43 protein-coding genes are annotated in these 42,589 nt (G+C 73.3%); 14 read left to right on the top strand and 29 right to left on the bottom strand.

The annotated features are described in order from the left end of the window. From FB476_RS16255 to FB476_RS16240, 4 genes are all read right to left on the bottom strand, one after another. On the bottom strand, window positions 1-540 hold a 540-nt coding region (locus FB476_RS16255), incomplete at its 3' end, for an LVIVD repeat-containing protein (protein ID WP_202877064.1). Window positions 541-761: 221 nt separating this feature from the next. Further along, window positions 762-1,760: an MsnO8 family LLM class oxidoreductase gene (locus FB476_RS16250; RefSeq protein ID WP_141821347.1), complete on the bottom strand. Its 999-nt coding sequence runs from the start codon at window positions 1,758-1,760 to the stop codon at window positions 762-764. A gap of 16 nt (window positions 1,761-1,776) precedes the next feature. After that, window positions 1,777-2,355: a GNAT family N-acetyltransferase gene (locus FB476_RS16245; RefSeq protein WP_141821345.1), complete on the bottom strand. Its 579-nt coding sequence runs from the start codon at window positions 2,353-2,355 to the stop codon at window positions 1,777-1,779. Between the two features lie 9 nt (window positions 2,356-2,364). Further along, window positions 2,365-2,943 carry a GNAT family N-acetyltransferase gene (locus FB476_RS16240; RefSeq protein ID WP_141821343.1) on the bottom strand — a complete coding sequence of 193 codons (579 nt, stop codon included), beginning with the start codon at window positions 2,941-2,943 and terminating at the stop codon, window positions 2,365-2,367. A gap of 144 nt (window positions 2,944-3,087) precedes the next feature. On the opposite strand from FB476_RS16240, the gene FB476_RS16235 reads away from it, so the two are divergent. Next, complete coding sequence (locus FB476_RS16235) at window positions 3,088-3,357, top strand: hypothetical protein (RefSeq protein ID WP_141821341.1); 270 nt, start codon at window positions 3,088-3,090, stop codon at window positions 3,355-3,357. 15 nt (window positions 3,358-3,372) lie between these two features. Here the strand turns inward: FB476_RS16235 and FB476_RS16230 are convergent, their stop codons facing one another. Then, a complete protein-coding gene (locus tag FB476_RS16230) occupies window positions 3,373-3,684 on the bottom strand; it encodes a DUF4287 domain-containing protein (RefSeq protein WP_141821339.1) in 312 nt (103 codons plus the stop codon). Between the two features lie 11 nt (window positions 3,685-3,695). Between FB476_RS16230 and FB476_RS16225 the strand changes: the two genes are divergently transcribed. Next, window positions 3,696-4,256: a GNAT family N-acetyltransferase gene (locus FB476_RS16225; protein ID WP_238329842.1), complete on the top strand. Its 561-nt coding sequence runs from the start codon at window positions 3,696-3,698 to the stop codon at window positions 4,254-4,256. A gap of 19 nt (window positions 4,257-4,275) precedes the next feature. On the opposite strand, the gene FB476_RS16220 is transcribed toward FB476_RS16225, so the two are convergent. Continuing rightward, on the bottom strand, window positions 4,276-4,830 hold the full coding sequence (locus FB476_RS16220; RefSeq protein WP_141821337.1) for a hypothetical protein: 555 nt from the start codon (window positions 4,828-4,830) through the stop codon (window positions 4,276-4,278). A 138-nt stretch (window positions 4,831-4,968) separates the two neighbouring features. On the opposite strand from FB476_RS16220, the gene FB476_RS16215 reads away from it, so the two are divergent. Continuing rightward, window positions 4,969-5,862 (top strand): CPBP family intramembrane glutamic endopeptidase, encoded by an 894-nt coding sequence (locus FB476_RS16215; protein WP_141821335.1) that lies wholly within the window; start codon window positions 4,969-4,971, stop codon window positions 5,860-5,862. On the opposite strand, the gene FB476_RS16210 is transcribed toward FB476_RS16215, so the two are convergent. Then, the gene (locus FB476_RS16210; RefSeq protein WP_238329841.1) at window positions 5,829-6,377 is read right to left on the bottom strand and encodes a GNAT family N-acetyltransferase; all 549 of its coding nucleotides are present in this window, start codon (window positions 6,375-6,377) and stop codon (window positions 5,829-5,831) included. The genes FB476_RS16215 and FB476_RS16210 overlap by 34 nt on opposite strands. A gap of 88 nt (window positions 6,378-6,465) precedes the next feature. Continuing rightward, window positions 6,466-7,110 carry an alpha/beta fold hydrolase gene (locus tag FB476_RS16205; RefSeq protein WP_141821331.1) on the bottom strand — a complete coding sequence of 215 codons (645 nt, stop codon included), beginning with the start codon at window positions 7,108-7,110 and terminating at the stop codon, window positions 6,466-6,468. 79 nt (window positions 7,111-7,189) lie between these two features. Here FB476_RS16205 and FB476_RS16200 point away from each other — a divergent pair, with 79 nt between their 5' ends. Beyond that, window positions 7,190-7,756: a P-loop nucleotide/nucleoside kinase family protein gene (locus FB476_RS16200; RefSeq protein ID WP_141821329.1), complete on the top strand. Its 567-nt coding sequence runs from the start codon at window positions 7,190-7,192 to the stop codon at window positions 7,754-7,756. A 62-nt stretch (window positions 7,757-7,818) separates the two neighbouring features. Next, window positions 7,819-8,511: a class I SAM-dependent methyltransferase gene (locus tag FB476_RS16195; protein WP_337678364.1), complete on the top strand. Its 693-nt coding sequence runs from the start codon at window positions 7,819-7,821 to the stop codon at window positions 8,509-8,511. 22 nt (window positions 8,512-8,533) lie between these two features. Here the strand turns inward: FB476_RS16195 and FB476_RS16190 are convergent, their stop codons facing one another. Both FB476_RS16190 and FB476_RS16185 read right to left on the bottom strand, forming a co-directional pair. Next, complete coding sequence (locus FB476_RS16190) at window positions 8,534-9,205, bottom strand: hypothetical protein (protein WP_141821325.1); 672 nt, start codon at window positions 9,203-9,205, stop codon at window positions 8,534-8,536. After that, window positions 9,202-10,185, bottom strand: coding sequence for a hypothetical protein (locus FB476_RS16185; RefSeq protein WP_141821323.1), 984 nt, complete (start codon window positions 10,183-10,185; stop codon window positions 9,202-9,204). The genes FB476_RS16190 and FB476_RS16185 overlap by 4 nt, the downstream gene beginning before the upstream one ends. 234 nt (window positions 10,186-10,419) lie before the next feature. On the opposite strand from FB476_RS16185, the gene FB476_RS16180 reads away from it, so the two are divergent. Next, window positions 10,420-10,854: a hypothetical protein gene (locus FB476_RS16180; protein WP_141821321.1), complete on the top strand. Its 435-nt coding sequence runs from the start codon at window positions 10,420-10,422 to the stop codon at window positions 10,852-10,854. Window positions 10,855-10,939: 85 nt separating this feature from the next. Here FB476_RS16180 and FB476_RS16175 read toward each other — a convergent pair whose 3' ends face one another. Continuing rightward, a complete protein-coding gene (locus FB476_RS16175; RefSeq protein ID WP_202877063.1) occupies window positions 10,940-11,398 on the bottom strand; it encodes an arsenate-mycothiol transferase ArsC in 459 nt (152 codons plus the stop codon). Beyond that, complete coding sequence (arsM, locus tag FB476_RS16170; RefSeq protein WP_141821319.1) at window positions 11,395-12,237, bottom strand: arsenite methyltransferase; 843 nt, start codon at window positions 12,235-12,237, stop codon at window positions 11,395-11,397. The genes FB476_RS16175 and arsM overlap by 4 nt, the downstream gene beginning before the upstream one ends. A gap of 106 nt (window positions 12,238-12,343) precedes the next feature. Here arsM and FB476_RS16165 point away from each other — a divergent pair, with 106 nt between their 5' ends. Beyond that, a complete protein-coding gene (locus tag FB476_RS16165; RefSeq protein ID WP_238329840.1) occupies window positions 12,344-12,703 on the top strand; it encodes an ArsR/SmtB family transcription factor in 360 nt (119 codons plus the stop codon). A 199-nt stretch (window positions 12,704-12,902) separates the two neighbouring features. On the opposite strand, the gene FB476_RS16160 is transcribed toward FB476_RS16165, so the two are convergent. Then, the gene (locus FB476_RS16160; protein WP_141821317.1) at window positions 12,903-13,877 is read right to left on the bottom strand and encodes an SDR family NAD(P)-dependent oxidoreductase; all 975 of its coding nucleotides are present in this window, start codon (window positions 13,875-13,877) and stop codon (window positions 12,903-12,905) included. Between the two features lie 422 nt (window positions 13,878-14,299). Between FB476_RS16160 and FB476_RS16155 the strand changes: the two genes are divergently transcribed. Next, complete coding sequence (locus FB476_RS16155) at window positions 14,300-14,971, top strand: hypothetical protein (RefSeq protein WP_141821315.1); 672 nt, start codon at window positions 14,300-14,302, stop codon at window positions 14,969-14,971. Window positions 14,972-15,706: 735 nt separating this feature from the next. Here FB476_RS16155 and dnaB read toward each other — a convergent pair. Further along, window positions 15,707-17,074, bottom strand: a complete 1,368-nt coding sequence (gene dnaB / locus FB476_RS16150) for a replicative DNA helicase (protein ID WP_141821313.1) — start codon at window positions 17,072-17,074, stop codon at window positions 15,707-15,709. 342 nt (window positions 17,075-17,416) lie between these two features. Here dnaB and FB476_RS16145 point away from each other — a divergent pair, with 342 nt between their 5' ends. Next, window positions 17,417-18,724 carry an MATE family efflux transporter gene (locus tag FB476_RS16145; protein WP_141821351.1) on the top strand — a complete coding sequence of 436 codons (1,308 nt, stop codon included), beginning with the start codon at window positions 17,417-17,419 and terminating at the stop codon, window positions 18,722-18,724. Between the two features lie 40 nt (window positions 18,725-18,764). Here the strand turns inward: FB476_RS16145 and mnhG are convergent, their stop codons facing one another. The 10 genes from mnhG to rpsF form a co-directional block, all read right to left on the bottom strand. Beyond that, on the bottom strand, window positions 18,765-19,184 hold the full coding sequence (gene mnhG / locus FB476_RS16140; RefSeq protein ID WP_141821311.1) for a monovalent cation/H(+) antiporter subunit G: 420 nt from the start codon (window positions 19,182-19,184) through the stop codon (window positions 18,765-18,767). Next, window positions 19,181-19,474, bottom strand: coding sequence for a monovalent cation/H+ antiporter complex subunit F (locus tag FB476_RS16135; protein WP_141821309.1), 294 nt, complete (start codon window positions 19,472-19,474; stop codon window positions 19,181-19,183). Before FB476_RS16135 ends, mnhG begins: the two co-directional genes overlap by 4 nt. Continuing rightward, entirely contained in the window at window positions 19,471-20,100 is a 630-nt protein-coding gene (locus FB476_RS16130) for a Na+/H+ antiporter subunit E (RefSeq protein WP_141821307.1), read from the bottom strand. Before FB476_RS16130 ends, FB476_RS16135 begins: the two co-directional genes overlap by 4 nt. Next, on the bottom strand, window positions 20,097-21,629 hold the full coding sequence (locus FB476_RS16125; RefSeq protein WP_141821349.1) for a Na+/H+ antiporter subunit D: 1,533 nt from the start codon (window positions 21,627-21,629) through the stop codon (window positions 20,097-20,099). Before FB476_RS16125 ends, FB476_RS16130 begins: the two co-directional genes overlap by 4 nt. Window positions 21,630-21,646: 17 nt before the next feature. Next, window positions 21,647-22,267 (bottom strand): Na(+)/H(+) antiporter subunit C, encoded by a 621-nt coding sequence (locus FB476_RS16120; protein ID WP_141821305.1) that lies wholly within the window; start codon window positions 22,265-22,267, stop codon window positions 21,647-21,649. Further along, the gene (locus FB476_RS16115; RefSeq protein ID WP_141821303.1) at window positions 22,264-25,185 is read right to left on the bottom strand and encodes a Na+/H+ antiporter subunit A; all 2,922 of its coding nucleotides are present in this window, start codon (window positions 25,183-25,185) and stop codon (window positions 22,264-22,266) included. The genes FB476_RS16120 and FB476_RS16115 overlap by 4 nt, the downstream gene beginning before the upstream one ends. Window positions 25,186-25,396: 211 nt before the next feature. Next, window positions 25,397-25,843, bottom strand: coding sequence for a 50S ribosomal protein L9 (gene rplI, locus FB476_RS16110; protein ID WP_141821301.1), 447 nt, complete (start codon window positions 25,841-25,843; stop codon window positions 25,397-25,399). Window positions 25,844-25,867: 24 nt separating this feature from the next. After that, window positions 25,868-26,104, bottom strand: a complete 237-nt coding sequence (gene rpsR / locus FB476_RS16105) for a 30S ribosomal protein S18 (protein WP_022920097.1) — start codon at window positions 26,102-26,104, stop codon at window positions 25,868-25,870. 72 nt (window positions 26,105-26,176) lie between these two features. Beyond that, entirely contained in the window at window positions 26,177-26,767 is a 591-nt protein-coding gene (locus FB476_RS16100; RefSeq protein ID WP_141821299.1) for a single-stranded DNA-binding protein, read from the bottom strand. 67 nt (window positions 26,768-26,834) lie between these two features. Continuing rightward, window positions 26,835-27,122 carry a 30S ribosomal protein S6 gene (gene rpsF / locus FB476_RS16095; protein ID WP_141821297.1) on the bottom strand — a complete coding sequence of 96 codons (288 nt, stop codon included), beginning with the start codon at window positions 27,120-27,122 and terminating at the stop codon, window positions 26,835-26,837. 280 nt (window positions 27,123-27,402) lie between these two features. Between rpsF and FB476_RS16090 the strand changes: the two genes are divergently transcribed. From FB476_RS16090 to FB476_RS16080, 3 genes are all read left to right on the top strand, one after another. Continuing rightward, window positions 27,403-28,923 carry a hypothetical protein gene (locus FB476_RS16090; RefSeq protein WP_141821295.1) on the top strand — a complete coding sequence of 507 codons (1,521 nt, stop codon included), beginning with the start codon at window positions 27,403-27,405 and terminating at the stop codon, window positions 28,921-28,923. A gap of 61 nt (window positions 28,924-28,984) precedes the next feature. Next, window positions 28,985-30,151 carry a nucleotide sugar dehydrogenase gene (locus FB476_RS16085; RefSeq protein ID WP_141821293.1) on the top strand — a complete coding sequence of 389 codons (1,167 nt, stop codon included), beginning with the start codon at window positions 28,985-28,987 and terminating at the stop codon, window positions 30,149-30,151. A gap of 13 nt (window positions 30,152-30,164) precedes the next feature. Beyond that, window positions 30,165-32,333: an acyltransferase family protein gene (locus FB476_RS16080; protein WP_141821291.1), complete on the top strand. Its 2,169-nt coding sequence runs from the start codon at window positions 30,165-30,167 to the stop codon at window positions 32,331-32,333. On the opposite strand, the gene FB476_RS16075 is transcribed toward FB476_RS16080, so the two are convergent. Further along, on the bottom strand, window positions 32,330-32,566 hold the full coding sequence (locus FB476_RS16075) for a biotin/lipoyl-binding carrier protein (RefSeq protein WP_141821289.1): 237 nt from the start codon (window positions 32,564-32,566) through the stop codon (window positions 32,330-32,332). The two genes, FB476_RS16080 and FB476_RS16075, sit on opposite strands and share 4 nt — an antisense overlap. Window positions 32,567-32,700: 134 nt before the next feature. Between FB476_RS16075 and FB476_RS16070 the strand changes: the two genes are divergently transcribed. Continuing rightward, on the top strand, window positions 32,701-34,770 hold the full coding sequence (locus FB476_RS16070; RefSeq protein WP_141821287.1) for an acyltransferase family protein: 2,070 nt from the start codon (window positions 32,701-32,703) through the stop codon (window positions 34,768-34,770). 56 nt (window positions 34,771-34,826) lie between these two features. Next, window positions 34,827-36,512 carry a glycosyltransferase gene (locus FB476_RS16065; RefSeq protein ID WP_141821285.1) on the top strand — a complete coding sequence of 562 codons (1,686 nt, stop codon included), beginning with the start codon at window positions 34,827-34,829 and terminating at the stop codon, window positions 36,510-36,512. On the opposite strand, the gene FB476_RS16060 is transcribed toward FB476_RS16065, so the two are convergent. The 4 genes from FB476_RS16060 to FB476_RS16045 all read right to left on the bottom strand — a co-directional run. After that, entirely contained in the window at window positions 36,482-38,677 is a 2,196-nt protein-coding gene (locus FB476_RS16060) for a glycosyltransferase family 4 protein (protein ID WP_141816958.1), read from the bottom strand. The two genes, FB476_RS16065 and FB476_RS16060, sit on opposite strands and share 31 nt — an antisense overlap. Beyond that, a complete protein-coding gene (locus FB476_RS16055; RefSeq protein WP_141816959.1) occupies window positions 38,674-41,148 on the bottom strand; it encodes a glycosyltransferase family A protein in 2,475 nt (824 codons plus the stop codon). The genes FB476_RS16060 and FB476_RS16055 overlap by 4 nt, the downstream gene beginning before the upstream one ends. Further along, on the bottom strand, window positions 41,145-41,519 hold the full coding sequence (locus FB476_RS16050; RefSeq protein WP_141816960.1) for a hypothetical protein: 375 nt from the start codon (window positions 41,517-41,519) through the stop codon (window positions 41,145-41,147). The genes FB476_RS16055 and FB476_RS16050 overlap by 4 nt, the downstream gene beginning before the upstream one ends. A 72-nt stretch (window positions 41,520-41,591) precedes the next feature. Continuing rightward, window positions 41,592-42,589: glycosyltransferase (locus FB476_RS16045; RefSeq protein WP_141821283.1), on the bottom strand; the 998-nt coding region annotated here is incomplete at its 5' end.

Below are 42,589 nucleotides of genomic sequence, written 5' to 3'. Positions count from 1 at the left end.
GTCGACGCTGTAGACGCCGGACTCGCCGGTGGCCTGGTTCTGGCCGAAGGCGCGCGGGTCGCGGGCCATGAACACCAGCTTGCGCTTGGGGTCGACGTCCATGTCCTCGTTCTGCCAGAAGCCCGGCATGTCGATGGAGTCGAGCGGGAGCGGGTGCTCCGGGTCGCTGACGTCGTAGGACTTCAGACCGAAGCGGCCGGTCACGAACATGACCTTCTGCTTGCCCGGGTAGTCGATGAAGTTGATGGCGGTGGCGCCCACGGCCTCGGGCAGCTGCCCGATGAACTCGACGTTCTTCGAGGCACCGGTGGGCGGGGTGGTGACCAGGGTGCTCGCGCCGGGGGTGGCGTTGCCGTGGCCGTTGCCCTTGCCGTTGCCCTTGCCGTTGCTCTTGCCGTTGTCGGCCTTGGCGGCCTTGACCTTGGCGCCGCTGGCGTTGGCGGCCTGGCGGGCGGCCGCCATGGCCATCTCTTCCTTGTAGTGGTCGGTGCACGCGACAGCCACGACCGGCGACATCGCCAGGCCGAAGGTTGCTGCCATCGTGATCAGGCTCCGCCGCAGGGTCTTCCCGCGACGGCTGGGGTTTCTACGCATGAGACGTCGTCGTCCTTTCACACAGGGGTGATGGCCCCGTGGGGGCGGGGCCGTGTGCAGCGTGACGGAACACCGGACGGGACGTCAAGCGGCACAACCACTCCGAGACCTGAATGCAGCCTGGATGTCACGCTCCTGAAACACTTCAGACGCGAAGGTGACGGAGATCACCCTGGGGCGAGGGCGGCGAGCGCCTCGTCGGCGGCGGCGAGCTCGTCCCGGTCGAAGGTCGACGTGGACGCCAGCACCTCCGTCGCCCCGGTGCGGCGCACCAGGTCCGTCAGCTCCACGAGGACCTGCGAGGCCGTGCCGGAGACGGCCATCGCCACCTGCTGCTCGACCAGCTCCTCCTGCTTGGGCGTCAGCCGCTGCGGCGGGTCCGGCCGCAGCGGCGGGAACGCTCCGGTCGCGCGCGACTCGGCCATCGCCCAGGCCTCGGGCAGCAGCAGCTCCCGCGCCCGCCCGGCCGTGCCGGCGATCATCACATCCAGGCTGATGACGACCCGCGGCTCGGGGCACTGCGGGCTCGGCCGGAACTGGGCGCGGTAGGCCTCCAGCGGCGCGAGGTCGCCGTGGAGCACCGGGCCGCCCACGACGACGGGCAGGCCCAGACGGGCGGCGACGCCCAGCCCGGACCCGGTCGCGAGCACGAGGACCGGCGGACGCGGCACACCCCTGGGCATCGCGGTCACCGGGCCCTGGTCGTCGAGGTGGGCGAGCAGGAGGCCGAGGTCCTCGGCGAAGGTCTCGACGGGATAGCGCTCGACCCCCAGCGCCCGGCGCACCGGCGCGGTGAACCCCAGCGAGCGCCCGATCCCCACGTCGATCCGCCCGGGGTGGAGGGCCTCGAGCATCCGCACCTGCTCGGCGACCACCAGGGGCCGGTGGTTGGGCAGCATGATCCCGCCCGACCCGACCCGGATCCGTGACGTCGCCGCCGCCACCTCGGCCATGAGCACCGGTGGGCTCCCGCTGGCGATGCCGGGCACGGCGTGGTGCTCGGCCACCCAGAAGCGGTGCAGCCCCAGGGACTCGGCGCGTCGCGCCCGCTCGACGGTATGCCGCAGCGCGGCTCCCGGGTCCTCCCCCTCGCGGGTGCGGGACCGGTCGAGCAGGGAGACCGGCACCGGCAGCCGGTCGCCGGGCGGGGCTGGGTCGGGGAGCATCGTCCTCGACGGTAGGTCAGGTCAGCGGCCGTCGCATGACGACCCGGGGGAAGCCGCCGGACACGCCGGTGGTCGGCGCGGCCAGCTCGAAGCCGGCGCGCTCGAAGAGCGCCCGGGTGCCGACGTAGGCCATCGTCAGGTCGACCTTCGCCCCGCGGTTGTCGACCGGATAGCCCTCGACGGCCGGGGCGCCCAGCGACGCGGCGTAGGCGACCGCGCCCTCCAGCAGCGGCAGCGCGTGCCCGCGACCGCGGTGGCCGGGCCGGACCCGCAGGCACCAGATCGACCAGACGGGCTGGTCGTCGACGTGCGGGATCGTCCGCGACCGGGCGAAGGGCAGCTCGGACCTCGGAGCGACCGCGGCCCACCCGACGACCAGGTCGTCGTCGTAGCCCAGCACCCCGGGGGCGACCGGGCGCCGCGTGAGCTCGCGGACGTACTCCCCCCGGGCCGGCCCGACGAGCGAGCGGTTGGTGCGGCTGTCGAGCCGGTGGCTGAGGCACCAGCAGACGGACGCGTTCGGGCTCCTCGGCCCGAGCATCACCGCCAGGTCCTCGAAGCGGTCGGCCGTCGCCGGGTGGACCACGATCCCCATGGCGGCACGTTAGCCCCGGGGACGCCGCGCCTCCAGGTCCCACTCGTCGGCCAGCAGGCCGAAGCTCATGCCGTCGCGCCAGGTGCCGTCGCGGTGCAGCGACTCGCGGACGTAGTAGCCCTCCTGCCGCAGGCCGACCTTCTCCATGACGCGCCGGCTGCCGGCGTTCTCGGCGAAGCAGCCGGCCTCGACCCGCCGCACCCCCAGCTCGAAGGCCGCGGTGACGAGCTCGCGGACCGCCTCCACGGCATACCCCCGGCCGCGGTGGGCCGGCGCGATCACCCAGCCGAGCTCGGCCATGGTGCCGCGCGCCTCGTCCGCCACCTCGCGCTGGGACCAGGCGTCCTTGACCGCGAGCATGAGGTCGCCGACGATCTCGCCGTCCCGTTCCACGACCAGGGTCCTCGCCCCGTCGAGGAGCCGGCTGGCCATCTGCTCGAGGTCGGTCTCGAGCGTGGTCAGCCACCGGGCGGTCTCGGGGTCGGACCGGTAGGCGTGGACCGCCCGCATGTCGTCGAGGACGGGCGGACGGAGGACCAGCCGCTCGGTGCGGCGCGGCCAGACCAGGTCGGTCAGTGCTGGCGACATGCTCACGACGCTACTCCTGACACACCGGTCACCTCTTCCCCTTTGGGTAAAGGGAGGGTAAAGTCGCCGCTCATTCGCGAGAACAACGGGTGCGACGACGGGGTCAGACGCGCTCGCGACAACGAAGGACGAGGAACGAGTGCGATGAGCACGCAGGCGGCAACCATCACCCGGCTGAGCGGGGAGTACCTCGTGGTCTCCCGCCGCAGCGGGTCCGGGATCGACCACTACCTCGAGGTCGTCGGGCCCGACGGGCGCACCAGTGAGCAGCGGGTCTACTGGCTGCACACGATGACGCCGGCCGACGTGGCGGAGGCGGCGGTGGACGGCCACCTCGGCGTCCACCACCCGCTCAAGCACCGCCGGCCGACCCGCCAGACGGGCGAGGGGACCTTCGTCGTCACCGTCGGCTGACCCGACGTCTCCTGCTCACGGGGCGGGCCGCGTCGCCTTCCCGTCGAGCCAAAGCGTGTCCGACTCGTCCCGGTGGCTGCCGGTCGAGCCCACGTGCTTGTCGCCGATGTAGGCGCCCTTGCGGATGACGTGCACCATGGCCATGGCATGCCCGTGGCCGATGCCGTACTCCGCCGTGAGCCAGTCGGCGACCTCCTTGGCCGCGGTGGCGGTGCGTGTCGACGGGTCCGACCTCCGATGACGGCCGGACTCATCGGTGGGGCATGGCGCGTCGCGCCCCGACGGCGAGGTGTCCTGCGGCGTGCCGGTCGTCCTGGCGACCACCATGCACATCCGTGATGCAGACTGCCGACGTGGACACGCTGCACACCCCGAGGCTCACCCTGCGATCGTGGCGGCCGGACGACGCGCCCGCGCTCTTCGACATCTACTCGCGGTGGGAGGTCGCGCGCTTCCTGGGCTCGGCCCCCAAGGTGCTGGAGACCATGGAGCAGGCCGAGCGCGCCGCACAGCGCTGGTCCGAGCTCGACCACGAGCTCTACGGCGTCTGGGCGGTCGTGCTGTCGGAGGAGGACCGCCCGCTGGGCAGCGTCCTGCTCAAGGAGCTGCCGCTCTCGGGCGGTGGCGAGACCCCCCAGGCGTCGGGCGACGTCGAGGTCGGCTGGCACCTGCACCCCGACGCGTGGGGCCACGGCTACGCGACCGAGGCGGCGCAGCGGCTGCTCCGCCACGGCGTCGACGGCGGGCTGGCGGAGATCTTCGCGATCACCTACCCGGAGAACACCCCGTCCCAGGCGGTATGCCGTCGGCTGGGGATGGAGCGCCTCGGCCCGACCGACCGCTACTACGACGTCACGAGCGAGCTCTTCCGGATCCCCGCAGCGGACGTCGCCGCCTGACGGCCGGCGCGTCCTCGCGTCAGCGCCGGCCCGGCTCCCTCACCCAGAGGCGACGGACGTCCTCACGCAGCAGCGCGGCATAGCCGACCAGGCCGAGCGCCAGGAAGACCCCGCCCGGGCCGAACGAGCCGTCGCGAACCCCTCCCCGCCGCGCGTCGACGGTCGCGGTGCCGATCGCGGACACGAGCACCACCGCCGTGCCGACGGCCGCCAGCGCGAGGAGGACCGTGAGGACGCGGACGGTGCCCCGGCTCCCGCCCCGTCGCCGTACCTGTCCCATCCCGACCAGGAGACCCGCGACGACGACGGTCAGGCCGAGGAAACCGGTGATGGGGAGCCAGGCCCCGGACCCGCCCTCGGGGACGAACCACTCGAGGTCCTGGCCGGGCTGGAGCAGCACCGACGGGCTCACGCGATGACCGTCGTCGGTCACGTAGGAGTGGAACGGCAGGACCAGGCCGAGGACCAGCAGGGCACCGATTCCCGCGCACCACACGCGCAGGACCAGGGCCTCCGTGTCCTCCACCCTGGCCTGGAGCCGGGAGATCCGTGCTGCGGTGTCGGGCGCGTCCATGGCGACTCCTCGGGGTCGGAGCGGGCGTCGGGCGAGCACCTTAGGCACCGGTGACGGGAGGCGACAAGGGCCTGCGGGCCCAACCGCGGGTCGGTCGCAGGGCTGCGACCCCGCGCCCTGCCTGCCTACGGTGGGGTCATGGGGAGGATTGTCGATGTCCGCACGGAGGCGACCGGGCACCCACGCGCCCCGCTCGTCCTGCGCCTGGCCGTCGTCGGGGGCGGGGCGCTGCTGGTCTGGTTCGGGATCGGGGCGCTGGACGGGCTGCTGCCCGGCGACCCCCGGTCGCTGACCAGGCATGCGACCAACGCGGTGCTGACCACCGTGCTCGCGACGCTGCTCGTGGTCGCGGCGCGGCGGTGGCTCGACCGCCGACCGCTGCGGGGGCTGGGTCTTTGGACGGAGTCGACCGCCCTGCGCGACCTGGCCCTCGGGGCGCTCACCTGGCTGCTGCCGGCCGGTGCGGGCCTGGCGCTGGCGACCGCGGCCGGCTGGGTGACCTTGTCGGTGGACGGAACCGCGCTCGACGTGGTGCGGGTGGTGCTGCTGCTCGTCGTCCTCGTCCTCGTCCTGGAGGCGTGGCCGGAGGAGCTCGTCTTCCGCGGATACCTCCACCGCAACCTCGAGGCGGCCATGGCGCCGTGGCTGGCCGTTGCGGTGCAGGCCCTTTTCTTCACCGTCTTCGGGACCGCGCTGTGGGTGGCCACGGCGGGCTGGGGCGTCGTCGTCGACCGCGCCGTCCTCTTCGCCGGCATGGGCGTCGTCCTCGGCTGCATCCGCCTCGCGGCCGGCTCGGTCTGGGCGCCGATCGGCTTCCACCTGGTCTTCCAGGTGGTCATGCAGCTGGTTCTCGGTGGGCGTTATCTGACGGTCACGCCCAGCGACCCTGACCTCTTCACGCTGGTCACGGCTGGTGCGGCGTTCGCCGCCGGCGTGCCCGTCGCGCTCTGGCTGTGGCGTGGCAGGGACGGGTGGAGCTGGACCCGCCCGGAGCCGGATCAGCCCTCCCACTCCCGTCGCAGCAGGCCGTAGACCCAGGAGTCCGAGACGACGCCGTCGACGATGCAGTCCTCGCGCAGGGTCCCCTCGAGGGTGAAGCCGAGCTTCTCGAGGACCCTCGCCGAGGGGCGGTTGCGGGTGTCGGCCTCGGACTGGACCCGGTTGAGGTCGAGGGTCGCGTAGGCCCACGTCAGGATCGCGCGCCCGATCTCGGTCGCGTAGCCCCGGCCCCAGTTGTGCCGGGTCAGGCAGTAGCCCAGCCCTGCGCTGCGGAAGGTCGGGTCCCACCGGTGGAAGGAACCCCAGCCGACGAACGCGCCGTCCTCGCGGCGCTCCGCCGCGAGCCGCACACCAGCGTCCTGCTCGGCCATCTCGACGCACCTGGCGAGGAAGCGGTCGGCCTGCTCCCGCGACGTCCAGGGCGGGGAGTCCCAGTAGCGCAGCGTCTCGGCGTCGCTCTGCAGGGCGTAGATGTCGTCGGCGTCGTCGGCCGTGAACGGACGCAGCAGCAGCCGGTCGGTCTCCAGCGTCGGGGTAGGCAGTGGCACGGCGGGCCTCGCTTCCTCGTGGTGGTCGGGACGCATCCAACGCATCACGCGGCAGGGGGTCGGTGCAAGGGAATTGGCGGTGGAGACGTCAGGAGGCGTCGCCCTCGTCGAGGGACAGCAGCACCCCGGCGAGCTCCCCGGGCCGGCTGAGCGCGAGGAGGTGTCCTCCCGGGATGTCGATCACGTCGAGCCCGAGCCGCTCCTTCGCCACGCGCCTCTGGAACCCGGGAGGGAAGAAGCGGTCGTCGCGCCCCGCGACGACCGTGGTGGGGACGTCGGGCCAGGCCGGCAACGGCCACGGGTCCTCGAACGGGCGCGTGGACTGGTCGCGCGGTGGAGAGGCGAACGCCTCCCGGGTGATGTCCTCGGGCACGTCGGCGAAGAAGTGCACGAGCGGGTCGAGCTCCCCGTCGAAGGTGTGCCCGGTGGCCTCCCACCACTGCCCGCCGGTCTCCCCCGTGCGCGGGACCATGGCGTTGACGAGGACGAGGCGCCGCACGTCCATGCGGTCGCAGACCAGCGGGGCGGACAGTCCGCCCATCGACTGGGCCACCACCGTGACCGGTCCGGGGTCCGGGCCCGCCGCGGCGACGATCGCGTCGGCGTAGGCCGCGAGACCGGCGTCGGGATCGTCGGCGGGCAGCTCGACGGCGACGGCGTCGGGCAGCAGCGGGACGACGCGGTGCCAGTACCACGCCTGGCCGCCGGCCCCGGGGACCAGGACGTACCTCATACCCCTCCGACCCCACGCGGCGCGGCAACTCATCGCGCCGGCCGGCGGTCGGTCCGGAGGTGCCTGACATGCTGGGGCGATGCTTCTCGTCATCTTCGGGCCGCCCGCCGTCGGCAAGATGACGGTGGGCCGGGCGGTGGCGGCCCGCAGCGGGTTCCGGCTCTTCCACAACCACATGACGATCGAGCCGCTGCTGGAGGTCTTCGGCTACGGCACCCATGCCTTCACCACGCTCAACGGCGAGTTCCGCCGCCGGGTGATGGAGGAGGCGGCCGCGCACGGGGTCGACCTGATCTTCACGGTCGTGTGGGCGCTCGACCGCCGCGCCGACCTGCGGGAGATCCGTGCCTACGTGGAGTGCTTCGACGAGGTGGCCTTCGTCGAGCTGCGCGCCGACCTGGGGACGCGGCTGGAGCGCAACCGCACCGAGGAGCGGCTGCTGCACAAGGCCTCCAAGCGCGACGTCGAGTGGTCGGACGGCAACGTGCGCGAGATGGAGGAGCGGTGGCAGATGACGTCGGCCGAGGGCCCGCTGGAGGCCGCGGAGCTCCTGGAACGGCACCCGCACCTCGTGCTCGACACGGTCGGCGTGCCGCCGGAGGAGACGGCGGCACGGATCGTGGCGTGGCTCGACGAGGTGCGCTGAGGTCAGCGGGTTACGGTCGACGACACATGTCCATCGGACCCCGACCGGGCGGAGCTGCCAGCGTGACCGACTACGACGAGTTCGCGCGCGCCTATTCGGACGCCAACGAGGGCAACCTGCTCAACGCCTGGTACGAGCGACCCGCCATGGTCGAGCTCGCCGGCGACGTGGCGGGTCGAGACGTCCTCGACGCCGGCTGCGGGTCCGGACCGCTCGCTGCCGCGTTGCGGGACCGAGGGGCGCGGGTCAGCGGGTTCGACCTCAGCCCCGGGATGGTCGCGCTCGCCCGCGAACGGCTCGGTGAAGACGCGGACCTGCGCGTCGCCGACCTCGACGCACCCCTGCCCTACGACGACGACGCGTTCGACATCGTGGTCTGCTCGCTGGCGCTGCACTACCTGCCCGACTGGGCCGGGGCCCTGGCCGAGCTGCGCCGCGTGCTCCGCCCCGGCGGACGCCTCGTGGTCTCGGTGCCCCACCCGGCCGCCTACCTCGTCAACTACCCCGGACGGGACTACTTCGCGCTGACCCGCTACTCCGAGGAGTTCGAGTTCGGCGACCGGACCGCGACGCTGACCTACTGGCACCGGCCGCTGCACGCCATGACCGACGCGTTCACCGCGGCGGGCCTGAGGCTCCTGGCCGTGGGAGAGCCGCCGTGGTCGCCCGCCACCCCGACCGAGCTGCTGCCGGCTCGCGCCGCGGGGCGGACGGCCTTCGTCTGCTTCCTCTTCTTCACCCTCGAGGCACCCTGAGGCAGCGCGGACGCCGCCGACGTCAGAGCACGTCGGCGCGAGCGACCCGCTGGGCCTTGGGGAGGATCCCCGACCAGACCTCCTGGAGGACCCAGAGCACGTCGAGCAGCACCTCGGCGGGAACGGCGTCAGCGGTCCAGATGACACGGCCCTCGGCCTCGTCGCCACCTCGCGGGCGCCCCGGGACCGGTCGCAGGAGGTGCGTGACCACCGGGTCCTGCTCCCCGCTCCTGCGGAGCTCGACCCGGTCGGCGAAGACGGGGCCACCCGCGGCCTCCCAGGTCCAGGCGCGCCCACCGGGTCCCTCGACGGCGAGGAGCCACGGCGAGGCGGCCCCGGGCAGGCGGCGCAGCCCGGTCCGGCGGAGCTCCGCCCGCTCGGTCGTGACGGGCTCGTCGAGCACGGTCGCGGAGGAGACCGGATAGGACCAGACGATGCCTCCCGGCCCGGTGCCGTGGCACAGCTCCGAAGCGACCGCCGCCTCGCCGTCGACGCTGGCGACCATCGGCACGCCGCGCCAGTCCACCGAGACCGCACGACCGCCCAGCGTCAACGAGCACCGGTGCTGCTGGCGCAACGGCCCCGGTCGGCTTGCGTGCCTCTCGATCGGGGGCAGCCCGTCGACCATCGCGGCGAGCCCGGGTTCACCGAGCGGCGCCCAGAGCCAGGCGCGCAGGTCGTCGTGCGCGCTCATCGGGGAGCCGGGACGTCACGGAGCAGGGCCGTGAGCTCGCTCCGCAGGTTGGGCGTGCGGACGAGCGCACGCACACGCCGGAGGGTCGTCTCCTCGGCGACCAGCGGCCAGAGCCGCACCAGGAGGGAGTCGCGGACCCGACCCAGCTCGGGGTCGCCGGACAGCGCCCCGATCCGCTCCGCCAGGGGGAGCACCCTCGGGTCCTCCGAGCCGCTCTCCGCCGGCGGCACCTCACGGAGCAGCTGGTCGACGAGCAACCGGACCCGATCTCCCTCCTCCAGCCGCTGCCCCAGGGGGCCGGCGAGCAGCTGCTCGAGCTCGTCGTACGGCGCGACCTCCGTGGCCGCCAGGGCGGCCATGACGTAGCCCTGCCCGAGCCTCGGGTGGGCGTCCACCAGGGCCAGGGCCGCCTGCCACCCCTCCTGCCGGGCCACCGCGCCGACGAGGACCTCTCGCAGCTCGGCCAGCTCGGCCGTCTTCCGGCGCGGCTCCAGCCGGGTCCACTCGGCGAAGAACTGCTCGTGGTCGCCGCTCCACGCGAGGTGCAGACCCACGTCGCGATGCCCACGGAGCGGGTCCTTGAGGAGCTCCGCCTCGGCGTGGGCCTCGTCGAGGCGACCGGCTGCGACGAGCCGGCCGATGCGATGGCGCCGGAGGGCTGACGTGTGGCGCTCGGGGAGAGCGTCCACGAGCTCCTGAAGGTCGGCGTCGGTCAGCAGACCGATCGCCGCGGCCAGGCAGGCCAGCTCGACGGTCGACGTCCGGTCCCGGTCGCGCTCGTCGACGAGGTACCTCACCGTGCCGAGGGAGCGGGGCGGTGCCAGGAGCGCGAGGAACACCGGAAGGTCGTCGGGTGCCTCCATGACAGCAGGGCGCAGCAGCGCCAGGATCGCGTCGAGGATGGCGTCCGAGCGGTCGCCCTGCACCCGGCGCAGGAGAAGCTCGCCGAGCGGGGACAGGTCGGAGGCGGTCGTGGTCACGTGGTCCCTCCCCAGGGGTCGTCCGAGCGGCCTTCCGCGATCCACTGTGCCACGCGCCGGCCCGTCGACGGCACAGCCGACGGGACCCCTACAGAAGGAGGGGCCCGACCCCGACCTCGGTATGCAGTCGCCTGCCAAGGGGATCCGGAGCCGCGACGGGGGTGGTGGCGCGGCGCACGGCATACCTAACGTGGCGGGCTCCACGACACAACACCGACCGGGAGGAACGTGGAGATGACACGACGCACACGCATGACGACGCTGGCCCGCTACCGGGGCGCCGCGGGGGCCATGGCCGCGAGCGCGGGGCTGTTGCTGACCGGTCTCGCGACGGCACCGGGCGCCTCAGCCGCGGAGGCCGGGACCGACGCGGAGACGGCGGCCAAGCCCGTGGTCTGCGCCGGCGACGTCACCTTCGGCATCGCCTGCTTCGACCCCGACGGCGACCACCTGCGGGTCGAGGACCTGGAGACCGACGGCTGGCGGATCGAGGCCCGGTGGGCCACCGACTACGGCCGCGCCGGCACCTGCGCCATCCCGACCGGCAAGGACTACCGGGACTGCAACTACGACATGGCGGAGGGTCGCGAGCTCTACTTCGAGGTGCACGCCATCAACGAGAAGTTCAACCTGCACGAGGTGCTCGGCCACAACTGGGCCGTCATCTAGGTCGCGGCGCGAGCACTTTCTCACGGGTGCCGGCGACACGCCGGTCCCGAGCGGCTCCAGCGAGCACGTGCTCGCTGGAGCCGCTTCACGTCGGCGTGTCGGCGGGAGGCAGGACGCTCGGCGGCACGTCCAGGTCGGGCGCGAGCTCGCGGACAAGGTCGCGCGCCCGGGCGTCCAGGTCGGCGACGATCTCCAGCACGGTGGCCGGGTCCTGCCCGCCCGGGTCGGCGACGGGCCAGTCGCGGTAGACCACCCCGGGGACGTAGGGGCACTGCTCTCCGCAGCCGAGCGTGATCGCCAGGTCGCTGGCCGCGATCATCTCAGGGGTCAGGAGCGTGGGCCGCTCCCGGGAGGTGTCGAGACCGAGCTGCCCGAGGGCGGAGGCGACCTCGGGGTGGATCTCGTCACCCGGTCGGGTGCCGGCGGACAGGGCCACCACCCTGCCCTGCGCGTAGTGCTCGGTGAGCAGGCGCGCGATGACCGAGCGGCCGCCGTTGCGGACGCAGGCGAAGACGACCTGCGTCACCTGCCCGGACGTGTTCACGCGGGGTCCGTCGCCACCGGCTTGGTGGCGCGGACGATCGCGCCGTGCATCCCGGGCACGGCCTCGTGGGTGAACTCGACCCCGACGTCGACGAAGCCCGCGGCGGTGAGGCCGTCGACGTACTCGCTGCGCGACAGGGCGCCGGCGATGCAGCCGACGTAGGAGCCCCGCTCGGCCCGGTCCGCGGGGGTCAGGTGGTCCTCGGCGACCACGTCGGAGATGCCGATGCGGCCGCCGGGGGTGAGCACGCGGAACATCTCGGCGAGCACCCTGGGCTTGTCGACGGAGAGGTTGATGACGCAGTTGGAGATGACGACGTCGACCGAGCCGTCGGGCAGCGGGACGTCCTCGATGGTGCCCTTGAGGAACTCGACGTTGGTCGCGCCGGCCCTGGCGGCGTTGGCGCGGGCCAGCTCGAGCATCTCGTCGGTCATGTCGACCCCGAAGGCGAAGCCGCTCTCCCCCACGCGACGCGCGGAGAGCAGGACGTCGATGCCGCCGCCGGAGCCGAGGTCGAGGACGCGCTCGCCGGGGCGGAGGTCCGCGACGGCGGTGGGGTTGCCGCAGCCCAGGCTGGCCGCCACCGCCTCGACGGGCAGCCCGTCCTGGTCCTCGGCGCCGTAGAGCACGGCACCGAAGGAGTCCTCGACGGCCTCGGCCGGGCCGGCGCAGCAGGACGACCCGCTGCAGTCGTCCACGACTGTGAGCTGCAGGGCGTCGTTGAGCTCGGCGTTGGTGGTCCCGCGCGCCACCGCGGTCGCGGCCTCGGCGTAGCGCTGCCGGACCTGCTCCCGCACGGCGTCGCTCTGGTTCGGTACGGAGTTGCTCGTGGCGGTCATGGTCCGTTGCTCCCTCGTCATCCTCAGCATGCATCGACGTCTGTCGATGCATCTCACCCTGCTCCACCTATCGACGATTGTCAATACGTCTGTCAGACTGGGACGCGTGACCCCCACCTCAGCCCTGCCCGTCGTCGACGTCAGCGTCGCGGCCGGCGCATGCTGCTCGCCCGTCACCGGCGGGGTGCTCGACGTGGACGAGGCCACCCGCCTGGCCCGGATCTTCAAGGCCCTGGGCGACCCGACGCGGGTCCGGTTGCTCTCCCTCATCGCGGCCCAGACCGACCAGGAGGCCTGCATCTGCGACCTCACCGACCCTGTGGGTCTCTCCCAGCCGACCGTCTCGCACCACATGAAGCAACTGGTGGAGGCCGGCCTGGTGGAGCGCGAGCAGCGTGGTCGCTGGGCCTACTACCGCGTCGTCGGCGAGACCCTCGAGGCGCTCAGCCACGCCCTCCGGCCCTGAGGCCGCCTGGCGCGGCATCACCAATTGGTCGATGACACGCCGGCCTCCGGCTTGCCGGGCCGTGGTCGGCGGGTCCAGCAGCCCCCGAGCGCGCCGATATCGGTCCTGGATCGGAGGACGAGGTGTGGCCCGGCTTCTACGTGCACGTCTGAGAGTTGCGCCCCCGTCGGTGGCACGCTGCGGCGGGATGGTGCCGGGCTCACGCCGCCGCCCGGCATCCCCTCGTCGGACCGGAGGGCAGCGCGAGCCCGGTCACGGCGGCGCTGACCCGGAGCAGCTCCCGGGACAGAGACTCGGACCGGCGCGGCGGAGCGATCGTGACCCGGGCCGGCGAGCCGCTGAGCTGCCCCCGTCCGCCGGGACCCCAGACCTCGCCGTTGCGGACGCCTGCCGCGGTCGCGGCGTGGACCAGCACCGCCGCACCGCCGTCCTTGCCGTGCATCCCCCGCACGATGAGTCGGGAGAGCCGGCTCACGTCGGTCGGCTGCGAGACGGGTATGCCGTCCCGCTCGGGCGTCAGCACGTCCACCGCGGTGCCGGGGTGGGCGAGCACCGAGGCGGCCCGGTGACGCGGGCTGCCGGTCAGGTCGGTGCTGCCTACCCCGGGAGCGAGGTGGTCCGCGAGGACCTGGTGCAGGAGCGTCACGGCCACCTTCGAGCGCGCGTAGCTGACGAACGACGGCTCCCGGCCAGGATCGGCGAGGCGGGACCACGGGTCACGACCGACCGGCACCCGGGAGCTGAGGCTGCCGACGTGGACCATCCGGGTGCCCCACTCCTCGATTCGGGGCAGCAGCCGTGCGAGGAGGGCGTAGTGACCGAGATAGGCCGTGCCGAGGTGCAGCTCGTAGCCGTCCGCAGTGAGGCGCGGCGGCTCGCGGCGCACGCCGTAGCTGACGACGGCAGCGTTCGTGACCAGCGCCGTGAGCGGTCGGCCGGCGGCGAGACGGGTGGCGGCAGCAGCCACTGACGCCAGGTCGGCCAGGTCGAGCAGCACCACCTCCAGCTCCGCCCCGGGCACCTGCCGCCGGATGCTTGTCGTCGCCGCCTCCGCCCGCCGTGGGTCGCGCGCCGCCAGCACCACGCGGTCACCGCGTCGCGCCAACTGTTCCGCGACGAAGTAGCCGATGCCGCTGGTCGCTCCCGTGACGAGAACGTTCCCCCTGGCCCCCATTGACCCATCCCCTGTCCAGCCTGTACCCGGCGTCGACGCCGGCCCCTGCCCGGGACCATAGCGCAGGTGTCTCGGAAGGACCAGCCCCGCTTGCGTGCAGGCATCGCGCCACGTGTCGGCGGGCAGCCGGCAGCGGCAAGGTCCTCACCCCGCACGGATCAGGTCGACAATGAAGCCCATGACGGTGCGCTCCTGTGTGCTCTCGGACCTCACGGACGCTCCCGTGCCCTGGCTGGTCCCAGATCCTGGTGCGGACGGCGGCGCATGCCTGGTCGAGGAGGTCGACGGTCGCCTGGTCGCTGCCGGCCTGCGACGCCCCGCGCGGACCAAGGGCACCCAGGACAGTGCGGAGGTATGGTGCGCCCCCGGCCACGGGACCCAGCTGCTGCGCGAGCTAGCCGGCGCGGGTGAGGGGCTCGATCGTGATCAGGGTCATCCCCGGCACTCCTGCCGCGACAGCGGTCGAGGCGGTCGGCGGCCGGATCATCCAGGCCGTCCCCGCGGCCTACTTCCCGAGCGCGCACCCCGAGGTCCAGGCCTGGGCGGAGGACCAGCTGGTCCGGTCCTCGAACGATGTGTGCCTCGAGGCCGGCGACCGGTACTCCCTGGACGACCTGCTGGACATGTGGATGGCTGCTTACGTGCGGATGCACGAGGACTGGGCCCCGACAGGTGACGTGGAAGCCACCCGTCAGGCCTTCGCCGGACGGTTCGCGCACGACCTGGACCTGCACCGCAGCAGCATCTCCCTGATCGAGGGACGTCCGACCGCGGCCGTCTTCACCATCGGACCTCTCGACGGGATCCTCATGCCCGTCCTGATCGAGATCGACCCACGCCACCCCGGGCGGGAGCTGGCCGCCAGGGCGGCGATCGCCACGATGCTCGTCCGGGCCGCCCCCACACCCGTCGAGTTCGACGGCCACGCCGACGAACCCACCTACATGCGGATCCTGCAGGACATTCCGCAGCGGTCCAACGGCAAGCTCACACCCATGAACCTCGTCGAGATCAGTGAGCAGGACGCGCGCCCCGCCACCGGTCCCGGTTCGCCCTCCCCCGGCACGGGAGGCCGGTGCAGCCCCGGTGGCTGAGCACGTTCACCACGTGGCCAGCCTTCGTCTGCACGCGGAGGGTCTGTTGGGCCGACGGAAGAACGTCGGTAGCCGTGCTCGTCGTAGTGCAACCCCCCGAACCTTGCACGAGCAGAGCTGCTAGCACGAGATGTGCGAGGCAACGCGGTTCGCGGCAGTGCGTGCGCTACCCCCGGGCAGCGCGTCCCCGGGGATACGGTCCGTCCCAGGCGACCCCGCCTCCCCCACCGTGCCATCGCACTGATCCCGGCGGCTGGTCTGCTGACCGGCTGTTCCGGTGAGCAGGAGGACGGCTCCACGCTCAGGGCCGACCCGGATCTTCCGTTCGCGTCCTTCCAGCGGCCCGCTGACGGCAGCACCCTGCGGCACCGCGGCCACGTGATGGCACCGGAATGGGAAATGCACGGGACCGTCACTCTGCGGAACGGGTGCGTGGGGCTCGGGTACACGAACGAGGAAAGGGACCAGGAGTTCGCCACACTCGGGGTACCGCTGCCGGCAACGTGGGATGCCGGCACTCAGACCGTGAGTGGGACGGGATACGAGTTCGTCGTGGGGGACACGCTCGATCTGTCCGGACAGCTCATCGACGATGAGGCGGCGCTACCGAGTGCCTGCCGGGGCGGAACCCGCAGGATCCTCGTCAGCAACGACAGCTGGATCCGCTCAGCCGGGTGATCCCAGGCTCGGGAGCGACCAGCCCAGACGGCAGAAGTACTGACGCAGCGCCTGTCGCTAGAAGTTGCTCGCCATGTTGGTGAACCGGCTGTAGTGACCCTGGAAGGCGACGACGATCGTGTCGGTCGGGCCGTTTCGGTGCTTGGCCACGATCACGTCGGCCTCGCCCTCGCGCTGCGACTCGCGCTCGTAGAGCGACTCGCGGTGCAGCAGGATGACGACGTCGGCGTCCTGCTCGATCGAGCCGGACTCGCGCAGGTCGCTCATCTGCGGCTTCTTGTCGGTGCGCTGCTCGGGACCACGATTCAGCTGGGAGAGCGCGATAAGCGGCACCTCGAGCTCCTTGGCGAGCAGCTTGAGGGCACGGCTGAACTCCGCGACCTCCTGCTGGCGCGACTCGACGCGCTTGCCCGAGCTCATCAGCTGGAGGTAGTCGACGATGACGAGCTTGAGGTTGTGCTGCTGCTTGAGGCGCCGGCACTTGGCGCGGATCTCCATCAGCGACATGTTGGGCGAGTCGTCGATGAACAGCGGCGCGTCGTGGATGCGGCCCTGGGTCTCCGCCAGGCGGGTCCAGTCGCGGTCGCGCATGTTGCCCTTGCGCATGTTCTGCAGCGGGATCTCCGACTCCGCCGACAGCAGACGCATGGTGATCTCGGTGCGGCTCATCTCCAGCGAGAAGACGACGGCGGGCATGCGGGCGTGGATCGCGGCGGCCCGCGCGATATCCAGCGCGAACGTCGACTTTCCGACGGCGGGTCGTGCCGCGACGATGATCATCTGACCGGGGTGCAGGCCGTTGGTCAGCTCGTCCAGGTCGGTGAACCCGGTGGGCACGCCGACCATCTCGCCGGTCGAGGACGCGTTGTGCTCGATCTCGTCGGTCGTGGGCTGGATGAGGTCGCCGATGGCGTGGTAGTCCTCGCCGCCGCGGCGGTCGGCGACCGCGAAGACCTCGGCCTGGGCCGCGTTGACGACCTCCTCGACGTCACCGCCGCCGTAGCCGATCTGCACGATGCGCGTGCCGGCCTCGACGAGGCGGCGCAGGATCGCCCGCTCGGCCACGATCTCGGCGTAGTAGGAGGCGTTGGCCGCCGTCGGCACCTGGGCGATGAGCTGGTGAAGGTAGGCGGTGCCACCGACGCGTGCCAGGTCGCCCCGCTTGGTCAGCTCGTCGGCCACGGTGATCGCGTCGACGGGCTCGCCGCGCGAGAAGAGGTCGATGATCGCCTCGAAGATACGCTCGTGCGCGGGCCGGTAGAAGTCCGCGGCCTTGACGATCTCGGAGCACTCGCCGATCGCGTCCTTGGACAGCAGCATCGCGCCGATGGCGCTCATCTCGGCGGCCACGTCCTGCGGCGGGAGCCGGTCCTCCCCGGGAGCCTCCGGGGTCCCGTAGGCCTGCTCCAGCTCGCTCAGCGACATACGCCCTCCAACTCCTTCTCCGACCGTGCGAGCAGTCCATCACCACCCACTGACACCCGACCTCGCCCGCCGGTCATCAGGTCACCGTAGGACCTCGCCCGACTCCCACCAAACGTCCCTGTGGACAGGATGTGGACCGTATGTGGAGGAGTGGTGGACGACGCGCCGCAGGGGGTGCGGGCAGGTGTGGACAGCCCCTGTGGACGACGAACCACTTGCGCCCCATCAACCCCTCTGACCTGCGTTTTCGGGATGCACAGGCTGTGGACGAAAACTCGTTTGGCAGACTCCTGCCCCGTGAGCACCTCTACGCCCCACCCACCCCCGCAGCCCGACGAGGGCATGCGTCGCGAGGTGCTCCGGCTGGCCGTCCCCGCCTTCCTCGCCCTCGTCGCCGAGCCGATGTTCCTGCTCGCGGACTCCGCGATCGTCGGCTACCTCGGCACCGCCCCGCTCGCCGGCCTCGGCGTGGCCAGCGGCATCCTGCTCACCGCGGTCAACATCTTCGTCTTCCTCGCCTACGGCACCACCGCGGTCGTGTCCCGCCGCCTGGGCGCCGGCGACCAGAAGGGTGCCGTCAGCGCCGGTGTCGACGGCATGTGGCTGGCCCTGGTCCTCGGGGTGGTGGCGGCCGCGGCCATCGCGATCTGGGCCGGTCCCCTCGTCGCCGTCTTCGGCACCTCCCCCGAGGCCAGCGCGGAGGCGGTCACCTACCTGCGCATCTCGGCCCTCGGCATACCGCCGATGCTCGTGGTGCTCGCGGCTACCGGCGTGCTGCGCGGGATGCTCGACACCCAGACCCCGCTCGTCGTCGCGACCGTCGGGTTCACCGTCAACGCCCTCCTCTCGCTCTTCCTCGTCCACGGGGTCGGGTGGGGCATCGGCGGTGCCGCCTGGGGCTCGGTCATCGCCCAGACGGGTATGGGGCTCGCGCTCGCCTGGGTGGTCGTCCGCGGCGCCCGGCAGATCGACGCCTCGCTGGCCTTCACGCCCGCCGGCGTGCTCCGCTCGGCGATCGACGGCGTGCCCCTGCTGGTGCGCACGCTCGCGCTGCGCGCGGTCCTCCTCGTCACCACCTGGGTGGCCGCCGGTCTCGGCGTCGCCGAGCTCGCCGCGCACCAGGTCGCGATGACCGTCTGGGGCGCGCTGGCCTTCGCCCTCGACGCCCTGGCGATCGCCGCCCAGGCGCTGACCGGACGTGCACTGGGTGCCGGCGACGTCGCGGGCACCCGTGCGGTGACCTGGATGATGGTGCGCTGGAGCGTCTGGTTCGGGCTCGGCCTCGGCGTCCTGATCGTTGCCCTGCACCGGGTGATCCCGCTGGGCTTCTCCAGCGACGACGCGGTCCGCACCGCCCTGGCGCTGACCTTGCTCGTGGTGGCCGTCGGGCAGCCGATCGCAGGGATCGCCTTCGTCCTGGACGGCGTCCTCATCGGCGCCGGCGACGCCCGCTGGCTGGCCGTCGCCCAGACCGTCTTCCTCGTCGCCTACCTGCCGATGGTGCTCGCCGTCTGGTTCTCCGGCGTCGACGGGCGGGCCGGGCTGATCTGGCTCTGGATCGCCTTCACCGGCTACATGGCCGTGCGCACGGCCGGGCTGCTCTGGCGGGCGCGCGGCGACGCCTGGATGGTGACCGGCGCTGCCCGCTGACGGGCAGGCTGACGCACCCGGCGCCGGACGAGGTGCGGTGTCAGCCCTGCGGGCGGTCCGGCATACCGGTGCCGGACTGGCCGCCCGCCGCCGGGCTCGGGCCGGGCGGGGCCGCGCCCGGCTGGAGGCGCCGTCCGCGGCTGCCGAGGTGGATGTCGGCCAGCTCGACCTGGCCGGTGCGGAAGCCCGCGCGGCCCACCATGTGGGCTCCGGCGGGGATCGTCAGCAGCTGGAAGACGCCGATGAGCACGAGCATCCCGACGTCGAGACCCGAGCGGGTGCGCAGGCCCACGCCGAGGATGACGAGGAGGACACCCAGCACCTGCGGCTTGGTGCCGGCGTGCATGCGGGTCAGCAGATCGGGGAAGCGGAGCAGGCCGATTCCGGCCACGAGGCAGAGCATGGCCCCCATGAGGAGGAAGACGAGACCGAGGAGGTCCGCGACGGTGGTCCAGCTCACTTCGGCACCTCCGGGTCACGGTCCTTGGCCACGAAGCGCGCCACCGCCACCGAGCCCATGAAGCCGACGAGCGAGAGCGAGATGAGCAGCGGCAGCGTCGTCGAGCCGTCGGTCAGCGCCGCCTGGGCGCCGAGGGAGCAGATGACGATCGAGACGAGCGTGTCCGAGCCGACGACGCGGTCCAGCACGCTCGGGCCGATGGTGATGCGGATGAGCACGAGCAGGGCGGAGAGGGCGAGGAGGCCACCGATCATCCACGCCAGCACGGTCTCGACCAGGTCCAGGCTCATCGCTCCTCCTCCGTGGTCGCGTCGCGCAGGGAGTCCCGCACACCCCCGACGGTCTCGTCGCTCTGCACCTGGGCCAGCGCGGGCACGGGCGGGCGGCGCCGCGGGTCGAGCACGGAGTTGGGGTCGGGGTGGAAGGCCCGCAGCACGCGCGCCTCCTGCGCGAGCACCCGGCGGCGCACCATCTGCGCCTGCCGCAACGTGGTGACGTCGAGGGCGTGCAGGGTGAGCAGCCGCTCGTGCGGCTCGAGGTCGATGACGACGGTGCCGGGGACGAGGGCGACCATCTCGGCGGTGATCGTCTGGAGCAGCTCCTCGTCTCCGGCGAGCTCGATGTCCATCACCGCGCCCCGGGTCGTGGGACCGTGCCGGATCGCCAGCCAGGACACCTCGAGCGAGGCGACGACGAGGTCGTAGAGGAAGCGGCCCATCAGCACCATCGTGGCCAGGGGACGCACGACGAAGCGCACCTGGACCCGCGGCAGCGGGAAGAGCAGCAGCACGAGAGCGGCCACCGCCGCCCCGCCGACGACGGTGAGCGGATCGGGGGCGCCCCACAGCAGGACCCACACGGCGGTGAGCCACAGGACCGAGCCGATGGAGATCCGACGGCGGGCGATGGTGTTCACAACGTCACCCCCGGTCCGAGGACGGCCTCGAGGTAGGGCTGGCGCAGCATCAGGTCGACCGCCGCCCGCGTGGTGATGTCGTAGAGCGGCCCGGCCACCACCGTCAGCCCGACCGTGATGGCGACCAGGGTGCTGGTCGGGACCAGGACGCCGAGGCCGAGCGCCTCGTGGTGACCGCCGCGGATCGGGCCGCTGCCGGTGATGCCCTCGGGGTTCTCGGACCAGAAGGCGCGGCCCCAGACCCGGGCGACGGCATACAGGGTGAGCAGCGAGGTGAGCACCGAGCCGACCACCACGGTCATCGCCAGCCAGCCGCCGTCCTGCACGCCGGCCTGGAGGAGGCCGACCTTGCCGAGGAAACCGGTGAAGGGCGGGATGCCGCCGAGGTTCATCGCCGGGATGAAGAAGAGGATGCCTACCACCGGGGAGATCCGCGCCAGGTTGCCGAGGCGACTGGTGTCGCTGGAGCCGCCGACGCGCTCGATGAGGCCGGTGACCAGGAAGAGCGTGGTCTGGATGAGGATGTGGTGGACGACGTAGAAGATCGCGGCCGCCAGGCCGGCGGTCGAGCCCACCGCGATGCCGAAGAGCATGTAGCCGATGTGGCTGACGAGCGTGAACGAGAGCATCCGCTTGATGTCGTCCTGGACGATCGCACCGAGGATGCCCACCACCATGGTCAGCAGCGAGGCCCACAGCAGCAGGTCGTCGAGGCGCGAGCTCGGGAAGAGCAGCGTCTGCACGCGGATCATCGCGTAGATCCCGACCTTGGTGAGCAGGCCGGCGAAGACGGCCGTGATCGGCGCGGGGGCGGTCGGGTAGGAGTCGGGCAGCCATCCCGACATCGGGAAGACCGCCGCCTTGACCGCGAAGCCGATGAGCAGCATGAGCTGCATGACCGCGATGGTGCCCGAGGGCAGGTCGCCGATCCGCTGCGCCAGCAGGGCGAGGTTGATGGTGCCGGTCGAGCTGTAGACCATGCTGATCGCCATGAGGAAGATCAGCGAGGAGAGCAGCGAGACCAGCACGTAGGTCGTGCCGGCCCGGACGCGCTCGGCGGTGCCACCCAGCGTCAGCAGCACGAAGCTCGCGGCCAGCAGCATCTCGAAGCCGACGTAGATGTGGAACAGGTCCCCGGAGATGAAGGTCGTCGTGACGCCCGCGGCGAGGACGAGGATCGTGGGGTGGAAGACGGGCAGCGGCGAGTGGCCGTCGCTCTCGTCGTCGAAGGAGCTCGCGCCCTGGCCGATCGAGTAGCCGAGGACGCTCATCGTCACGGTCGTCGAGACGATGACCATGAGGGCCGCGATGCGGTCCACGACCAGGACCACGCCCTCCCAGGGAAGCCACCCGCCGACGTAGACGACCTGTGCGCCCTGCTGGTCGGCGGCCCAGAGCAGGACGCCGGCGAGCACGAGCATGCAGCTCAGGACGGTCATGCTCACGGTGCGCTGCACCCAGGTGCGGCCCGCGGCCGCCAGGGCCAGGCCGGCGCCGACCAGGGGAAGCACGACGAGCAGCGGCACCATCCACGCGTAGGGGGTGATCACGGGCGCTCCCCCTCGTCGGTCGCCGGGTCGGGCTCGGGCACCGGGTTGCCACCGCCGGGGGCGTCGTCCCCGGCGCTCACGTCGTGGTCGTCGTCGGGATCGGCGAGCGGGGCGTCGCCGGAGTCGCCGGTGCCGGAGGCCGCGCCCACCAGGCCGCCCGCCTCGGCCACGTCGTCACGGTGGTACTTGCTCTCGGTCCGCTCGCCCTCGGCCGCGATCTGCTCGGCGACGTCGCGCGCCGAGGGGCTGCCGGTGTCGTCGGCCTCCGCGCGGGCGTGGATGCGCGCCGACTCGGTGTCGTCGCTGACGAGGTCGACGCCGGAGAGCTGGCGGCCGCGGTGGGCCAGCGCGAGCACGAAGGCGGTCATGCCGAGCGTGATGACGATCGCGGTCAGCACCAGCGCCTGCGGGACCGGGTCGGCCATCGGGGCGTCGGAGCCGTCGACGATCGGAGGTGCACCGGCGGGGCCGGAGGCGACGATGAAGAGCAGGTTGGCGCCATTGCCCAGGAGCAGGAAGCCCATGAGCGCACGGACGAGGGATCGCGACAGGAACAGGTAGGTGCCGGTCGCGATGAGGGCGGAGGCGACGACGATCGTCGTGATGTTGGGGCTCACGCGCGCACCTCCTCCCGCTCGGCCTGCTGCTCCCGCTCGTCGCGGATCTGGTCGTCGATGCCGGAGCCGAAGCTGCGGAGGATGTCGAGCATCAGCCCGATGACGACGAGGTAGACGCCGAGGTCGAAGAGCAGCGAGGTCACGACGTGGACCTCACCCAGCAGCGGGATGTGCAGGTCGGTGACCCAGCTGCGCAGCGGGGGCGAGCCCAGCAGCATCGGCAGCGCGGCGGAGCCCGCGGCGATGCCCAGGCCGGAGCCCAGCAGCGCGGCGGGGCGCACCGGCAGCGCGGCCCGCAGCTCGGCGCCGTAGCCCGCGAGGTAGCGCAGGCACAGCGCCAGGCCGGCGACGATGCCCGCGGCGAAACCGCCGCCGGGGTCGTTGTGACCGGAGAAGAGCAGGTAGACCGACCACAGCATGATCGTGTGGAAGACCAGGTGGGTGACGATCTCCAGGATCGTCGAGCGCCGGTCCGGGTCGAGCACGTCGGTGCCCGCGATCCAGGAGGTGCCCGAGGGGGTCACCGGCTCGGCGTCGGGCTCCACCCGGCCACCGGCCCAGCGGGAGCGGGCGCGCAGGATGCCGCGGGTGGCGCGCTGCATGTTGTCGTCGCGGAGGAAGATGAGGCTCGCGACACCGGTCGCCGTCGCCAGCACGACCGACAGCTCGCCCATGGTGTCCCAGGCGCGGACGTCGACGAGGATGACGTTGACGATGTTGGAGCCGCCGCCGTAGTCGACGGAGCGCTCGGCCAGGTCGACGCCGGCGGGCTCGTGCACCCGGGACCCGGCCGCCAGCGCCGCGAGGACACCGACCATGGTGCCGACGGAGATGCCGAGCAGCGCGCGCACCCGGCGGGTGAGCCTGGTCGGGTCGTCGGGGAAGCGCCCGGACAGCCGGCGCAGCACGAGGACGAGCACGACGAGCGTCACGGTCTCGACGAGCAGCTGGGTCAGGGCCAGGTCGGGCGCCCCATGGAGCAGGAACAGCAGGGCGGTGCCGTAGCCGGTGACGCTGACCAGGAAGACGGCGCGCAGCCGGCGGCGGGCGCGGGTGGCGAGGTAGGCGGCCAGGACGACCAGCGCGCCGGTGAGCACCTGCGACGGGGAGTCGAACCAGCGCACCTCGTCGGGCCAGCTGATCTGCCGCGTGACCAGGGTCAGGCCCGGCAGGACGACGACGACGGTGAAGATCGTGCCCAGCAGCACCGGCAGCGAACCGCGCTGCATGAAGCCGGTGACCTCGAGCGCCACGCGGTCCACGCCACGCATGATGTGGTGGTAGGTCCGGCCGGCGTCGAAGGGGAAGAGCGGCACCGGCACCTCGACCGGGCGGCGTGCCTGGCCCCACCACCACGCGAGGCCGAGCGCCCAGATGCCGATCGAGACCAGCAGCGGCAGGCTCACGCCGTGCCACAGCCCCAGGTGCACCTCGTGGGCGTCGGCGACGTGCTCGACGGTGGTGGTGTGCGTCTCGAGCACGCCCTCGAGGCGGGTCGAGGTGAGGCCCAGCACGAGGCCGCCCAGCGAGAGCAGCGAGGGTATGCCGACGAGCACCCAGGTGGGCTTGTGCCAGCGGGGCGGGGTCGGCTTGCCGGTCGGCGGGCGCGCACCGTCGGTGAAGGCGCCCCAGACGAATCGGGTCGAGTAGGCCATGGTGAGGACCGACCCGAGGACGACGGCGACGCCGGCCATCCCCTGCAGCGACCACCAGCCGTCGACGGGGTGGAGGACGGCGCCCAGCGCGGCCTCCTTGCCGACGAAGCCGATCAGCACGGGGAGCCCGGCCATCGACATCGCCGACAGCGTGGCAAAGATCGCCAGCACCGGCATGTGCCCCCGGACGCCGACGAGGCGACGGATGTCGCGGGTCCCGACCGAGTGGTCGATCGTGCCCACCGTGAGGAAGAGCGAGGACTTGAAGAGCGCGTGCGCGACGACCAGCGTCAGTCCGGCCAGGGTGGCCCCGGCGCTGCCGTAGCCCAGCAGCAGCACGAGGAAGCCGAGCTGGCTGACCGTGCCGTAGGCCAGGAGCAGCTTGAGGTCGTTCTGCCGCGTGGCGCGGAACGCGCCGAGCAGCATCGTGCCGCCGCCCAGCACCAGGACGATCCACTGCCAGGCCGGCAGGTCGGCATACCCCGGGGCGAGGCGCGCGACGAGGTAGACGCCGGCCTTGACCATCGCCGCGGCGTGCAGGTAGGCGCTGATGGGTGTTGGTGCCACCATCGCGCCCGGCAGCCAGAAGTGGAAGGGGATCAGGGCCGACTTGCTGATCGCGCCCACGAGGAGGAGCACGATCCCGGCGGTGACCACCGGGGAGGTGATCGGGTGCCGCACGACCTCGCCGAGGCTGTAGGTGCCCGCCGTGTGCCCGATCATCACGATGCCGACGAGCATCGCCAGACCACCCGCGGTCGTGACGATGAGCGCCTGCTTGGCCGCCCGGGTGCTGGCCTGGCTCGTCGACAGGTAGCCGATGAGCAGGTAGGACAGGACGGTCGTGATCTCCCAGAAGACGTAGAGCAGCAGGAGGTTGTCGGACGTTACGAGGCCGAGCATCGCGCCTGCGAAGCCGACGAGGCTGGCGGCCAGGAGAGCGACGTTGTTCTCGCCGTCGGAGTCGACGTAGTGGGCGCAGTAGAGCAGGACGAGGGCACCCACGCCGGACACGACGAGGGTGAGGACCCACGCCAGGACGTCCATCCGGAAGACCAGGTCCATGCCGAGGTCGGGGACCCAGGCGAAGCGTTCGGTGTAGCCCTCCCCGTCGCGGGCGGCGCCCAGCTGCGTCGCGGCCCAGACCGCGGTCGCCGCGGGGGCCAGGGCGACGGGCGCGAAGGCGCGCGACCCGAAGCGGCGCACCAGGGTGGGGGCCACGATCGCAGCCCCCAGGTGCAGCACGAGGAGGGCAACGATCACGATGAAGGGCCCTCCTGGGGTGTGCGTGCGCGTACGGCGTGGGGAAAGTCTACCGTCGGGGTGTCGTCCGGCTCACACCGGGGAGCCTGGACGAGATTTTGACATGCCCTGGACAGGGCTGGGACGCGGCAGACGTACGACGGCCCCGGTCCCGCTGGGCGGGGCCGGGGCCGTCGCGGACCGGCCGGGCACGAGGCCCGGCCGACCGGTGTCAGGCAGCGGTGACGGTGACCGTCAGGTCCGCGGAGACGCCCTCGTGCAGGCGCACGTGGACGGCGTGGTCGCCGAGCGTGCGGATCGGGGCCGGGACCTCGATCTGGCGCTTGTCGACCTGCGGGCCGCCGGCGGCCACGATCGCCTCGGCGATCTCGGCCGGGGTGACGGCGCCGAACAGACGACCGCCCTGGCCCGCACGGGCCGCGACGGTGATGGTGGTGCCCTCCAGGCGACCCTTGGCGGCCGAGGCCTCCTCGGCCGACTTCAGCGCACGCTTGGAGCGCGCCGCGGTGATGGAGTCGACCTGCTTCTGGCCACCCTTGGTCCACGGGGTCGCGACCTTGCGGGGCAGCAGGAAGTTACGGGCGTAGCCGTCCTTGACGTCCACGACGTCGCCGGGGGTGCCCAGGCCGGACACGGGCTGGGTCAGAATGAGCTTCATCAGCTTCTCCTTGTCGTCGCGGGGTCAGCGGGCGGAGCTGCTGTAGGGCAGCAGCGCCATCTCGCGGGCGTTCTTCACCGCGTTGGCGATGCGGCGCTGCTCCTGGACGGAGACGCCGGTGACGCGACGCGCGCGGATCTTGCCGCGGTCGGAGATGAACTTGCGAAGCAGCGCGGTGTCCTTGTAGTCGATCGACTCGATCTTCGCGGACTTGAGCGGGTTCGCCTTCTTCTTGGGCTTACGCACAACGGGCTTGGCCATCGTGGTGCTCTCCCCTTTCGTGAGAGCCCGAGCGGTGCTCGGGATGGTGTGTAACTGAAGGTGTTGCGTGGATCAGAACGGCGGCTCGTCGTAGGACGGCGCACCGCCCCAGCCACCGGACTGCTGCTGGCCGGACTGGCCACCACCGGTCGCCCACGGGTCGGACTCGGGCTGGCCGCCGCCGGACTGCGGGCCGGACTGCTGTCCGCCCCAGCCGCCCTGCTGACCACCGGGCTGGCCACCGGCCGGCTGCCCGCCGCCCTGGTTGCCGCCCCAGCCGCCCTGCTGACCGCCACCGCGCTGGGCCTTGGTCACCTTGGCGGTGGCGTAGCGCAGCGAGGGGCCGATCTCGTCGACCTGCATCTCCATGACGGTGCGGTTCTCGCCCTCCTGGGTCTGCCAGGAGCGCGAGACGAGCCGACCGGTCACGACGACGCGGGTGCCGCGGGTGAGGGACTCCGAGACGTTCTCCGCCGCCTCGCGCCAGACCGAGCAGCGCATGAACAGCGTCTCGCCGTCCTTGAACTCGTTGGTCTGGCGGTCGAAGGTGCGCGGGGTGGACGCCACCGTGAAGTTGGCGACGGCCGCACCGCTCGGGGTGAAGCGCAGCTCGGGGTCGGCCGTCAGGTTGCCGACGATGGTGATGGGGGTCTCTCCGGCCATGTCAGGTCGTCCTCGATCTGGGGGTGTCTGGGTGGGATCTGTCCAGCAGGTGTGCCGCGGGCGACGCTCAGGCGTCGCGGCGCAGCAGCTTGGTCCGCAGGACGGACTCGTTGAGGCCCAGCTGGCGGTCCAGCTCCTGGGCGGTCGCGGGCTCGGCGGTCATCTGGACGACCGCGTAGATCCCCTCGGCCTGCTTCTTGATCTCGTAGGCCAGGCGACGGCGTCCCATGACGTCGATCTCGTCGACGGAGCCACCCTCCTTACCCACGACAGCGAGCATCTTCTCCAGCGTCGGCTGGAGGCTCCGCTCGTCGGTCTCGGGGTCGAGGATGATCATCAGTTCGTACTGACGCATGCGTGAACCCACCTCCTTCGGTCTCATGGCGGTCACGGTCTCTCCGTGACAGGAGGGCTTCATACGTCGCCACCGCCCCCACCCTGCCACCGACCGCTCGGTCGGGTGCGTGGTCGTCCACAGGCGCGAGCCGGCGGACACGGGGAACGGTGAACCCCTCCACGATACCGGCCGCGGCCGGTGCCGTCCTAATCCCGTGGCGACCCACCTCGGCGCCCGCTCGACACGCCCGGACCCCCGGGGGCGCTCCGTCCGACCGGCCCCGGTCTACATTCGCCCCATGAACCCGGGGACCGCGCCGGTGCGGCTCTACCCGCGTGGCTTCCTTCTCTCGCCCGCGGCCGAGCCGCTCCTCGACGACCTCGGAACCTTCCGGACCCTCCCGCTGCCGGGCTACGTCCTCCAGGTCGACGAGCTGGCCGAGGTGTCGGTCGCCGTGCACGGCGACGACTGGGTGGCCGTGGTCGGCAAGGCCTGGCCCCTGAGCAGCGGCGACCTTCCCTCCGACGGCGACCCTGCCCGTCATCTGCTGCCCCGGCTGCTGCTCGGGGGCGCCGCAGCGGTCGAGTCCGCCCTCTACGACGTCTCCGGCCGGTATGCCGTGCTGGCCCGGACCGGCGGCCGGGTGGTCGCCTGGAACGACGCCGCCGCGACGCGATCGGTCTTCTTCGACGCCGCCCGCCGGCGGGTGTCGAGCCACTACGACATCCTGCGGCGCGGCCGCACCGGCACGCCCGACCGGCTGCCCTTCGGCGCGAAGGTGGGCGTCAACCTCCTCCTCGACCTGACCTCGCAGCCGGGGATCGGTGCCCTGGTCGCCAACCACCGCCTCGAGCTCGGGGACGGACGCCAGGTCCGCTTCCACGGCAACGGCGCCAACCCGGCCCTCGAGCTGTCCGTGTCCGAGCGCCTGGAGCTGGTCGAGGACCTGTGGACCGAGCAGCTCGACCGCCTGGTCGCCCTGGGGGTCCCGCTCGTCATGTCGATGAGCGGCGGCCTGGACTCGCGGGCGATGCTCGCGATGGCGCGCGAGCACCGGGCGTTCTTCCGGAGCTTCACCTACACCAGCGCCTCGGCCGTCGAGGGGCGGCCGCCGCGCAACCGCTGGGAGGAGGTCGTCGGCCTCGACCACGAGCTCACGCAGCAGATGCGCGAGCTCCTGCCCCCCGACCACCACGTCATCGTCCGCACCCCGTCGGCCTGGGCGCAGGCCAACAAGGAGGTCCTGGCCCGCAACTCCACGCACGAGCACGGGCGGTGGCTGCTGCCCACCTACCTGTCCATCACGCCCGACCCCCGGTCGGTCCACTACCGCGGCAACCTGTTCGAGATCGGCCGCTGCTACTGGGGCACCGCGGAGGCGGGCGAGGACCCGCTGGCCACGCTCTGCCGGGTGCTGCGGGCGCACTCGCCGAAGGTCGCCCTCCCGGACGAGACCGTGGACGCGGTGGTGCGCGAGCGCGGGGCCGCCCTCGGGTTCGACGACCTGTCCGAGCACTACGCCGTGCCCGACCTCGCCTACTGGGAGCTGCGGCACGCGCGCTGGTACGCCCAGGTGCTCAACGAGACCGACACGGCCTTCGACACCTTCACCCCGCTCAACGCGCGCCGCCTGCTCGACGTCCTGCTGTCCTTCCCGGTCGAGCAGCGCGGGTCGGCCTGGGCCCAGCACGAGCTCATCCACCGCAACCACCCCTCGCTGCTCTTCTTCGGCATCAACGACCGCGCCGACCTCTACGTCCGCTTCGCGGCCCCGGCCGCCCCGGAGGGGGCTGGCGAGCCGGCGCTGGCGCGACGGTGAGAAGCGGCTCATCTGCCGCCGCCATACTGGTCCGGTCCGCCAGCACCCAGGGAGTCAAGCCATGAAGATCGCCGTTGCCGGGACCGGTTACGTGGGACTGTCCAACGCCGTGGTGCTGGCGCAGCACCACGAGGTGGTGGCGCTGGACATCGACCCGACCAAGGTGGAGCTGATCAACGCGCGGCGCTCGCCGATCGTGGACCCCGAGCTGGAGGACTACCTGGCCAACAACGGCCTGGACCTGACCGCCACGACCGACCCGGGCCAGGCCTACGAGGGCGCGCAGGTCGTGGTCATCGCGACCCCGACCGACTACGACACCGAGACCAACTTCTTCGACACCTCCAGCGTGGAGAAGGTCCTGGTCGACGTCCTGGCCCACGCCCCCGAGGCGGTCGTGGTCATCAAGTCCACGATCCCGGTCGGGTTCACCGAGCGGGTCCGCGCCGAGCACCCCGGCGCCACGATCCTGTTCTCCCCCGAGTTCCTGCGCGAGGGCCGGGCGCTGTACGACAACCTGCACCCCTCGCGCATCATCGTCGGCGACACCGGCCGGGCCGGGCGGATGTTCGCCGACCTGCTCGTGCAGGGCGCGCTGGACAAGGACGTGCCGGTGCTGCTGACCGGGTCCACCGAGGCCGAGGCGATCAAGCTGTTCGCCAACACCTACCTGGCGATGCGGGTGGCCTACTTCAACGAGCTCGATACCTACGCCGCGACCCGCGGCCTGGACACCAGGCAGATCATCGAGGGCGTGGGCCTGGACCCCCGCATCGGGGACCACTACAACAACCCCTCCTTCGGCTACGGCGGCTACTGCCTGCCCAAGGACACCCGCCAGCTGCTGGCCAACTACGGCGACGTGCCGCAGACGCTGATCACCGCGATCGTGGAGGCCAACACCACCCGCATGGACTTCATCGCCGCCGACATCGCCGAGCGCCACCCCCGCACCGTGGGGATCTACCGCCTCATCATGAAGGCCGGCTCGGACAACTTCCGCGCCTCCTCCGTCCAGGGCGTCATGTCCCGCCTGCAGGCCCGCGGCATCGAGATCGTCATCCACGAACCCACCCTGGACACCGACACCTTCCAGGGCGCCCGCGTTCTCGCCGACCTGGCCGAGTTCACCACCGCCAGCGACGTCATCATCGCCAACCGCCTCGACGACACCGCCCGCGGCTTCGGCCCCAAGCTCTACACCCGCGACCTCTACAGCCGCGACTAGACCGAGACCCCCCGTGACCGCCGGCACCGGCACCGCCGCTCCTGCTGGAGTGAGCCCCGCTGCCCGCCCCCGCGTCCTGCGCGGCGACATCGAGGGCCTGCGCGCGATCGCGGTCCTCATGGTCCTGCTCTACCACGCGGGCGTTCCCGGGCTGAGCGGTGGCTTCGCCGGTGTCGACGTCTTCTTCGTCATCTCCGGCTTCCTCATCACCTCGCAGCTGGTGTCCGAGGCCAGGCGCACGGGCACCGTCTCGCTGGCCCGCTTCTACGCCCGCCGCGCCCGCCGCCTGCTCCCGGCCGCCTCGCTCGTGCTCGTGGTCACCGCCGTGGCGGGCTGGCTGGTGCTGCCGCCCGGCCGCCGGGGCGAGCTCGGGACCGACGTCGTCGGGGCCACCCTCTACGTCGTCAACTGGGTCTTCGCCGGGCGGGAGGTCGACTACCTCGCCGAGGACTCCGCGCCGTCGCTGCTGCAGCACTACTGGTCGCTGTCGGTCGAGGAGCAGTTCTACGTCGTCTGGCCGCTGCTCATCCTGCTCGTGCTGTGGCTCGGGCGGCGGCTGCGGCTGTCGCTGACCAGCGGCCTGACGCTGGTCCTGGGGCTGGTCGTCGCCGCCTCGCTGGCCTGGTCGGTGCTGGCGACCGCGAGCAGCCCGGGCACGGCCTACTTCGCCACGACCACCCGCGTCTGGCAGCTCGGGGTCGGCGCCCTGCTGGTCCTCCTGTCCGGCCGGCTGGCCCGTCTCCCGCGCCGGGTCGCGGCCGGCCTGGCCGTCGCCGGGCTGGTCGCGATCGCCGTGACGGTGGTGCTGGTCGACCGCGGCACGCCCTGGCCGGGGAGCGCCGCCCTGCTCCCCACCCTGGGCACCGCGGCGGTGATCGCCGCCGGGCCGGCCTGGCCCAGCAGCCCGCCCGCCCGGCTGCTCGGTCTTCCCCCGATGCGCTTCCTCGGCGGCCTCTCCTACGGGCTCTACCTGTGGCACTGGCCGGTCCTCCGCCTGCTCGCGGAGACCCGCCCCGACGCCGGCCTCGGGCTGCGGCTCGCGGTCGCCGCCGGGTCGGTGCTGCTGGCATGGGCCACGCTGCACGTGGTGGAGAACCCCGTCCGCTTCTCGCCGGTCCTGGCCCGACGCACGGCGCGCGGGCTGGCCTACGGGGCGGCGAGCATGGCCGTCTCGGCCGCGGTCGGTGTCGCGGTGCTGCAGACGGCCCCGACCTTCGACCCTGACGTGCTCGCCGACGTGCCCCCGGGCTCGGGCGCCATCGGCCTCGTCGACCCGGCGAGCCGCACGGCGGACGAGCTGGCACCGGTCGCCGACCCCCGCGTGGTCTACACCGGGTCCGGTCCGGTCCACCCGGCGCCGGAGGTGGCCACCGAGGACACCCCGCGGGCCGCCTACGGCGCGGGCTGCCAGGTGCAGCAGGGCGCGACCGAGATCACCCCCGACGACGAGTGCGTCTTCGGCGACCTCGACGGGCCGGTGTCGGTCGCGCTCGTGGGCGACTCCAAGGCGCTGCAGTGGATCTCCGCGCTCGAGCCGATCGCCGAGCTCGAGGGCTGGCGGGTGAAGGTCTACACCAAGTCCGCCTGCGGTTTCGTCGCCGTCGAGGCGGAGCCCGACTGCGTGGCCTACAACGCCGCGCTCGCCGAGCGCCTGGCCACGCCCGGCTCCGTCCCCGACCTGATCCTCACCTCGATGGTGAAGTACGGCGGCGAGGAGCTGGGCACCTCGCTGGCCGACCACCTCCGCCCGGCCGTCGAGGCCGGGGCCGAGGTCGTGCTGCTGGCCGACAACCCGGCGCCCTCCCGCGCCGAGCTGCCCGACGAGATGACGCTCTACGAGTGCGTCGGCGCGCATCCGGACGACTACGGCGCCTGCTCCTACCCCAGCGGTCGGGGCTCCGGCACGCCCGCCCTGACGGTGGCGTCGGAGCAGCTCGACGTGCCGCTGCTCGACCTGGGACGGTGGGTCTGCCCGGGCGGGGGCCCGGAGCCCGCCTGCCCCCCGGTCGTCGGAGGTGTGCTCGTCTTCCGCCAGGGGAGCCACCTGACGGCGACCTACGTCCGTTCCCTCACCCCCGTGCTCCACTCCGAGCTCGTGCGGCTGGGGGTGGCTCGCACCCCGCTGCAGGAGATCGAGTGGGCCGTGGCGGCGCCGGGTCGCGCCACCACCGGCGAGCGCTAGCGGCCGGCTCCCGGCCGCTCGTCCACCACCACGACGACGTCGCCCTCCTGGACGACGTCACCGGGCGAGACGTGGACCTCTACCACGGTGCCGGCCTGCTCGGCCAGCAGCGGGATCTCCATCTTCATCGACTCCAGGAGCACGACCTCCTGACCCGCCTCGACCCGCTGGCCGACGGTGACGTGGACCTGGGCGATGCTGGCGACGAGCTCGGACGCGATGTGCTGCGGCATGACCCGCATCGTCTCAGACGACCGCCCCTTCCGGGAGCGACGTCCACGACCGGAGCCCGCGTTCCCAGGCTTCACGCGGTCACCCGTGAGACGATGCGGGCTGTCCTCCGCACCCGAGCGAAACACCCCCGCCTGTGACCTCACCGTCTCCCACGACCCCCGCCGCGCGCCCGGTCCGCCTCGACATCGAGGGCCTGCGCGCGGTCGCCGTCGGCACCGTCCTGCTCTACCACCTGCACGTGCCGTGGTTCTCCGGCGGCTTCGCCGGCGTCGACGTCTTCTTCGTCATCTCGGGCTTCCTCATCACCTCGCTGCTGCTGCGGGAGGTGGCGCGAACCGGCACCGTCTCGCTCAAGGACTTCTACGCCCGCCGGGCCCGGCGGCTGCTGCCGGCGGCCTCGGTCGTCATCGCCTTCACCCTGGCCGGCGGCTGGCTCGTCCTGCCCGCGTCGGAGCGGACCAACCTGCTCAGCGACGTGCTGGGCTCCACCCTCTACGTCGTCAACTGGGTGCTGGCCGGGCGGTCCGTGGACTACCTGGCCGAGGACGCCGGGGTGTCCCCGCTCCAGCACTACTGGTCGCTGTCGGTGGAGGAGCAGTTCTACATCGTCTGGCCGCTGCTCATCCTGCTCGCGGTCGTGCTCTCGGCCCGCTACCGGCTGCGGCGCCGCCGGATCGCCTTCCTGCTGCTCGGCGCGCTGGGTGCCGCGTCGCTCCTGTGGTCGGTCGTGCAGACCCGCACCGAGCCGGCGACCGCCTACTTCGTCACCACCACGCGCCTGTGGGAGCTGGCGGCGGGCGCGCTCCTGGCCTTCCTCGTGCCGCGCCTGTCCGCGCTGCCCCGGTGGGCCGGCGAGACCGGGGTGCTCCTCGGCCTCGGCCTGATCCTGTATGCCGTGCTCGGCTTCGACGCGTCCACGCCCTGGCCGGGGACGGCCGCCCTCGTCCCCGTGCTCGGCTCGGTGCTCGTCATCGCCGCCGGGGTCCCCGGCCACCGCACGCTCGGCGGCTCGCTCCTCGGCCTCGCCCCCATGGTGTGGATCGGCGGCCTGTCCTACGCCATCTACCTGTGGCACTGGCCGCTGGTCGTGCTGGCGGAGGCCCGCTGGGGCGAGCTGCCCTGGGTGGCGCTGGTCGGGCTCGGCGTGCTGGCGGTCGGCCTGGCCTGGGCCACGAAGCACCTCGTCGAGGACCCCATCCGCTACCAGCGCTCCCTCGCCGCCCGGCCCGGCCTCAGCCTGGCCTTCGGCGGGACGACCATGGCGGTGATCTGCGCCGTGGCCCTCGTCGGCTGGGTGACCCGCCCGACCCTGTCGGAGTCGACCACCACGCCCGGCCCGGCGGCCCTCGTCGCCGACCCGGCGGCGCAGAGCTGGGAGCCGCTCCCCGACCCGACCTCGGCCTACACGGCAACCGGCCCGCTCGAGCCCCTGCCCGAGCTGGCCCTCGAGGACGTCCCGCCCTACTACGCCGACGGCTGCCAGGTCGCCCAGGGTGACCCCGAGCCCCGCGACCACTGCGTCTACGGCTCCCCGGACTCCGGCACCGAGGTCGTCCTGTGGGGCGACTCCAAGATGGGCCAGTACTTCTCCGCCTTCGACGCGATCGCCGAGGAGGAGGACTGGCGGCTCACGACCTACCTCAAGAGCGCCTGCGCCCCCACCGTCGCCGGCGACAAGGACGACTGCAACGCCTTCGGCCGCACCGTGCTGGACCGGATCCTCGCCCAGGAGACCACGCCCCACCTGGTGCTCATGTCGACCGGGGCGGAGCCGGACCCCGAGCTGACCGAGGGCATCGTGGAGGCGGCCGCCGCGCTGCGCGACGCCGGCATCTCGGTCGTCCTGGTCGCCGACAACGCCCACCCCGGCATGTCGGCCTACGACTGCGCCGCGGAGAACTCCGACGACCTGCGCCGGTGCGACTTCGCCCCCGACCTGTCCAAGGACGCGCTGATCCGCGACGTCGCGGAGGCCGTCGGGGTGCCCACCATCGACCCGACCGTGTGGATCTGCCCCGACCCCTCGGCCTGCCCCGTGGCCATCGGGGGGCAGCTCATCTACCGCCAGGGCAGCCACATCACCGACACCTTCGCGCGCTCTCTGACCCCCTTCCTGCACCGGGAGCTGAGCGAGCTCGGGCTCACGGCCGCCGAGGCCGACGAGATCGCCCTGGACGAGGTGCCGGTCCGCGCGGCCGAGTAGACCTCGGGGACCCGGCGCGGCGGTGCGCTCGAGCGCCGCCGCGTATCGTCTGGGGCGTGGTTGATCTCAAGCGCTGGGCCGACCGTCTGCTGCGCCGCTCTGGCGCCCGACCCTCCTCCGGGAGCGAGCCGCCCGCTCCCCGGCCCACCGCGGGTCCGGTCGACCCCAGCTCGGACCCGACGGCGGCCCGCCTCGCCGCCCTGACCGAGGAGGGTCGGCACGCCGAGGCCCTCGCCCTCGTGGAGAGCGAGCTCGCGCGCCTCGAGCAGGAGGACGACCCGTCCCCCGTGCTGCTGCGCCAGCTGCAGATGAGCGCCGGCAGGGCCGGGGCGATCAGCCTGCACCTGCGCGCCCTGCGCCGCCGCCTCGAGATCTTCCCCGACGACCCGAGCCTGCTGCGTCAGCTGCGCACCCAGGAGGGGCGGTGGCGGGAGACGGACCCGAGCTGGCTGCCGACGATCGAGCCGGCCGTGCTGGGGTCGCTCCCCACCCGGCCCCGCCACAGCGAGCCCACCGGCCGGGTGCTGCACCTGGTCAAGATCGGTATGCCGCAGCGCCAGAGCGGCTACTCGATGCGGACGATGTACACGCTCACCGGCGAGCTCCGCGCCGGCCTGTCCCCGGTGGCCGTCACCGCGCTCGACTTCCCACACACGGTCGGCGTCCTCGACGCCCCGCCGGTCGACGAGGTCGGGGGCGTCCGCTACGTCCACCTGCTCCGCGACGAGATCCCGTCGTCCGAGCCGTGGGACGCCTACCTCGACGCCTACGCCACGGCCCTGGCCCCCGTCGTCGCCGCGGAGGACCCCGACCTGATCCACGTCCACTCCGGCAACCGCGGCTACGAGGCCGCCCTGGTGGCGCTGGCCGTGGGCCGCGCCCTGGACCTGCCCGTGGTCTACGAGGTCCGCGGCTTCTTCGAGTCGCTGTGGAGCTCCGACACCGCCTGGGCCGAGCAGGCGGAGGTCTACCGGCGCCGCCACGCGCAGGAGGCCCGGTGCATGCGCGAGGCGGCCGCCGTGGTGACCCTCAGCGAGTCGATGAAGGACGACATCGTCGGCCGCGGCATCCCCGCCGAGCACGTGCACGTCGTGCCCAACGGCGTCGACCCGACCGTCTTCGTCCCCCGCGAGCGCGACGACGAGCTCACGGCCCGGCTGGGCCTGGAGGACCGGTTCGTCTTCGGCTACGTCTCCAACCTGGACCACTACCGCGAGGGCCAGGAGCTGCTCGTCGACGCGGCCGTCGAGCTGCGCCGCCGGGGCGTGCCCGCCACCGCGCTGATCGTCGGTGACGGCAACCGTCGCGAGCTGCTGGAGGCGCACGCCCGCGAGGTCGGCGCCGGCGACGCCGTGCACTTCACCGGCAAGGTGCCGCACACCGAGGTGGGCGACTACTACGCCCAGCTCGACGTCTTCGTGATCCCGCGCATCGACGAGCGCGCCGCCCGCCTCGTCACCCCGCTCAAGCCCTACGAGGCGATGGCCCTGTCGGTGCCGCTCGTCGTCTCCGACCTCCCGGCGCTGCGGGAGATCACCGGTGACGGCGAGCGCGGCGAGACCTTCACCACCGGTGACGCCCGCTCGCTCGCCGACGTGCTGCAGCGGCTGCACGAGGATCCCGAGCGCCGCGCCCGGCACGCCGCCACGGCCCGTGAGTGGGTCGTGACGGAGCGTGACTGGGCGCGCAACGGGGAGCGCTACGGGGCGATCTACTCCTCGGTGCTGACGCCCAGCAGCTGACGGTAGACCCCGTCCACGGCGTCGGTGATCCGGCTCCAGTCACGCTCGGCGACGACCCACTCCCGCGCCGAACGTCCCAGGCGGACCCGCTGCTCCGGGTCGTCCACGAGCTCGCCGAGCACGCGCGCCAGGTCGTCGGCGTCGCCCTTGGCGAAGAGGCGCCCGGTCACGCCGTCCTGGACGATCTCGGCCAGCGCCGCGACGTCGGAGGCGACGACGGCCTTCTCCATCGCCATGGACTCGAACGGCTTGATCGGGGAGATGAGCTCGCAGACCGGCAGCGGCTTGCGCGGGAAGGGGGTGATGTCGACCAGGGAGAGGTAGGCCTCCACCTCCTCGTGCGGCACGCGGCCGGTGAAGGTGACCAGGTCACCGACGCCCAGCTGCTCGACGGTGCGGTGCAGCGCGCGCTGGTGGGCGCCGTCGCCGACGACGAGCACGTGGAAGTCGTCGCGCTCGCGGCGCAGCCGTGCCACGGCCTCGAAGAGCAGGTCGAGCCCCTCGTAGTGGACCAGGCCGCCGACGTAGCCGATGATCGTGCGGCCGGCGAGCCCCAGGGAGGCGGCGAGCTCCTCGTCCCGCTCCCGCGGCTCGAACCGGGCGGCGTTGACCCCGTTGGGCACCACGGTGATGCGCTCGGGGTCCACGCCCATCTCCACCATCTGGCGGCCGAGCGCCTCGGTGATGACGAAGAGCGCGTCGGCCTCGCGGGCCACCGTGCCCTCGAGCAGGTCGAGGTAACGGCTGCGGGGCGACTCGGCGAAGCGGGGCTGCCGCGCGCTCTCCAGCAGCTGCTTGAGACCGCGCATCTCGTAGACGAAGGGCACCCCGACCTCGCGGGCGGCCAGCAGACCGGCCATGCCGACGTCGTAGAGGCTCGAGGCGTGGATCAGGCCCGCCCGCTTCTCCCGGGCGAGCTTCGCGATGCCGCGGGCGCCCTCCTCCACGTAGGGCACGAGCGGCGTGCGCGGGTAGGACCGCACCCCCTCGGTGAGCAGGCGGTGGTAGGGCACGCCGTCGACGACGTCCACGGGGGCGACGACCCGCTCGTCGTCGGCCTTCCACCACAGGTCGTAGGGGAAGCCGAGGCGGGTGACGGCGTTCATGTGCCAGCCGCGGTCGACCAGGCTGGTCAGGATGCCGTGGGAGCGGGTGGCGTAGCCCCCGGAACGCAGCGGCAGCGACTGGCCCAGCACCGAGACCACGCCGAGCGGGTCGACGTCGGTCGGCCGGGCGACGCTCCCCCGGACGGGAGGCGTCCAGCCCTCCACCATCGTGCGGGCCTCGTCCTGGCCCACCGCGACCATCGCCTCCAGCCTGGCCGTGGTCGCCGGGTCCTCGGTGCCCGTCCCGGCCCGGAGGGCCAGCTGCGCGGCCAGGCCGGCCAGCTCGCTCCAGCCCGTGCTGGTGGCCTTCTGCGCCAGGGTGCGCCAGGTCTCCGCGGGCACCGTCAGGGCCTGCTCGGGGGTGAGCCGGCGGAGCAGCTCCTCCAGGTCGTCGTAGCGCCGGGCCCCCATCAGGGCCCGCACCAGCCGGGGCGTGTCGGCGGGCCGGACCAGCGCCTCGGAGAGGATCTCCGCGAGGTCGGCGCCGCGCTCCACCTGGTCCCGCAGGCGCACCTGCAGGATCGCCTCGTCGACCGGCTCGAGGTCGAGCGCCGGATGCGTGCGGGCGATCCGCTCGCGCCACTCCACCAACCGGGGCAGCCGGCTCCCGTCGACGTGCCGCAGCGCCTCGGCGCTCTTGCGCACCGCGCCGTTCTTGGCGGGAGTGAGGCCGAGCAGGTAGTCGAGGGCCAGCTGGGCACGCTCGGTGTCGCCGGTCGCCACGGCGGCCCGGCGCAGGCGCAGGGCGTCGCCGGGGCCCGCGTAGCGCCGCTCGAGCCCGCGGACGTCGAGCTCGACCACCTTGTCGTGACGCTTGGCACGGGCGGCGGCCTGGGCCGCCAGCCGCCACACGCGCGGCGGGGCCTCCGGCCCCAGCTCTCCCTCGAGGTCGGCCAGGGCGCCCACCGGGTCCGTGTCGATCCGGCGGCGGGCGACCTCGACGCGGGCGTCCCGGCCGAGCCGCGCGAGCGGTCCGGGGCGCACGCCCCGCGGCAGGTGCCTCACCGCGGGCAGCAGCGCCGCTCGGACTCGGCGGGGGACGGATCGGACAAGGCTCATACGAGTGCTCCTCGAGCGGTCTCGGTCGGGGTGGTCAGGGTGCGGAGGGCCCGGGTCCAGGCCGCCAGCCGCGACCGCGGGACGGCGGCGGGCTCCGCGGTGCCCCGCAGCAGCTCGTCGACCGCGGCGGGGACGGCCGCGGGCGGGACGAGGCGGACGGGTGGGTCGGGCAGGTCGGTGGCGTCGGCGAGCGAGCCGGCCGCCTCGGGCGGGAGGACGCACGGCAGACCGGCGGCGAGCGCCTCCAGGGTCGCGACCTCGGCCGCGGCGTCCCAGGTGCCCTGGTAGACGAAGACGTCGAGGGACCCGAGGAACTCGCGCACGGTCATCCCGGTCCGGGCCAGCGACAGCCAGGACGGGGGCGGCAGCGGGCGCCCGAGGGCCGCGGTCGGGGTCTTCGTCCCGCGGAGCGACCGGACGTCGAGGTGCTCGCCGAGGTAGGCGTCGCGCACCTCGTCGGCGGTGCGCGGCCAGCGCGCCCGGGCGTCGGGAAGGTGGTGCCCGACGACGACGCGGTCCCCGCCGGGCACGCCGGTCCGCGGACGCGGCCGCGGCGGCGCGGCGTCGAGGTCGACGACGGTGGCGAGGCCGGCCGGGAGCAGCCGCTCCTGCGCGAGGAGCTCGCGCAGCTCCCCCGACGGCTCGCCCCGCACGGCCCACCGGGGGCGGTGGCCGAAGAGCTCCTGCGAGCGCTGCTCGACCGCGTCCACCGTCCAGCTCCCGGGAGCCGGCGGGGCGTCCGCGAGGACCAGGACCTCGTCCACGGCGAGGCGGGCCTCGGGCAGGTGGAGCAGGGCGGCCGGCCCGTCGACGACGAGGACCGCGGCGTGCTCGGGCTCGCCGGCGTCGGTCAGCGCGACCCGGCCGTCGACGACTGCGGCGCTGGCCTCGGCCAGCAGGTCGGGACGCGCGGCCAGGAGCGGGTCGGGCACCTCGACGTGGGCCAGCGCGACGCGCGGGCTCGTGCCGGCGAGCGCGGTCGCCAGTGCCGTGGTGGCCCGCGACCGCGGCTGGTCGGCCCGCAGGTCGCCCAGCACCACGACGTCGTGCTCGCGGGGCGTGGGGGGCGTCGCGGGACGGTCGGGGGCCCAGGTGGGATCGGGCAGGGGGAACGGTCGGCGGGATCCCGGCAGCACGGCGTCGGCGCGGTCGGCGGCGATCCGGCGGTGCCACTCGACGTAGAGGTCGCGGTAGGCCAGGCGGGTCCAGCGCGTCCACCCGGGGACGGCATCGGTGCGCGACAACGAGCCGCTGCGCAGCTGGGTGACGGCCAGCGGTGCGGGGTGGCGCAGGTCGCGGTGGCTGCCGGGGCGCACGGCCCTGAGCCGCAGCGGCAGCTCCATGTCGCCGGACTTGCGGGTGGCGTCGAAGCCGCCCACCAGGCGGACCGTCTCGAGCCGGTCGAGCAGCAGGGAGGAGGCGTTGAGCCGCTCCGGCGGGTAGCCGACGTAGGTCAGGGTGAGGTCGGGATAGGCACGCAGCGTCCAGGTGCGGCAGGAGACGAGGCCCGGCCGCTCCTGCAGGGCCCGGACCTGCGCCTCCACCCGCCGCGGGTGGGTCCAGTCGTCGCTGTCCTGGAAGGTGAGCCAGCGGCCCCGCGCGGTGCCCAGTGCCAGGTTGCGCGCCTCGTAGGTGCCGGCGTTGCGCGGGGCGCGGACCACGCGCACCCGCTCGTCGAGGGCCTCCACCTCCTCGAGCAGCGCCTCCGAGCCGGGGGGCGAGGCGTCGTCGACGACGAGCAGCTCGAGGTTGGTCCAGCTCGAGGCCAGGACGGAGCGCGCCGCCATGAGGATGTCGCGATCGGGGCGGTAGGCCGACATGAGCACGGTCACCAGCTCCCCGTCGACCGTGCTCCGCGGGGTGGCGGAGAGCCGCTGGTATGCCGTGTCGCCGTCGGGCAGGAGCTCCACCGGCTCGAGGTCGTCCGCGGCGTGGACCTCGTTGAAGGTCGCGGCCCACTCCCTCTCGGCCGAGGGGGAGACCGGGCCGGCGGCACCCTCCCGCCACGGGTTGGCCAGGTCGGTCCGCAGCGCCCACCGGTCGACGTCGGCCAGGCCGACACCGGGGTCGGCGAGCAGGGCCCGCAGCTCGTCGTCGCGGCCCAGCCGCAGCAGCAGCTGGGCCCAGGTCGTGACGGCGCGGCGCCCGAGCGCGGCCGCGGGGACCGTGCGGAGGAGGGCCGTGTAGACCTCGGCCGCACGGTCCCAGGCGTCGGGACGCGGACCGAGGGCCAGCACGCGGGCGGTGGCCGCGCCCCAGGCGGGGTCGAGGACCAGCGCCGGGTCGGCGGCGGCATCGGCGAGCAGCGCGTCGAGGGCGCGGGTCCCGCCGGTCGCGGCGCGCGCGAGGGTGTCGGCGGCGAGCGGGCTGCGGGTGCGCAGGGCGAAGCGTTCCATCGCCTCCACGACGTCCTCGCCGGGGGGCAGGGCACCCGCCGCCGCGGCGGCCAGGTCGTCGGGGGCGGAGGTCACCGCGGGTCGTCGCCGGCGGGCCGGGAGCCGGCGAGGGCGTCGAGGATCTCGACCCGGGCCCGCTCGGTGCCGGCCACCAGCCGGGCGCCGAGGGCGTCGACGCGACGCTCGAGGTCCTGCAGCTCGGCGCGGACCGGGTCGGCGGTCGCAGCGGCCTTCGGGGCGGAGACGGCGCGGCCGGCCCCCCAGGGGCCGAGCACCGCGAGCGCGGTGCCGAGGTGGAGCACGACGAGCCCGGTCACGGCCCCGGCCCACAGGCCGAGGACGGCGAGCACGACGGTGACGACGCCGACGGTGCCCAGGGCGGCGAGCACGGCGGTCGCGGGCACGCGGCGCAACGCCCGTCCGGCGGACGGTGCACGGTCAGCCATGGTCGTCTCCCTCCCGTCGACGCTGGTTCGTTCCCGACGGTCCAGCATGCCACGCCGGGACGGTGGGACCGGTCACGACCGTGCCCCTGCGTCGGCGACCTGCTGCAGCGCCGCCACGAAGGCCGGCGCCTGGGTCGACCAGTCGAGCCGCGCGAGGGCGTAGTCGTGGCCGCGTCGGCCCACCTCGCGGGCGAGGGCCGGGTCGTCGGCCCAGGCCAGCAGCTGCTCGACCGTCCGGTCGACGTCGCCGAAGGGCACGAGCACGCCGCCGCCGCTGCGCTCGACGAGCGACGTGGCGAGGGGCAGGGGGGTGCTGACGACGGGGATCCCCCAGGCCATGTACTCGACGATCTTGGTCGGCACGCTCGGCCGGAAGTTGGCGGTGTCGTGCAGAGGAGACAGGCCCGCCAGCGCGCCCCCGAGCATGGCCAGGGCGCGGTCGCTGGCGACGAAGCCCTCCCAGCGCAGGGCGCCCTCGTCACGGGCGGTGCGCAGCACCTCCTCGGCCTCCCCGTGGGCCGGTCCGACGACCTGGAGCACGACCCGGTCGCCGGCGACCGCCCTCAGGCGTCGGCCGATGGCGGCCAGCTCCCGGGCGCCACGCTCGACCGTGACGCTGCCGAGGTAGACGACGCGCAGGGCGCCGTCGGCGTCCGTCGTCGCGGCCGGGGGCGGATCTGCCGGGACGGTCGTGGTGTTGAGCACGACGGGGTGCTCGGAGCGGAACCGCGCGGCGTAGTGCTCGTCGGCGAGCAGGAGCGCCATGCGCCGCTCGGCCAGCCGCTCCACCCCGCTGACCGCCCGGGCGACCACGGGACGGAGCCGGTCCGGCACCCACGGCCGCACGCTGACGGCGGCCGCGGTGTCCTCGTGCACGTCCCACACGACGGGCGGCAGGCGCAGGCCCACCGTGGTCGGGACCAGCTCGGGGTCGTGGAGCAGGACGACGTCGTGGTCCGGCCCCAGCCGCCGGAGCAGCTCGCGCGCGGAGCGCTGGGCCGCGAGCCGGTGGCGACCACGGGCGCGCCGGACCTCGACCGCGGTCAGCCCGGGGACGGCGGCGTCGGGGG

The organism is Ornithinimicrobium humiphilum (assembly GCF_006716885.1).
GTDB classification, from domain to species: domain Bacteria; phylum Actinomycetota; class Actinomycetes; order Actinomycetales; family Dermatophilaceae; genus Ornithinicoccus; species Ornithinicoccus humiphilus.
Note: the sequence above shows the minus strand (reverse complement) of the source record. Positions and strands in the feature narration are given on the sequence as shown.

Bases quoted from the DNA above. Each gene is read 5' to 3' on its own strand.
- FB476_RS16250 (WP_141821347.1), bottom strand. From the start codon at position 1,760: ATGCTCCCCGACCCAGCCCCGCCCGGCGACCGGCTGCCGGTGCCGGTC.
- rplI (WP_141821301.1), bottom strand. From the start codon at position 25,843: ATGAAGCTCATTCTGACCCAGCCCGTGTCCGGCCTGGGCACCCCCGGC.
- FB476_RS16200 (WP_141821329.1), top strand. From the start codon at position 7,190: ATGCTTCTCGTCATCTTCGGGCCGCCCGCCGTCGGCAAGATGACGGTG.
- FB476_RS16085 (WP_141821293.1), top strand. From the start codon at position 28,985: ATGAAGATCGCCGTTGCCGGGACCGGTTACGTGGGACTGTCCAACGCC.
- FB476_RS16190 (WP_141821325.1), bottom strand. From the start codon at position 9,205: ATGAGCGCGCACGACGACCTGCGCGCCTGGCTCTGGGCGCCGCTCGGT.
- FB476_RS16245 (WP_141821345.1), bottom strand. From the start codon at position 2,355: ATGGGGATCGTGGTCCACCCGGCGACGGCCGACCGCTTCGAGGACCTG.
- FB476_RS16235 (WP_141821341.1), top strand. From the start codon at position 3,088: ATGAGCACGCAGGCGGCAACCATCACCCGGCTGAGCGGGGAGTACCTC.
- dnaB (WP_141821313.1), bottom strand. From the start codon at position 17,074: ATGTCGCTGAGCGAGCTGGAGCAGGCCTACGGGACCCCGGAGGCTCCC.
- FB476_RS16050 (WP_141816960.1), bottom strand. From the start codon at position 41,519: ATGGCTGACCGTGCACCGTCCGCCGGACGGGCGTTGCGCCGCGTGCCC.
- FB476_RS16220 (WP_141821337.1), bottom strand. From the start codon at position 4,830: ATGGACGCGCCCGACACCGCAGCACGGATCTCCCGGCTCCAGGCCAGG.
- FB476_RS16135 (WP_141821309.1), bottom strand. From the start codon at position 19,474: ATGAGCCTGGACCTGGTCGAGACCGTGCTGGCGTGGATGATCGGTGGC.
- rpsF (WP_141821297.1), bottom strand. From the start codon at position 27,122: ATGCGTCAGTACGAACTGATGATCATCCTCGACCCCGAGACCGACGAG.
- FB476_RS16215 (WP_141821335.1), top strand. From the start codon at position 4,969: ATGGGGAGGATTGTCGATGTCCGCACGGAGGCGACCGGGCACCCACGC.
- FB476_RS16100 (WP_141821299.1), bottom strand. From the start codon at position 26,767: ATGGCCGGAGAGACCCCCATCACCATCGTCGGCAACCTGACGGCCGAC.
- FB476_RS16230 (WP_141821339.1), bottom strand. From the start codon at position 3,684: ATGGTGGTCGCCAGGACGACCGGCACGCCGCAGGACACCTCGCCGTCG.
- FB476_RS16145 (WP_141821351.1), top strand. From the start codon at position 17,417: ATGCGTCGCGAGGTGCTCCGGCTGGCCGTCCCCGCCTTCCTCGCCCTC.
- FB476_RS16090 (WP_141821295.1), top strand. From the start codon at position 27,403: ATGAACCCGGGGACCGCGCCGGTGCGGCTCTACCCGCGTGGCTTCCTT.
- FB476_RS16125 (WP_141821349.1), bottom strand. From the start codon at position 21,629: ATGGTGCCGCTGCTCGTCGTGCTTCCCCTGGTCGGCGCCGGCCTGGCC.
- FB476_RS16205 (WP_141821331.1), bottom strand. From the start codon at position 7,110: ATGAGGTACGTCCTGGTCCCCGGGGCCGGCGGCCAGGCGTGGTACTGG.
- FB476_RS16075 (WP_141821289.1), bottom strand. From the start codon at position 32,566: ATGCCGCAGCACATCGCGTCCGAGCTCGTCGCCAGCATCGCCCAGGTC.
- FB476_RS16060 (WP_141816958.1), bottom strand. From the start codon at position 38,677: ATGAGCCTTGTCCGATCCGTCCCCCGCCGAGTCCGAGCGGCGCTGCTG.
- FB476_RS16240 (WP_141821343.1), bottom strand. From the start codon at position 2,943: ATGTCGCCAGCACTGACCGACCTGGTCTGGCCGCGCCGCACCGAGCGG.
- FB476_RS16160 (WP_141821317.1), bottom strand. From the start codon at position 13,877: ATGGGGGCCAGGGGGAACGTTCTCGTCACGGGAGCGACCAGCGGCATC.
- FB476_RS16180 (WP_141821321.1), top strand. From the start codon at position 10,420: ATGACACGACGCACACGCATGACGACGCTGGCCCGCTACCGGGGCGCC.
- FB476_RS16225 (WP_238329842.1), top strand. From the start codon at position 3,696: ATGCAGACTGCCGACGTGGACACGCTGCACACCCCGAGGCTCACCCTG.
- rpsR (WP_022920097.1), bottom strand. From the start codon at position 26,104: ATGGCCAAGCCCGTTGTGCGTAAGCCCAAGAAGAAGGCGAACCCGCTC.
- arsM (WP_141821319.1), bottom strand. From the start codon at position 12,237: ATGACCGCCACGAGCAACTCCGTACCGAACCAGAGCGACGCCGTGCGG.